Below are 56,569 nucleotides of genomic sequence, written 5' to 3'. Positions count from 1 at the left end.
ACTTCAAGGAGGGCAACGGCCACGGTGAGGGCGAGCACGACACCGAGGAGCACCGCGAAGAGGTCCGGGCCAACACTGCCCGCGCCTTCCAGAACGAAATCATCCTCGACGCCATCGCGGAGAAGGAAGAAGTCAACGTCAGCCAGAACGAGCTGATCGACTACATCGTCACCACCGCCAGCCAGTACGGCATGGACCCCAACCAGTTCGCCCAGATCATCGATCAGAGCGGCCAGGTCCCCATGATGGTCTCCGAGGTCCGCCGCCGCAAGGCGCTGGCCGTTGTCCTCGGGCAGGCCACAGTGACCGACACCGAGGGCAAGACCGTTGACCTCACCAGCTTCGTCAACCCCGGCGGTGAAGAGGAAGCTCCGGCAGTGGAGGCCGACGACGCAGCCGAAGCACCCGAGGCTGCTGTCGAGGAAGACAAGGCAGAGGCCAAGGCCTAGTCCTTGCCGTAAACGCGGTTCCTTGCTGTAAAGCATTTCGAACGGCCCCCGGATCCCTGGATCCGGGGGCCGTCTGCGTTGGACCGGAGCGTGCTTCCAGCAGGGGCCCGCCGATCGTGCGCCGTCAGCGAACAGCCCACGGTGCGCGAACAAAACGTCAGTGAAACCGGTTAGTGTCCAAGTAGAGATTTTCAGTGATGTCACCGTCACCAGTGAGAGGTAAATACACATGTCACAGCACGCAGAGGCCCCCCGGATGGCTACTGTCGATCCTGCAGCCCAGGACAACTACATCTACAACCGCCTCCTCAAGGAGCGGATCATCTGGTTGGGCTCAGAGGTGCGTGACGAGAACGCCAACGCCATCTGCTCGCAGCTGCTCCTCCTTTCCGCGGAAAACCCGGAAAAGGACATCTACCTTTACATCAACTCTCCCGGCGGCTCCGTCACCGCGGGCATGGCGATCTACGACACCATGCAGTTCATCCCGAACGACGTCGTCACCGTGGCCACAGGCCTTGCCGCTTCCATGGGACAGTTCCTGCTTTCCTCCGGCACCAAGGGCAAGCGGTACGCCACCCCGAACGCACGCGTCCTGATGCACCAGCCCTCCGGCGGCATCGGCGGCACGGCTTCCGACATCAAGATCCAGGCCGAACTCATCCTTCACATGAAGAAGGTGATGGCGGAACTGACCGCGGAACAGACTGGCCAGACTGTGGACACCATCCTCAAGGACAACGACCGCGACAAGTGGTTCACCGCCACCGAGGCGCTTGAATACGGTTTCTTCGACAAGATCGCTGCCCACGCAGGCTCCGTTGCCGGCGGCGGCGGCACCTCGTCGAACGGCACCTCAGGCGAATCAGCCTCCGAGAACTAAACCGGCACAAGAACACTCAGATCAGGAGCAACAAAAACATGAACTACAACTTCGGGTGGTCCGCCGGTAATCTTCCGTCCAGCCGCTATGTCCTGCCCCAGTTTGAGGAGCGGACCCCTTACGGCTTCAAACGCCAGGACCCGTACACCAAGCTCTTCGAGGACCGCATCATCTTCCTCGGAGTCCAGGTGGACGACGCTTCCGCTGACGACATCATGGCGCAGCTGCTGGTCCTGGAGTCCACGGACCCGGACCGGGACATCACGCTTTACATCAACTCGCCCGGCGGTTCCTTCACCGCCATGACGGCAATCTACGACACCATGCAGTACATCCGCCCCGAGATCCAGACTGTATGCCTGGGCCAGGCGGCCAGTGCTGCGGCCGTCCTGCTGGCCGCCGGTACGCCCGGCAAGCGGCTGGCCCTGCCTAACGCCCGCGTCCTGATCCACCAGCCGGCGCTGTCCGGCGGCCAGGGCGGCCAGGCTTCGGACCTTGAGATCCAGGCCGCCGAGGTCATGCGCATGCGGTCCTGGCTTGAGGACACGCTGGCGCACCACTCCGGCCGGACGTCCGAACAGGTCAACAACGACATCGAACGCGACAAAATCCTCACCGCAGAAGAAGCGCAGGTGTACGGCCTGATCGACCAGGTCCTGGATTCACGCAAGATCAAACCGCAGGCCATCAGCAGGTAGCGGTAAAGTAAAGCGCCGGTGGCGCCAATCATTTGGCTCCACCGGCCTTTTCCTTCCACCCTCGGAAGCGAATGTGACCTAGAGTGGATGTTGTCACAACCGGTCCACGCAGGCTGGGTGGGATTCCAGCAACGGTGCAAGGCTGCCTGGCAGCAAAATACTAAGGGGTTCACATATGGCTCGGATTGGCGAGAGCACGGATCTGCTGAAGTGCTCTTTCTGCGGAAAGAGCCAGAAGCAGGTGCGCAAGCTCATTGCCGGGCCCGGTGTCTACATCTGTGATGAGTGCATTGAGCTTTGCAACGAAATCATCGAAGAAGAACTGGCGGAAGTTGCAGACCTCGGCAGCTTCGAGCTTCCCAAGCCCCGCGAAATCTTCGACTTCCTGCAGGAATATGTGATCGGCCAGGAGCCTGCAAAACGCTCCCTCGCCGTCGCCGTCTATAACCATTACAAGCGGATCCAGGCCGGCCACGCGCCGAAGTCAGGCACTCTGGCCGAGGGCGGCCATCATGACGACGTCGAGATCGCCAAGTCCAACATCCTCCTTATCGGCCCCACCGGCTGCGGAAAGACCTACCTGGCCCAGACGCTCGCCCGCCGCCTGAACGTGCCCTTCGCTGTAGCCGACGCCACGGCCCTGACCGAGGCCGGCTACGTGGGCGAGGACGTGGAGAACATCCTCCTGAAGCTCATCCAGGCCGCCGACTACGACGTCAAAAAGGCCGAGCAGGGCATCATCTACATTGACGAGATCGACAAAATCTCCCGTAAAAGCGAGAACCCCTCCATTACCCGCGATGTCTCCGGCGAGGGCGTCCAGCAGGCCCTGCTGAAAATTTTGGAGGGCACTGTTGCCTCCGTTCCTCCGCAAGGCGGCCGGAAGCACCCGCATCAGGAATTCATCCAGATCGACACCACCAACGTGCTGTTCATCGTCGCCGGCGCCTTCGCCGGCCTCGAGGAAATTATCGGCTCGCGGTCCGGACGGAAGGGGATCGGCTTCGGCGCGCCCCTGAATGAGGCCAGCAAGAAGATCGACTCCTACGGCGAAGTGATGCCGGAGGACCTGCTGAAGTTTGGACTCATCCCCGAATTCATCGGCCGGCTCCCCGTGATCACCACCGTGTCCAATCTGGACCGGGACGCCCTGATTCAGATCCTTTCCACGCCCAAGAACGCGCTGGTGAAGCAGTACCAGAAGATGTTCCAGATCGACGGCGTGGAATTGGTGTTCGATGACACCGCCCTGGACGCAATCGCGGAGCAGGCATTCGAACGCGGCACCGGTGCCCGCGGCCTGCGCGCCATCATGGAGGAAGTGCTGCTTCCTGTGATGTTCGATCTTCCCAGCCGTGAAGATGTGGCCAGCGTGGTCATCACCGAGGACGTCGTCCTCAACGGCGCCGAGCCCACCATGATCCCGCACGTCACCAAGCGCCGGAAGTCTGCCTGATCCGGCGCCTGCCCGGGCCCTCGTGTTGATACAGGCGGCGTACCACTACGCCAGTTGTGGCTGCCCCCTGCGCAGCCACCCACCCCGGAAGGACTCTCCATGACTGAAGCTGCTGCCAGTACTGAACCTGCACGGAACAAGGCGGACTTCTGGTTCGATCCGCTGTGCCCCTTCGCCTGGATCACTTCCCGGTGGATTGGCGAAGTGGAGGGCGTCCGCGACATTGAAACTGTATGGCACGTCATGAGCCTTGCCGTCCTGAACGAGGGCCGTGACCTCGAGCCCGCCTACCGGGAATCCATGGACAACGCCTGGGGCCCGGTCCGCGTCATAATCGCGGCGCAGAAGGACTACGGCCAGGAAGCGGTTAAGGCACTGTACGACGCCATGGGCTCGATGATCCACGAGCGCGGCGAGAAGGACCGCGCCGTCGTAATCACGAAGGCGCTGGCGGAGTGCGGTCTGCCTGCCGACCTGGCGGCAGCCGCCACTACCGATGCCTTCGATGCCGATCTGCGTGCAAGCCATGAAGAAGGCATTTCGCTGGTGGGCGAGGACGTGGGAACGCCTGTGGTCGCTTTCAACGGCACGGCGTTCTTCGGCCCGGTCCTCACCAGGATCCCGCGGGGCGAGGATGCAGGCAAGCTTTGGGACGCCACCACGGCCATCGCTTCCTACCCGCACTTCTTCGAACTCAAGCGCAGCCGCACAGGGCGGCCCGAATTCGACTGATCATGTGGTGCCGGCCCCGCGGCAGGGAGCCGAAGAGCCCCGCTGGAACTACTCGTTTGTAGTTTCACCGGGGCTCTTGTGCTTCCCCGAGGGCAGGACAAGAATGGTTTTACCCCCTTCGAAAGAAGAGGGACGCAGAAACCAAAGATTCAGTGACATGTATTCAAACGCAGCCATCGGCAAAGTTAGAAGCAGGCTACCAGTGACGAGGTAGGAAGACCTGAAGATTCTGAGGATTCTGCCAGACCATCAAGGCGTCACCAGATGGCCGAAAAAGTCGAAGCCCCACCAACGGCAAAACGCTGATGGGGCTTCCCCTTTGCCCTGGGACGGTTAGTCCGGTCAGGCCTGGGCCGGCTCCTCCGAGGCAGCCAGGGCCACGTCGCTCACCGTCAGGTCGCCGTCGCCCACCAGCAGGGTAATTTCCCGGGCGTTCGACGCGGCCTTCAGGTCGCCAAGCCCCGCCTCCAGCTGTGCGGTAAGCGCTTCGGAGGCCGTGATGGTGGCCGAGAGAACCTCTGTCCGCTGCTTGACCTTTGCCTCGGACTTCGCCTTGCGGACTCCGCTCAGCGCAACACCGACGGTGGCAAGCATCGTGGTGTCACCGATGGGAACGTCCAGCGGTGCGGGCCACGGCGCCCGGTGCACCGAGCCGTTGCGCCACCATCCCCAGACCTCTTCAGTGGCAAAGGGCAGGAACGGTGCGAACAGCCGGAGCAGGGTGTCCAGGGTGGTGGCCAGTGCTGCGAGCACGGAAGCCTGTTCGGCCTCACCCGCGGCGCCGTATGCCCGGTCCTTGATAAGTTCCACGTAGTCGTCCGTGAACTGCCAGAAGAAGCTTTCGGTGATCTGCAGCGCGCGGGCGTAATCGTAGTTTTCGAACGCCCTGGTGGACTGGGCCACGACCTCCGCGAGCTGGGCAAGAACTGCCCGGTCCAAGGGGTTGGTCAGTACCGGTAGATCGCCGGAGAGCACCGATGCTTCTGTTGCGCCGAGGTTCAGGACAAACTTCGAGGCGTTCAGCAGCTTGATGGCCAGGCGGCGGCCGATCTTCATCTGGGCGATCTCGTAGGCGGTGTCGGCCCCCAGTTTCGCCGAAGCGGCCCAGTAGCGGACAGCGTCGGAGCCGTATTCCTCCAGGACGTCGGTGGGGACCACCACGTTGCCCTTGGACTTGGACATCTTCTTGCGGTCCGGGTCGAGGATCCAGCCCGAGATGGCAGCATGCTTCCACGGGGCGCTGTTCTCCAGGGCGTCCGCGCGGACCACCGAGGAAAAAAGCCAGGTCCGGATGATGTCGTGGCCCTGGGGCCGGACGTCAAACGGGAACACCTTCGCGAACAGGTCCTCATCACGCTTCCAGCCGCCCACGATCTTAGGTGTCAGGGAGGACGTAGCCCATGTGTCAAGGATGTCAGCGTCGCCGGTGAAGCCGCCGGGAACATCGCGCTGGGCTTCATCGAAGCCGGGGGCGGCGTCGGCAGCCGGGTCCACGGGGAGCTGGTCGTCGGACGGCACGATGGGGGAGTCGTAGTCCGGGTTGCCGTCGGCATCCAGGGGGTACCAGACGGGGATGGGCACGCCAAAGAAGCGCTGGCGGGAGACCAGCCAGTCACCGTTCAGGCCGGAGATCCAGTTCTCATAGCGTGAGCGCATGAAGGCGGGGTGGAAGTCGATTTCCTGGCCGCGGGCGATAAGCCGCTCACGCCGGTCCTCGTCCCGGCCGCCGTTGCGGATGTACCACTGGCGGGATGTCACCACTTCAAGGGGCTTGTCGCCCTTTTCGTAGAAGTTGACGGGGTGCATGATCTTTTTGGGCTCGCCCTCGAGCAGGTCCGCAGCGGTGAGGAGCTTGACCACCTCTTCCTTGGCGCTGAAGACGGTCTTGCCCGCAATGGCGGCGAAGGCTTCCCGGCCGATGTCGGTGGTGATCCATTCGGGAGCCTCGCTGATGATCCGGCCGTCCCGCCCCACGATGGCGCGGGTAGGAAGCTGCAGTTCGCGCCACCAGGTCACGTCAGTCAGGTCGCCGAAGGTACACACCATGGCGATGCCGGACCCCTTGTCCGCTTTGGCGAGTGGGTGGGCCTTAACTTCAACCTCGACGCCGAACACCGGGGACGTGACCTTCTTGCCGAACAGCGGCTGGTACCGTTCGTCGTCGGGATTCGCCACCAGTGCGGCGCAGGCAGCCAGCAGTTCGGGACGGGTGGTTTCGATGTAGATCTTCTCCCCGTCCTCGGTGAAGAACGGGTAGCGGTAGTACGCCCCGGGCACCTCGCGGTCCTCCAGTTCGGCCTGCGCGACGGCCGTGCGGAAGGTGACATCCCAGAGGGTGGGCGCCTCGGCCATGTAGGCGTCGCCCGCAGCCAGGTTGGCCAGGAAGGCCCGCTGGGAGACTGCGCGCGAGTTGTCGTCGATGGTGCGGTACGTCAGTTCCCAGTCCACGGACAGGCCAAGGGTCTGGAACAGGTTTTCGAAGACCTTCTCGTCCTCGACGGCAAGTTCCTCGCACAGTTCGATGAAGTTCCTGCGGGAGACGACGTCGAAGTCACGCTGGTTCTTGGCTGGCTGTGCCGGCGGCTGGTAGTCAGCGTTGTACGGAATGGAAGGGTCGCAGCGGACGCCGTAGTAGTTCTGCACTCGGCGTTCAGTGGGCAGGCCGTTGTCATCCCAGCCCATGGGGTAGAAGACGTTCTTGCCGGTCATGCGCTGGTAGCGCGCCAGCACGTCGGTCTGCGTGTAGGAGAACATGTGCCCCACGTGCAGTGATCCGGAAGCGGTGGGAGGGGGAGTGTCGATCGAATAGACCTGCTCCCGGGTGGTTTCCCTGTTGAACTTGTAGGTCCCCTCGGCAAGCCAGCGCTGCGTCAAGGCAGCTTCGAGGCCTTCAAGGGCCGGCTTGTCCGGAACGTTGATGGGGGCGGTGTTGGGCGTGTCTGTACCCTGAGTGTCTTCAGCCATCTGCCAATTGTTTCATGTCCCCGCACGTCCGCCTGCCGGAGGGCATCAGCCGCGCAGCGCGGGCACCAGCGTCACAGGCCGACACAGCTTCCGGCCTTCGCCGGACGGCTGGCGCTAGGGTGGTGCAATGACTTCGGACTTCCAGGAAAAGGCAGCTTTGGTAACCGGTGCGAGCAGCGGAATCGGGGAGGCAACGGTCCGCGCGCTGGCAGCCCAGGGGTGGACGGTGTTCGCGGTGGCCCGCCGTGCAGAGCGTCTTGCCGCCCTCGAAGCCGAGACTGGCGCCGTCGCGCTTCCTGCTGACATCTCAGAGGACGACGACGTGTCCCGGCTGCTTGCCCGGGTGACCGAAGCGGGGGGCATAGACACCCTGGTCAACATTGCGGGCGGAGCCAGGGGAGCGGACACCATCGGCGACGCAAGTACCGAGGACTGGGAGTGGATGTACCGTGTCAACGTCCTGGGCACCATGAAGCTCACCAGGGCGTTCCTGCCGATGCTCCGCGCCCACGGCGAAGGCACTGTGCTGAACCTGACCTCCACGGCGGGCATATCGGCCTACGAGGGCGGGGGCGGCTACAACGCTGCCAAGTCCGCGCAGCACGCCATGACCGGTGCGCTGCGGCTCGAGGAAGTGGCAAACAACATCCGGGTGATCGAAGTGGCGCCCGGCCTGGTTCAAACCGAGGAATTTGCCTTGAACCGGCTGGGTGACCCGCAGGCCGCCGAAAAGGTCTACCAGGGAGTTGAGAAGCCGCTTACGGCAGAAGACGTGGCGGAGGTAGTCCGTTACGCCGTAACTGCACCGCACCACGTCAACCTGGACCAGATCGTGATCCGTCCGGTGGCCCAGGCCGCCAACCACAAAATCATCCGCAAGGGTTAGCCAGCCCGACGGCGGCACGAGGCAGGCCGAGGCGGCGGCGTGCACTGCGGCTTCCGGCACCGTCCATCTGCCAACTCTTATTGGTGGCCCGGGCCCGGGAATAGTAGACTCGAAAGCGGCTACGACCCGGCTATCACCGGTGAGCTTCCGGAAGAACGCGTTAACCGCCGGCCAGGTGGGAAGCGTCAGTAGAACCGGACGGGTAAGCCCGTCACAGCAGTAATGAGAGGCCGGAGCACGCCTGTTCCCCCGGGAACTGGCAGCGCCGGTAAGTGAGGTGGTACCGCGGTGAGCGTGAAGTCCAGGCGGACAGCACGGCAACCGTCCTCGCATCCTGAACGGAACTGAAGGCCCCGGCCGGCAGTTCGCCCAGCTCAACCCAGGATGTCGAGAATGACGTATTACCCGAAGGCCTCAGCCGCCACCAGTGGCACCTCCTCCAGGGGTGCAGGTGTCTCCGCTTCCGTGAAGTTCCCGGAAATCGAAGAGCGCATCCTCAAATACTGGGACCAGGACGGCACCTTCCAGGCCAGCATCGACCAGCGCAGCGCCGACGCCCCGGGCGGTGCACCCGGCAGCAACGAGTTCGTCTTCTACGACGGGCCGCCCTTCGCCAACGGCCTGCCGCACTACGGCCACTTGCTGACCGGCTACGCCAAGGACCTGGTGGGCCGCTACCAGACCCAGCGCGGCAAGCGCGTGGAGCGCCGCTTCGGCTGGGACACCCACGGCTTGCCGGCAGAGCTGGAAGCCATGAAGCAGCTGGGCATGACGGATAAGACCCAGATCGAAGCCATGGGCATCGACAAGTTCAACGACGCCTGCCGCGCCTCCGTCATGAAGTACGCCGACGAGTGGCGCAACTACGTGACCCGCCAGGCACGGTGGGTGGATTTCGACAACGACTACAAGACCCTCAACGTCGAGTACATGGAGTCCGTCCTCTGGGCGTTCAAGCAGCTCCACGAAAAGGGCCTCACCTACAACGGCTACCGCGTGCTGCCCTACTGCTGGAAGGATGAGACGCCGCTGTCCAACCACGAGCTGCGCATGGACGACGACGTCTACAAGAACCGCCAGGACCAGACGGTAACGGTGACCTTCCCCATCACTGCCGGCGAATCGGAACTGTCCCGGCAGCTCGCCGGCGTGCAGGCGCTGGCCTGGACCACCACACCCTGGACGCTTCCCACCAACGCCGCGCTCGCCGTCGGGCCCGCCATTACCTACGCCGTACTGCCCGCGGGACCCAACGGCATCAAAGCCGCCTCCGCCGACGCACCCGTGAGCGGCAGCTTCCTGCTCGCTGCGGACCTGCTGGCCAACTATGCCAGGGACCTCGGGTACGACGACTTCGAGGCAGCGCAGGCCGCCGTCGTCTCCACGCACACCGGCGCAGAGCTGGAAGGCCTGGCGTACCAGCCGCTGTGGCACGACTTCGCGGACAACGAAAAATACGGCATGGAAAACGCCTGGCGGTTCCTCGTGGCCGACTACGTCACCACCACCGACGGCACCGGCATCGTCCACCAGGCCCCGGCCTACGGCGAGGATGACCAAAAGGTCTGCGAGGAGGCCGGCATCCCGGTGATCCTCTCCGTTGACGAAGGCGCAAAGTTCCTCCCGCTCTTCAAGCACGGCGACCTTCACGACATCGTGGGCCTGCAGGTCTTCGAAGCCAACAAGCCCATCACGCAGGTGCTGCGCGCCCAGGGCCGCCTGGTCCGCCAGGCCAGCTACGAACACAGCTACCCGCACTGCTGGCGCTGCCGCAACCCGCTGATCTACCGGGCCGTGTCCTCCTGGTACGTGGAAGTCACCAAGTTCAAGGACCGCATGTCCGAACTGAACCAGGAGATCAACTGGATCCCCGGCAACGTCAAGGACGGCCAGTTCGGTAAGTGGCTCGAAAACGCCCGCGACTGGTCCATCAGCCGCAACCGGTATTGGGGCAGCCCCATCCCGGTGTGGCAGTCCAGCGATCCCGAATATCCCCGCACCGACGTCTACGGCTCCCTCGCCGAGATCGAAGCGGACTTCGGCCGCTTGCCGCTGAACAAGGACGGCCAAGTTGACCTGCACCGCCCGTTCATCGACGACCTGACCCGGCCCAACCCGGATGACCCCCGCACTCCGGAAGAGGGCCAGTCGGTGATGCGCCGCGTGGAGGATGTGCTGGACGTCTGGTTCGACTCCGGCTCCATGCCCTACGGCCAGGTGCACTACCCGTTCCAGAACGAGGCCTGGTTCGACACCCACAACCCTGCGGACTTCATCGTGGAGTACATCGGCCAGACGCGCGGCTGGTTCTACATGCTGCACATCCTTTCCACGGCGCTGTTCGACCGGCCAGCCTTCCGCAACGTCATCAGCCACGGCATCGTGCTGGGCTCCGACGGGCAGAAGATGTCCAAGAGCCTGCGCAACTATCCGGACGTCTCCGAGGTGCTGGACCGCGACGGCTCGGACGCCATGCGCTGGTTCCTGATGTCCAGCCCCATCCTCCGCGGCGGCAACCTGGTGGTCACCGAGCAGGGGATCCGCGACGGCGTCCGCCAGGTCGTCCTGCCGCTGTGGAACGTGTACAGCTTCTTCACGCTGTACACCAACGCCGCGGCCGGCGGCGCAGGGTATGACGCCCAGCTCCGCTACGACGGGTACGCCGACACCCTGGACCAGTACCTGCTGGCCAACACCGGCGAACTGGTCCGGAACATGACGGTTCAGCTGGACACCTATGACATCTCCGGCGCCTGCGACGAACTGCGCAGCTACCTGGACATGTTGACCAACTGGTACGTCCGCCGGAGCCGCCAGCGGTTTTTCAATGAAGACCAGGACGCCTTCGACGCCCTGTACACCGCACTGGAAACCGTGTCCCGCGTGGCCGCGTCCCTCCTGCCGCTGGTCACCGAGGAAATCTGGCGCGGCCTGACCGGAGGCCGCTCCGTGCACCTGGCCGACTGGCCGGACGCCAACCTGTTCCCGGCCAGCCCGGACCTGGTGGAGGCCATGGACAAGGTCCAGCAGATCTGCTCCACCGGGTCCTCCCTCCGCAAGGGAGCAAACCTCCGTGTCCGCCTGCCGCTGCAGGAACTGACGGTCGTGGCACCGGGCGCCGACGCCCTCACCGGTTTTGCCGGCGTCGTGGCCGATGAGCTCAACCTCCGCTCAGTCCGCCTGCTGGATGCGGCCACTGCCTCGCCCGAGGAGTTCGGCATCCAGCAGAAGCTGGTGGTCAATGCCCGTGCCGCCGGCCCGCGCCTGGGCAAAAACGTGCAGCTGGCCATCAAGGGCTCCAAGTCCGGCGACTGGTCCGTGGACGACGCCGGTACGGTCACCGCCGGCGGGCTCCAGCTGGAACCGCAGGAGTACACGCTGGAGACAGTGGTGGCTGATTCCGAGGGCGGACCTGCTGAATCAACGAAAGCAGTCGCTGTCCTGCCGGGCGGCGGATTCGTCGTCCTCAACACCGAGGTCACCCCCGAACTGGAAGCCGAAGGCCTGGCGCGCGACATGGTCCGTGCCATCCAGCAGGCACGCAAGGACGCCGGGCTGAAGGTCAGCGACCGCATCCGGACCTCAGTGACGGCCCCGCAGAACGTCGTCGACGCCCTGCTTGCCAACGCTGACCTGGTCAAGGGCGAAACGCTCACCGTGGACCTCACGGCGGAACCCACTGATATCGCAGAGCCGGCTGTCGGCGTCGAAAAAGTAGAGGCGTAATCCATGACTGACGAATTTTCCGTAGAGAGCGTCTACGCCGAACTGCTGGGCCGGGCGCCGGAAAACAAGATGGAGCCGCGGCTTGCCCCGCTGTTCCGGGCGATGGACGTGCTGGGGGAGCCGAACAAAGCGTTCCCGATCATCCACGTCACCGGGACCAACGGCAAAACGTCCACCGCCCGGATGATCGAATCGGTCCTGCGGGCCCACGGCCTGAGCACCGGACGGTACACCAGTCCGCACCTGACGAAGGTCACCGAACGGATCAGCATCGACGGCCATCCCGTCCCGGACGAGACCTTCGTCCGGATCTGGGATGAGATCCGGCCGTACCTGCAGATTGTCGACGCCGAGCTGGAGGCAGAGGGCCAGCCGCGGCTGACGTACTTCGAGTGCCTCACCATCCTTGGTTTTGCGGTCTTCGCGGACCAGCCCGTTAACGTGGCGGTCATTGAGGTGGGCCTGGGCGGCATTACGGACGCCACCAACGTGGGGGACGGGCAGGTTTCGGTGGTCACACCCATTTCGCTGGACCACACCGACCTGCTCGGGGACACCACCGAAGACATCGCCTACGAAAAGGCCGGCATCATCAAGCCCGGCGGCTACCTCGTCAGCGCCGCCCAGCCGCTGGACGCCGCCCAGGTCCTGCTGGAGAAGGCCAAGGACGTTGGCGTGCCCTTCAAGTTCGAGGGAGTGGAGTTCGGCGTCGAGTCCCGGACCGTGGCAGTCGGCGGCCAGATGGTCACCATCCAGGGCATTGCCGGCCGCTACCCGGACTTGCTGGTGCCGCTCCACGGGGCACACCAGGCGCAGAACGCAGCAGTTGCCGTTGCAGCGCTGGAAGCGTTTTTCGGCGGCGAAAAGGAACTTGGGTTCGACGTGCTCCAGGAGGGCTTCGCGGAGGTCACTTCGCCCGGCCGGCTTGAGGTGGTCCGCACAGCGCCCACCATCGTGGTGGACGCCGCCCATAACCCCGACGGCGTCAAAGTTTCCGCGGCTGCCCTTCAGGAGGCCTTTACCTTCACCAGGCTTGTCCCGGTGGTGGGCATCCTCAAGGAGAAGGACGCCGAAGAGATTTTGCGCCAGCTCAAGGAATCCCTGGGCGGGATGGCGGAGGAGTTCTGCTTTACGCAGTCCAATTCACCGCGCGCCGTGCCGGCAGCCGAACTGGCCGAGCTCGCCATCGATCTCGGCTTCGGCGAAGACAACGTGCACGTAGCGGAGAAACTCGATGACGCCCTGGAGTGGGCTGTGGAACGCGCCGAAGCGAACGACGACCTTTCCGGCGGCGTTCTGGTCACAGGCTCCATCACACTGGTGGCCGAGGCCCGCATCCTGCTCGGGAAGACGGAGGCATAGCCGATGGCGAAGCTGACCAAAGCCCAGCGCGAATGGCGGCCGGGCATGCCCAGGAAGCGGCGCTCCACCAAAGTGATGTTCGCGTCCACCGTGCTGCTCCTGGAAGCCTTTGTTATGTTCTTCGCCACCCTGGCGGTGTTCGGGCTTCGCCGCGGGGAGTTCCCGCCCGCACTCATCCTCGGGGTGGGAATCGGCCTGAGCGTGCTGATGATTGTGGCCTGCGCCTTCCTCACCAAACCGTGGGGCATTGGGCTTGGCTGGATCCTGCAGCTTGTCCTGATCCTCACCGGCATCTTCGAGCCTGCCATGTTCCTGGTGGGTGCCCTGTTCGCAGCAGCCTGGTGGTACGGGATCCGTACCGGAATCCGGCTGGACCGGGAAGCCGGTGAAAGGGCCCGCGAGCAGGCGGCCTGGGAAGCGGCCCATCCGGAAGAGTCCGCGGGGCCCGGCCAGCAGCCCCCGTCCCCGTAAACAAAGTCACCGTAGACTTGACCCGAAAACCTCTACCAACGCATTGGAGCAGTTGTGACTACTGAGCGCACCCTCGTCCTGATCAAGCCCGACGGCGTCGCCCGCAACCTCACCGGGGCCATCCTGGCCCGGATCGAAGCCAAGGGCTACACCCTGGCGGAGCTGAAGAAGGTGGAGGCATCCCGTGAGCTGCTGGAGCAGCACTACGAGGAACACGTGGGCAAGCCCTTCTACGAGCCGCTGGTCGAGTTCATGCTCTCCGGTCCGGTGGTGGCAGCCATCTTCGAAGGCCACCGCGTCGTCGAAGGCTTCCGCGCCCTGGCCGGCACCACTGACCCCACTACGGCCGCCCCCGGCACCATCCGCGGGGACTTCGGCCGCGACTGGGGCGTGAAGGTCCAGCAGAACCTGGTGCACGGCTCCGACTCCACGGACTCTGCCGAGCGCGAGATCAAGATCTGGTTCCAGGGCTAACAGTCCGGGACGACAGATAAGGCCGATGTTCTTCGCGAACATCGGCCTTATCTGTCACCTCGCTTGGCTGGGCTGCAGCGTCAGAAGCCCGAAGTTCCGGCGAAAACCTGGATGAAGGCGAAGAAGATGGTGGCAATGACCGCCACGTAGAGCAGTGCGGTGATAATCCACCCGGAATCGCCCAGGATCCGGGCCGCGTTGGCCGGCACCGGAATAACCCCGGCGGTGATGTTCCGGATGGTCACCCAGACGAACAGGGGAATCATCGCCGCCCAAACGATCATGCAGAACGGGCACAGCACGTGGATGTCGTAAAGGGCCTGCGACCACAGCCACACCACAAAGACAAAGCCGAGCGTGACGCCTGCCTGCAGTCCTGCCCAGAACCAGCGGGCAAAGGTGGCTCCGGCCAGCAGTCCCATGCCCACCGTGATAACTACGGCAAACGCGACGATCCCGATGAACATATTGGGGAAACCGAACAGAGAGCTCTGCCAGGTCTGCATCACCTGGCCGCAGGAGATCCAGGGATTTACGTCGCACACGGTGGTGTGGTTGGGGTCCTGAAGCACTGCAAGCTTTTCCAGGACCAGGGTCCCCGAGGCGAGCCAGCCGATGACTCCTGTGATGACCAGCAGCCAGCCGAAGGGCTTGTTCCGTGTCATCGCCGGCACAGCACCTGCTGTCCTCCCGGCCGGGTCCGCGTCCTGGTTCAGGCTCCGTTCCTGTGCAGGGGTGCTGCTGAGGGGGGAGATGCTGGGCATTGGTGTGGCGTCCTTTTCATCCGGTGCTCCTTGCCTGATTGTAACGCCGGAGGCTGGAAGGAAGGTCCAGGCGGACGGGAACAGCCGGCGGATCCGGTGCTGCCTCCGACGTGATTTAGTCCGGGTATGAGAGAATGATGGTGGCTGGAAGCCGATCCACATTCGGACTCCGGTCCGGTGGCTTGTTCCCAAGACCGCCAATGACGAGCAGGGCAGGCATCGGTCTCACCGACGCAGTCTCCCGCGACTCCATTGCGCGGCACCTGGTTGTGGCACGTAGAACAACGGGTTTCAGAACATCCCACCGGCCCCCACGGGCTGCCGCACCCCACTGCCGGTGCGAACCTGGGGGTATCCACTTGACTTCTGTCAACGCCTGCGGGTCTTGACAATATGTGCCCCAATGGGTGCCGGATGTGGCGGTACGTCAGGGGCAGGAGTGTTGCCACATATGGATAATGAACAAGTTTCAGCCGTTAACGACGAAGCATCGGCCGCGGAGGCAGACGCTGCCCCCAAAAAGGCTACGAGGACCCGCCGGAAGGCCGCTCCCAAAGCCGAGGCCCTGACTCCGCCAACGGACCTTCCCGCAGAGGGCGCCGCCAGCGCTGACCCTTCCGCAGCTGCCGCCGTCGAAGTGGAAGCGGATGTTGTGGAATCCGGCGCTCCGGAGGCCAAAGCTCCCGTCCGGCGGACGCGTGCCCGGAAAAAGGTAGAAGCAGCGGAACCGCTCCCCGCCTTCGCCGAAGACGCAGAACCCGAATCAGCAGCCGTTAACTCCACGCCGGACACCGGTGCTGATGCCGGTGCAAGCGCCGGGACCCCTGGGCTCGACGCCGCGGAGCCGGCCGCCGAAGTCGTTGAAACGAAGCCCGTCCGGCGCCGCCGGGTTGCCACGCGCAAGACCTCCGCGCCTGCCGTCGCAGTGGAACCCCCAGCCGCAGCGGCAGAGCCGGCAGGGGAACCCGCCGCTACCCAGTCACCCGCAGATCTCCCGGCAGCCGTAACTCCGGCCGGCGCTGCTGAGGCAGCCGCCGCAGTGCCCGCAGCAGCAGTCCGGCCGAACGCACCAGAGGCCCCTGCAGAAGAAGCTGCAGAAGAGCCAGCCCCCGAACCGGAGGCCGCACAGGCTGCTCCCAACATTGAGGCACCGCAGGCAGCCACCGCGGAAACGGCGCCCGCGGCTCCTTCCAGCCCCTTCGGTTCCCTTTTCATGGAACCCGCTTCCCCCACCTCCGTGCTGTTCCAGGCGCCGGACCTGAGCACCGTGGTGCGTCCGGCTCCCGCAGTAGCGGAAGAGGTTGGAGAGGACGACGCCGAGGACGGCGATGCGGAAGACGCCAACGGCCGCCGCAGGCGCCGGGGACGGGGCCGCCGCGGCCGCAGCCGCCTCGGAGAGCGGGAAGCCGACACCGACCTCGAAGGCAGCGAAGATGTTGACGGAGATGTCCCGGACGACGCCGACGAGGAGTCCGCGGGACAGGTGGAGGAAGGCGTCACGTCCCGCCGCCGCCGCCGCCGTCGCCGTGGCGACCAGGACCTCGAACTGACGGGTGGGGGAGACGACGATCCGCCCAACACGGTTACCCGCGTGCGCGCACCGCGCGCCGTGACTGAACCGGCCGTCAGTAACCGCGTCACCAGCGTCAAGGGATCCACCCGGCTGGAGGCGAAGAAGCAGCGCCGGCGCGAGTCGCGTGACACCGGCCGCCGCCGCACCGTCATTACCGAGGCCGAATTCCTTGCCCGCCGCGAGTCTGTCGACCGGCAGATGATTGTGCGCCAGCGCGACGACAGAATCCAGATCGCCGTCCTCGAAGACGGCGTCCTGGCCGAGCATTTTGTGTCGAAGACCCAGCAGGATTCCCTGATCGGCAACGTCTACCTCGGCAAGGTCCAGAACGTGCTGCCTTCCATGGAAGCCGCCTTCGTGGACATCGGGCGCGGCCGGAACGCCGTCCTTTACGCCGGTGAGGTGAACTGGGAAGCCGTCAACCTCGAGGGCAAGCAGCGCCGTATCGAAAATGCGCTCAAGTCCGGTGATACCGTGCTGGTCCAGGTGACCAAGGACCCCGTGGGACACAAGGGCGCACGCCTGACCAGTCAGATTTCACTCCCCGGCCGCTACCTGGTGTTCGTGCCCGGCGGTTCCATGACCGGCATCTCGCGCAAACTGCCCGACGTAGAACGCAACCGCCTCAAGCGCATCCTCAAGGACCGGCTCCCGGAGCAGGCGGGCGTCATTGTCCGCACCGCCGCCGAGGGAGCGTCCGAGGAAGAGCTGACACACGACATCAACCGCCTGCGCGCGCAGTGGGAAGGCATCGAAAGCCAGTCGAAGTCCACCAAGATCCTTGCTCCTGAGCTGCTGTACGGCGAACCGGACCTCACCATCAAGGTGGTCCGTGACGTCTTCAACGAAGACTTCTCCAAGCTGATCGTTTCGGGCGAGGAAGCCTGGGACACCATCGAGGCGTACGTCACCTATGTGGCGCCGGACCTGGTGGGACGCCTCGAAAAGTGGACCAAGGACCAGGACATCTTCGCTGCCTGGCGCATTGACGAGCAGATCCACAAGGCGCTGGAGCGGAAGGTCTTCCTCCCGTCCGGCGGTTCGCTGGTGATCGACCGCACCGAAGCCATGACCGTGGTGGACGTCAACACCGGCAAGTTCACCGGCAGCGGCGGCAACCTCGAAGAGACGGTGACCAAAAACAACCTCGAGGCTGCTGAGGAAGTGGTCCGCCAGCTCCGCCTCCGCGACATCGGCGGCATCATCGTCATCGACTTCATCGACATGGTCCTTGAATCCAACCGCGACCTCGTTCTGCGCCGCATGGTGGAATGCCTGGGACGCGACCGCACCAAGCACCAGGTTGCCGAAGTGACCTCCCTTGGCCTGGTGCAGATGACGCGAAAGCGGATGGGCACCGGACTCCTGGAAGTCTTCGGCGAGCAGTGCGAAGCGTGCGCCGGCCGCGGCGTCGTCACCCATGACGACCCCGTTGAGCACCGGCGGGCCAACATCGTGGCCGCCGAACACCACGTCCAGCGGACCGACAGCCGGCCGGAACCCCGCAGCGAAGGCCACCGCAATGACGCCCCGCGCATCGACAGCAGCCAGGCCGGCGTGCGTCCGGACCGGAAGCGGCGGCGGGGCCGTGGCGGCCAGCAGCCCGAGGTTGCCCCCGCGCCTGCCGTGCCCGTCCACACAGTCCAGCCCGACCCCTCTGACGCTGAGCGGCACGCGAAGGCGGAAGCCACCCGGCTGGCCCTTGCCAACATCGCCGCCGCCGCGCATGCAGCCCACTTGCACGACGACGAAGTGGCCGCAGCCAGGCAGGCTGCCGCGGACCATTCCGCGCCCGCCCCTGCCCCGGCTCCCGCAGTGGAAACAAACCGCGACGACGATGCGCGCCCGGCCGCCGTGCTGACCTTCGGCGGCGAGAAGGTGGTGCTGCCGTTCGTTGACCATGCTGAGGAGCAGCCGCAGAAGCCCGCACTGACCCTGGACCGGCTTGCCGAAGCGTTCGCCCACCTGGGCCAGCCGGCGCCCGCACAAGCGGAGCCTGAGCAGACCGAACCGGAGCAGAAACCGGCGGAGCGCGTGGAGCCGGTCCAGCCGGCCCGCGTGCCTGCTGCAGCCGCTGCCGGGGAACCGGCGAAGGACTACACGGACCACACGCTGGAGCAGTCCCGGCAACGGCGCCCGCGGCGCAACCGCAGTGCCAGCCGTGCCCAGGGAGCAGCCAACGAAACCTCCGTGCAGCATCACGAAAGCGTGGCGGCAGCCAGCACAGGGCATGCCCACGAGGCAAAGGCTCCGGCGCCGGCCGGTGACGGCGGTGCCGGCCTTGAAAAAGCGTCAACAAAGCCCGCAGAGGCGCCCATCATCCTGGGCGTAGGCGTACCGGCCTCGGAGCTCTAGCCGGAGCGCTCACGGGCACGTACCGGCGCGTTTCAACAAGTCCCCGTTCAGTGGACAAAACCCCAGGAATTTCCAGGGGATTTGTCCACTGGGCGGGGACTTTTGCGTGCAGGGCCCGCAGGGCGGGATGCGGAGCTGCGCGCCATCAGCGTGCGGCTTCGGGTCGCAATGTGTCACCTTCAGCCTGGGGCGGGCAAAAAAGCTAGGCTGGGGAACCGACACGGGGTGCCGCGCAGAGAGCCGGCTGAGATTCAGACCCGTTGAACCTGTCCGGTTAGCACCGGCGAAGGGATGTCCTTTGTCTACGACTCTTGTAATGCCCGCAGCCACCCCTGGACCCGCCACTGCGGCGCCGGCATTGCCGGGCCGGCAGGTACCCAGGGTCCTGTCCATCGCCGGCTCGGATCCTTCCGGCGGTGCCGGTATCCAGGCGGATTTGAAAAGCATCGCGGCCCTCGGGGGGTACGGGATGGCAGCCATCACTGCCCTCACAGCCCAGAACACGCACGGAGTAAGGTCCTTTCACGTGCCCCCTGCAGCATTCCTGGCAGAGCAACTCGACGCCATCAGCGACGACATCACCATCGACGCCGTGAAAATCGGAATGCTCGGCAACGCCGACGTCATTGGAGCGGTGGCGCAGTGGCTGCAGAAGGTGCGGCCCACCGTCGTGGTCCTGGACCCAGTGATGGTTGCCACCAGCGGCGACCGGCTCCTGCACGAGTCTGCCGAAACGGCCCTGCGCGAACTCCTGCCGCTGGCACACCTCATCACCCCCAACCTCGCGGAGCTCGCCATGCTTGTGGGCGGGCAGTTGCAGGACAGCTGGGCCGGCGCGCTGGACCAGGGCCGCGCCCTCGCAGCCGCCAGCGGCGCAACCGTACTGGTCAAGGGCGGCCACCTGAACGGCAACGAGTGCCCGGACGCGCTGGTCAACACCCTGGGCCTGCTGTCCCATGAAGTGGTGGAGGTGCCAGGGGAGCGGGTTGCAACGCGGAACAGCCACGGCACGGGCTGTTCGTTGTCCTCTGCAATGGCCACCGCCCAGGCGCGGCTGGGGGACTGGGAAGCGTCACTCCGGGAAGCCAAGCCGTGGCTGGCCGGCGCGCTCAAGGCCTCGGGAACCCTGGAGGTGGGGACAGGCAACGGGCCGGTGCATCATTTCCACCACCTGCAGCCGGTGCCGGCGGAAGGCAGCTTCGCGGCGCAGCTGCGGGGTGAGGCGCAGCCGGACCTGGAGGATATCTATGCCCTCGGCTTCATCCGGGACCTGGCCACGGGCAGCCTTCAGGAGCACCAGTTTGAGTACTACCTCGCGCAGGACGCCCTCTACCTCAACGGCTATTCACGAGTTCTGGCAAGGGCGAGTTCGCTTGCGCCCACCGAGGCGGAGCAACTGTTTTGGGCTGCTTCGGCCGGGCAGTGCCTGGAGGTCGAGTCGGAGCTTCACCGCTCCTGGCTGGGCGCGCGCTCGGTCCTGCCCCGGCTCGGCCCCGTCACCAAGTCCTACGTTGACCACCTGACGGCGGCCTCGGCGTCGGGCAGTTATGCGGTCCTCGCGGCGGCAGTCCTGCCCTGCTTCTGGCTGTACGCCGAGGTAGGCGCCACGCTCCACGCCCAGTTTGTTGCCGCCGGTGAACCTTCCGCGCACCCTTACGCGGAGTGGCTGCGCACCTATGCCGACGAAGACTTCGCCGCCGCCACCCGCAGGGCCGTTGCCATAGTGGATGAAGCGGGACGCAGGGCCTCCGCTGCCGAGCGGGCCGCCATGATCACGGCATTCAAACAGTCCTGCCGCCTGGAAGTGGACTTCTTCGACGCGCCGCGCCTCCATGCCTGACACCGTGGCTGCGGCCTTGCCGGTAGTATGGTGGGGCACGGTCCCGAGGCCGGGATTCAGCAGTGGTACTTATCACAGCCAGCCCGCCGGAACCAGCCTCATTTGCGGCCGAAGCCAAAATTAGCGTATTCTGGATCTTCGGTGCTTACGCCAACACTTGGGTTATGACCCCACGGCGTTGAGGCACAGCGAGAAACCAGGCTTTTATTGGCCGGTTCCGCACGCAAATTTTGTAATAAACGTCGAGAGAAGTGAGTTCCCAAGTGGTGTACGCGATTGTCCGCGCAGGCGGCCGCCAAGAGAAGGTTTCCGTTGGAGACTTCGTTACCCTTAACCGCGTCGCCGGTGGAGCTGGCAGCACTATCCAGCTGCCCGCACTGCTCCTGGTTGATGGTGACAAGGTCACCACCGCCGCTGCTGACCTGGCCAAGGTAACTGTTACGGCTGAGATCCTGAACGACCTCCGTGGTCCGAAGATTGTGATCCAGAAGTTCAAGAACAAGACCGGTTACAAGAAGCGCCAGGGTCACCGCCAGGAACTGACCAAGGTCAAGATCACTGGTATCCAGTAACCTTCGTTACTGTTCAGGTTTTTCAGCAGATCCCCAGAATTTAGAGGCAGGCATTTCAAATGGCACATAAAAAGGGCGCGAGCTCCACTCGGAACGGTCGTGATTCCAACGCTCAGTACCTCGGCGTTAAGCGCTTCGGCGGCCAGGTCGTCTCCGCAGGCGAGATCATCGTCCGCCAGCGTGGCACCCACTTCCACCCGGGCGCCGGCGTTGGCCGTGGCGGCGACGACACCCTGTTCGCACTGACCCCGGGAGCCGTTGAATTCGGCACCCGCCGCGGTCGTCGCGTCGTCAACATCGTTGCTGCTGCAGCTGCAGAGTAACAAACAGTTCTGAAGCGGTGGAGCGGGCCAGTTGGTCCGCTCCACTGTTCTTTTAACCGCATTACAATCGTCTTGGCGCCCCGCGGCGTCCAGGAAACAGCATTGAGGAGAACCACGTGGCCAGCTTTGTAGACCGGGTAGTACTGCACGTATCCGGCGGTGCCGGCGGTCACGGATGCGTCTCCGTCCACCGCGAAAAGTTCAAGCCGCTTGGCGGTCCCGACGGCGGCAACGGCGGCAATGGCGGCGACGTGATCCTTCGCGTTGACCACCAGACCACTACCCTCCTTGACTACCACCACGCACCCCACCGCCACGCCACCAACGGTGGCCCGGGCATGGGTGACTGGCGTGGCGGCAAGAACGGCGAAACCCTGATACTCCCCGTCCCTGACGGCACCGTGGTCAAATCCAAGGACGGCACGGTCCTCGCGGACCTCGTTGGTGAAGGCGCCGAATACGTAGCCGCAGCAGGGGGCATCGGCGGCCTCGGCAACGCCGCGCTCTCATCACAGAAGCGCAAAGCTCCCGGGTTCGCCCTGCTCGGTATCGAGGGCGAGTCCAGCGACATCGTCCTGGAGCTTAAGTCGATCGCCGATATCGCCCTGGTGGGCTTCCCGTCCGCCGGCAAGTCCAGCCTCATCGCCGCCATGTCCGCGGCCAGGCCTAAAATTGCTGACTATCCTTTCACCACGCTGGTTCCCAACCTCGGCGTGGTCCAGGCCGGTGACGTGCGCTTCACCATCGCCGACGTTCCTGGCCTCATCGAAGGCGCCAGCGAAGGCAGGGGACTGGGCCACCACTTCCTGCGCCATGTTGAGCGTTGCGCCGCACTGGTCCACGTCCTTGACTGTGGCACCCTCGAGTCGGACCGGGACCCACTCGCCGACCTCGCGATCATCGAGGCCGAACTGGAAAAGTACGCCGTGGACATGAGCTACGCCGGGCAGGACGGGGAAGTTGTTCCGCTGAACCACCGCCCCCGCCTCGTGGCGTTGAACAAAGTGGACCTGCCCGACGGCAAGGACATGGCCGAGTTCGTCCGCCCGGAACTCGAATCCCGCGGCTACCAGGTGTTCGAGGTGTCGGCCACCAGCCATGAGGGCCTCCGCCAGCTCGGCTTCGCCATGGCCGGCATCGTTAAAGCTGCCCGCGAGGCAGTGGCCGCCGCGCCGCCCAAGGTCCAGCCGGCCGTGTTGCGGCCCCGGGCCGTGAATGAATCCGGATTCAGGATCCGCCGCGAGGAAAAGGGCCTGGAGCCGCTGTTCCGCGTCCTGGGAGAGAAGCCGGAGCGCTGGGTCAAGCAGACGGACTTCACCAACGAGGAAGCCATCGGCTACCTGGCCGACCGGCTGGCCAAGCTCGGTGTGGAGACGGAGTTGTTCAAGCAGGGCGCCAAGCCCGGCGACACCGTGGTGATCGGCGGGGACGACGGCGTCGTCTTCGACTGGGAACCCACCATGATGGCGGGCGCGGAACTCCTGGCCTCTCCCCGCGGCACCGACATCCGTTTTGCCGACATCGGTGACCGTCCCACGCGCGGCCAGAAGCGCGAAGAGCAGCAGGAACGCAAGGATGCCAAGGCCGCCGCCCGCGCCGAGCTGGAAGCGGAACGCAAGGCCGGCATCTGGACCGAGTCCGTCAGCAGCCGCAGGGTGGCCAAGCCCCTCAAGGAGAGTGGACTGGACGCAGGCGATGAGTTCTAAGGCCGGGGCTGCGGAACCGCTCACCCGGTCCGTGGACAGGAGCGTCCTTGCGAACGCCGGCCGCGTTGTGGTCAAGGTGGGTTCGTCGTCACTGACAAGCATCAAGGGCGGCATCTCCGAGAAGTCCCTGACGGCCTTGGCGGACGCCCTGGCCGCCAAGCGGAATGCGGGGACCGAGATCATCCTCGTCTCCTCCGGCGCCATTGCCGCCGGCCTGGCTCCGCTGGGCCTTGCCAAGCGTCCCCGCGATCTCGCCACGCAGCAGGCAGCGGCGAGTGTTGGGCAGGGCCTGCTAATGGCCCGCTATACCCAGGCCTTCGGTGCACACGGCGTCACCGTCAGCCAGGTCCTGCTCACCGCCGAGGACCTGATGCGGCGCAGCCAGCACACCAATGCGTTCCGCGCCCTGGACCGGCTGCTCAACCTTGGTGTGGTCCCGGTGGTCAATGAAAATGACACTGTAGCCACGCACGAAATCCGGTTCGGCGACAACGACCGCCTCGCAGCCCTGGTGGCCCACCTGGTGCGCGCGGACGCGCTGGTGCTGCTCTCCGACGTCGACTCCCTGTACGACGGACCGCCCTCGCTCGGTGCCAAGAGGATTCCGCTCGTGGAAGGCCCCCACGACCTTGACGGCGTGTCCATCGGCAAGACCGGCAAAGCCGGTGTCGGTACCGGCGGGATGCTGACCAAGGTGGAGGCTGCGTCCATGGCCGCCGGCTCCGGCATCCACGCCCTGGTCACATCCACCCCCAACGCCGCTGCCGCGCTGAACGGCGAAGACGTGGGCACGTGGTTTACGGTCAACGGGGCCCGCAAGCCGGTCCGTCTGTTGTGGCTGGCTCACGTGGCGTCCGTCCAGGGCCGCCTGGTGCTGGACGACGGCGCCGTCAGAGCTGTGCGCCATCACCGCACATCGCTGCTGCCCGCCGGAATCTCCGCGGTGCACGGTGATTTTGAAGCCGGCGACGCCGTCGAGATCGCCAGTGCCGACGGCACCGTGGTTGCCCGCGGACTCGTCAACTACTCCGCGGCCGAGCTGCCCCAGATGCTGGGCAGGTCCACCAGGGACCTCGGTGAGACTTTGGGCAGCGGCTATGACCGCGAAGTTGTTCATGTAGATGACCTCGTGCTGGTGTGAGCCCCGGGCTCGCCTAAACTTGGAGCATGACTGAAGCCCTGATCCACCAGACCGCTGAAAACTCCAGAGACACTGCTGCGCCTGCCGGTGCGCCGTCCGTCGAGTTCCCCGCAGCATCGGTCCCGGCTGACGTTCCGCTTTCTTCCGGTGACGTTGAGGCAGCAGTGCACGCCGTCGCAGACCGTTCCCGCCACGCTGCGCGGCGGATGGCCATGGCCAACCGGGCCTGGAAGGACCGGGCCCTTCGCGCCGTGGGCACTGCCCTGCAGGAGGGCACCGCCGCCATCCTCTCTGCGAATGCCGCCGACGTCGCAGCTGGAAAGGCCAACGGCACCTCCGCCGCCATGCTGGACCGGCTTACCCTCACAGAAACCCGGATTGCGGGACTCGTGGCCGCCCTCGATAACCTGGCCGGCCTGCCGGATCCCGTGGGCAACGTGGTCCGAGGGCAGACCCTGCCCAACGGGCTGCGCCTTCGGCAGGTCAACGTACCCATGGGCGTGGTGGCGGCCATCTACGAGGCGCGGCCGAACGTCACCGTGGACATTGCCGGCCTGGCCCTCAAGAGCGGCAACGCCGTTATCCTTCGGGGCGGCAGTGCGGCCCAGGCCACCAATGAAGTGCTGGTCCGTATCCTGCGCGAGGCACTCGAATCGGTGGGCCTGCCTGCCGACGCCGTCCAGACAGTTGACCAGTACGGCCGTGCCGGCGCCAATGTCCTGATGCGCGCCCGCGGCAGGGTGGACGTGCTCATTCCCCGCGGCGGCCGCGAGCTCATCCAGACTGTGGTCACCAACTCCGCTGTTCCCGTTATCGAGACGGGGGAGGGGAATGTGCATATCTTCATTGACGAGTCCGCCAGCGAAGACATGGCCGTGGAGATCCTGCTGAACGCCAAAACCCAGAGGCCCAGCGTGTGCAATACGGTCGAGACGCTGCTGGTCCACTCCGGGTCAACGGTCCTGCCTGCCGTTGCCGCCGCCCTCAGCAAGGCCGGCGTCCGGCTGCACGCCGACGAGCGTGTCAGGGCATCCCTTCCCGCTTCGATCGCGTCCGAACCTGCCACTGACGAGGACTGGGCCACCGAGTACATGGACCTTGACCTCGCTGTTGCCATGGTGGACAGCATGGACGAGGCCGTGAAGCACATCCGCACCTGGTCAACGGGGCACACCGAGGCGATCCTCACCAACGACCTCGCCAACGCGGAGCGGTTCATTGCCGAAGTGGATTCCGCCGCCGTCATCGTCAACGCCTCCACCAGGTTCACCGACGGCGGGGAGCTTGGCCTGGGTGCCGAGGTGGGCATTTCCACCCAGAAGCTGCATGCACGCGGCCCGATGGGTCTGACGGAACTCACCACCACCAAGTGGATCGTTCAGGGCGAGGGCCAGATCCGCGGGTAGCAACGCGGTAACATATACCAGAAGTCAGAAACGGCGGAGCTTTCCGCTGCCACAATTGTTGAACCCAAGGGGAGAAAATGCTGTTCCAGCAGATTGCCACGACCATCGCCGAAGGCGAAGAGCACGAACTCGCCCCGCTGTGGGCTGAGCCGTGGGTCTTCGGAGTGGTGATCTTCGCCATCCTGCTGGTGATGATGTTCATCACGCTGTCCTACTCCAACCTTGGCAACCGCCATGCCGCAACGGAGGAGCATGCGGATCCGCACCGCCAGCACCCCAACAAGCACGACCACGGGCAGGGCCACTAACATTTCCCGCGCACTTCACCATAACGGTGCCAACGGCAGGTTGCGCCTGGGCGTCATGGGCGGGACGTTTGATCCCATCCATCACGGCCACCTGGTGGCAGCCAGTGAAGTGGCTGCCGAGTTTGATCTGGACGAGGTGGTCTTTGTTCCCACCGGCCAGCCCTGGCAGAAGTCCCACAAACAGGTCAGCGAGCCTGAGCACCGCTATCTCATGACTGTCATCGCCACGGCGTCCAACCCGCGCTTTACCGTCAGCCGCGTGGATGTTGACCGGCCTGGACCCACCTACACCATCGACACGCTGCGGGACCTCCGGGCCCAGCGCCCGGACGCGGATCTCTTCTTCATCACCGGCGCCGATGCGCTGGCGCAGATCCTGTCCTGGAAGGACATCGACGAGTTGTGGTCACTGGCCCACTTTGTGGGAGTGACCAGGCCGGGGCATGTGCTCGACGGCATGGGCCGCAGCGACGTCAGTTTGCTTGAGGTGCCCGCAATGGCCATTTCTTCCACCGATTGCCGCACCCGCGTGGCGGACAACAATCCGGTGTGGTACCTCGTGCCGGACGGGGTTGTCCAGTACATCGCCAAGTATGGTCTTTACCTGGACGGCACGGCGGGTGCCAGTGCTCCAATCTCCGAAGCAAGCGAACCAGCCAGCACTGAATGAGTTCTCTATGAGTCAGGAACAGCCCCCCATCCGCAGCCGCCGGGAACTCCGGAAGGCCAGGGACGCGCAACAGTCATCCGTGTCCACCGCCACGGACGAGCTTTCGCCTGCCCAAAAGAACCCGGCTCCCAACCGTCCCGCCCCGGGCACCGCAGCCACGGCTCCTGAACAGACGCACACCCAGCGCTCTTCGCAAATCCGCGCGCGGGACCGCGCGGCACTGCGCACCATCAAGGAACTGGAAGAAAAAGAGGGTCAGCTGGCAGCGGGAGGGCCGCCCACCCGGCGTCAGCTTCGCCTGCAGCAGCTCAAGGAACAGGCGCTTACCAGTGCCAACCCGATCGTTGCCCCGGCCGTGCCGGATGGTTCAGAGGGCAAGGCTCCCGCAGCCCCCGCCGCCGCCGCCAGGAACAAGGCAGGGGAGCAGGACCCGCAAGAGCCAAAGGGCAAGCCTTTCCCAGGCGGTGCTTCCGTTGGAACCGCCGCGCCTGCACTGGCGCCAGTGGCCCCGGATGGGATGACCGTCGAACAGGCCTTGGCAGCCAGGTCACTGATCGCAGAGCAGGCCAAAAACCAGATCGCGAAGATGCAGCACATCGCCTCGCTGGATCCGGAAGCCGTGGATCCGGAGATCCTGGCGGAGCAGATCGCCCTGGCGGAACGTGCGGCCGTGATGAACCGGCGTGCCATGGCCAAGCAGAAGCTTGCCGAACAGACCGGCATACCGGCCCCCGCCACCGACTCGCCCAAAGACCCCGCGCCCCGGCAGCAAGGACCGAAGCCGGCCCCCGTTCCGGCGCAGCGGCCGGCTCCCTCGGCCGCCAGCAACCTGGCGATGGTCACCCCTCTGGAATTCGTCCAGGTGCCGGGCGTCGACCGGCCGGTCATGAAGCCACCGGCCACGAGCCACGTTCCGGTCACCACACGCCCCGGGACGAAAGTGGTGCCGTCCGGCACCAGGAAGCGGCGTCCCGCGGGCGGTGACCGTCCGACCTCGTCCGACGCCGGACCCGGCCGTTCGCAGGTATTAGCCCGGGCAGAGGCTGCGGCGAAGGCAGCAGTTCTGCCCAAGCCTGCGGTCCTGGCGCCGGCAGTGGTGGCAGAGAACCACATCGGGAGTGCCGTCGAGGACCTGCCCCGTGTGCCCGCCCGGCAGGCCCACGGGCTGGATCCGCTGGACGCGGCAACGGCAGGAATGGCGCGGGCCACCCGGAACCGCATCCTTCAGTTCTCTGTCCTTGCCTTCGGGATCCTGGCCCTCATCGCCGGCATCCTCCTGATCATCAGCGGAATGTCCCGCTGACCGGCGCTGCCGGCACCACAAGCTTTCAAAACCAACAAGGAGTCCGCGTGACTGCATCAGATACATCCATCACCACAGCCCGCACTGCCGCCAAGGCAGCTGCGGACAAGATTGCCCAGGACATCGTGGCTCTGGACGTGAGTGAACGCCTCGCCCTGGCAGATGTTTTCCTCATTGCCTCCGCCCCCAGTGAGCGGCAGGTCAACGCCATCGTTGATGGAATTGAAGAGGAACTTGCCAAGCAGGATTTGCGGCCTGTCCGGCGCGAAGGCCGTTCCGGCGGCCGGTGGGTCCTGCTCGACTACTCGGACATCGTCATTCACGTCCAGCATGAAGAAGACCGCGTCTTCTATGCGCTGGAGCGCCTGTGGAAGGACTGCCCCGTGGTGGACCTGCAGCTGGAAGACGACGCTTCGGCGAAGGCTGCTGCTTCCACAGACTCGGAGTAGGCACGCAGACCGGCCGAATATGCCCGATTTGGAATTTTCGGAATTGCTGTTCTAAGATATTTGAGTTGCTCCGGCGAACACCGGAAGAAAAGCTCTTTGAGCGGCAATAATTCGGGGCTGTGGCGCAGCTGGTAGCGCACCTGCATGGCATGCAGGGGGTCAGGGGTTCGAGTCCCCTCAGCTCCACAAATAATCCGCCGGGATCACAGGATCCCGGCGGATTTTGTGTTTATCCGCCCGGGAAGCGGCTGGTTCGGCCTGCTGCCGGGCGCGGAAACGGTTGAAGGTGCCGATTGGCGCGCAGCAGCAAAGTGCATTAAGCTGATCAGGTTGCTTCGGCGGGAACCCTCCCACTGCGGCAGCAAGGTCCGGGGCTGTGGCGCAGCTGGTAGCGCACCTGCATGGCATGCAGGGGGTCAGGGGTTCGAGTCCCCTCAGCTCCACCGGTCATCCTCCTTGCAGGAGGAAAAAGGAACCACCCGTCCGGGTGGTTCCTTTTCTGCTTCCCGGGACGTTACAGGTTCGAACCGCTATAGCCACTGCCTGCGCCGCAGGGGCGGCTGGTCCCCGCCTGGCCGCTGGACAAGAACCTGGTTAACTCCCGTCAGATTGTTTTCAAACCCCAGGGCGCTGGAAGCCATATACAGCCGCCACACCCGGGCCCGTCCCGGGCTGGTCAGCTGTACCGCCTGGTCCCAGTGCTCTTCCAACCGGTGGACCCATGCCCGCAGGGTGAGGGCGTAATGCCGGCGCAGGGCCTCCACGTCCAAAATCTCGAAGCCTGCAGCTTCCAGGGCGGCGGACATTTCGCTAAGGCTGATCATCTCGCCGTCGGGGAATACGTAGCGGGGGATAAAGGAGTCCGGGTCCGGCGCGGTGGGTCCGGCGTTCCAGGAGATGGCGTGGTTAAGCAGGCGGCCGCCAGGGCAAAGCAGCTCGAACAATGCCGCGGTGTAGCGTGGCATTTCTGTCCGTCCCACGTGTTCGGACATCCCTATGGAGCTGATGGCGTCATAGGGCCCGTCCTGGACATCCCGATAGTCCTGCACCCGGATGTCCACTCTTTCGGTGAGGCCGGCCTCTGCCGCACGTTTGCGGGCCATGATGGCCTGTTCCTGGGACAAGGTAACACCCACCACGGTCACGCCGTACTTTGCGGCAGCGTGCAGGGCAAAGCTGCCCCAGCCACAGCCGACATCCAGCACCCGCATCCCGGGCTTGAGCCCCAGCTTGCGGCACACCAGGTCCAGCTTTGCCTCCTGGGCGGCGTCCAGGCCGCGGGCAAGGCGGTCCCCTGCGGGGGCCAGTCCGTCCTCCTCTTCAGGCCACACAGCGCAGGAGTAGACCATCGAGACTCCCAGGACCATTGCGTAAAAGTCATTGCCGACGTCGTAGTGGTGGGAGATGGCAGCGGAGTCCCGGCGCCGTGAGTGGAGCCTGCCCTTTCGGGCGATCCGCGCCTCTTCGGGCGGGGGAGCGGGGTTGGCGCCGATTGCCCCCAATCTGACGGCCGTCCGGAGCAGTGTCCAGAGTTCCCCGGCGGTGAGCGGTTTGAAGGGCCCTGGCTGAGCGAACTTTCCGGCCGAGCTCAAAGCGGTGAAGGCGGCAAATACGTCGCCGGGTGCATCAATGTCGCCGGAAACGTAGGCACGGCTGAGGCCCAACTGGCCTGGGGACCAAAGCATCCGCCGCAGGGCTCGCCGGGACCGGAACTCCAGCAGCGGCGCTCCTTCCGGCCCGGCCTCCGAGCCGTCCCATGCTCGCAGGCGGAGCGGTATTCCTTCCGTGCCCAGCACGATGGCCAGGGCTTTCGCGAGTCGTGCGGCGTTCCCTTTGCTGGTGGTCATGGCAGTCCTCCCTATGTCCTTTGGGGCCAAGACTAAGGCAGGCACGCCCTGCACGACTATCATGGGTGGGTGAATCCAGCCCGCGCCGACGTTGTTGTCATCGGCGCGGGCCAGGCAGGTCTTTCCGCCGCCTATCACCTCCAGCGCCGGGGGCTGGAGTTCGTAGTGCTCGACGCCGAGGAAGGTCCCGGCGGGGCATGGCGGCACCGCTGGAAAAGCCTCCGGATGGCCACCGTCAACGGCATCAGCGACCTCCCCGGCATCGCCAAGCCAGCGGTGGATCCGAGGGAACCGAGCTCTGAGTTCCTGACGCGTTACTTCCGCGCCTACGAGGAGGAACTGGGCCTGTACGTCCAGCGTCCGGTCAAGGTGGGGTCGGTCAGCCGCGAGGACCGGGACCCCGCCGGCAGGCTGTTGGTTGCCACCTCTGCCGGCATCTGGAGTGCAGCGGCGGTCATTAACGCCACCGGCACCTGGACCCGGCCGTTCTGGCCCGTCTATCCCGGGCAGTCCACGTTTCGGGGCAGGCAGCTCCATGTGGCCGGCTATGTCTCTGCCGAAGAGTTCGCAGGCAAGCATGTGATCGTGGTTGGCGGCGGAATCTCTGCAGTCGGCCTCCTGGACGAAATATCCCGCGTCACCTCCACCAGCTGGTTCACCCGGCGGGAGCCGGTGTGGCGGGAGGCGGAATTCGACGCGAAGGCCGGCCACGACGCAGTGGCACTGGTCGAAGAGCGGGTGCGCCAGGGCCTGCCCCCGCAAAGCGTGGTGTCAGTAACCGGGCTGATCCGGACACCGGCCCTGCGTGCGGCTGCGGCACGCGGTGCCCTCAACCGGCAACCGATGTTTGCAGCGATTGAACGCGACGGCGTCCGCCTGGCCAGCGGGGGCTTCCTGGCAGCAGACGTCATCCTGTGGGCCACCGGCTTCCGGGCCGAACTCGAGCACCTTGCCCCGCTGCACCTTCGCGGACCGGGCGGCGGCATCGTGATGGACGGAACCCGGGTGGCAGCCGAGCCGCGCGTCCATCTCGTGGGCTACGGGCCGTCGTCGTCAACCATCGGCGCCAACCGGGCGGGCCGCGCAGCAGTCGCTTCCATCCTCAAACTGCCGGGAGTCCGGCCTGCTGCCGGGACGGTAAATTGGGGCTGATGGCGGGAGCAGGGCACACATTGCAGACGGGACAAGGCGGCAGGAACCTGGTGGCACTACAAACTCTTGAGGACGTCTTTGCGGTGCTTCGGCGGCGGCCGGATGTTGACGCGCCCAACCTGCAGGCTTGGGATGCCACAGACCGCCTGCTGCTTGATTCGGCAGCGGAACACGTGTCCGCCGGAAGCAGACTGACCGTCATCGGCGATCGCTACGGTGCCCTGACCCTGGGTGCCTACGCAGTGCTCAGCCCCGCTGTGCTGCGCGTGCACCAGGACCTCATCACCGGCGAGCAGGCGCTCCGCCTGAATGCCGCGGAGGTGCTGGAGGCCGGGACCGAAAGCGGCCTCCCGTTCCTCCAGCTGCCCCTCGGGCGCGAGCTTCTGGAGGGTGCAGAAGCTGTTGTGCTGCAGCTGCCCAAGACCCTTGCAGAGCTGGATGAAATTGCGGCCTCAGTGGCCCGCTACGCTTCCCCCGACGTGGTGCTGCTGGCCGGGGGCCGTGTAAAGCACATGTCCCTTGGCATGAATGCGGTCCTGGAGCGTCACTTCAAGTCCGTCACGCCGCAGCTCGCCCGGCAGAAGTCCCGGGTGATTGTCGCCGCCGGGCCTCAGGGGAGCGAAGGCCCGGAACACTTTCCCGTCATCGAAAACCTGGCAGAAATCGATCTCGACGTTGCCGCCCATGGTGCGGTCTTTGCCGGGCCAAAGCTGGATATCGGCACCCGGTTCCTGCTGACGTTCCTGCCGTCCATGCGGCCCGCCCAGCACGCCGTGGACCTCGGCTGCGGCACCGGAATACTTGCGGCAATGTACGCCCGGCAGCATCCCGGTTCCACAGTAACCGCCACAGACCAGTCAGCCGCCGCCGTCGCCTCCGCCCTGGCAACTGCCCGCGCAAACGGCCTCGCGGGACGGATCCGTGCTGTGCAGGATGACGCCATGGGCACTATGCCGGACGGGAGCGCGGACCTGATCCTGCTCAATCCGCCGTTCCACGTGGGCGCCGGCGTCCATGCCGGGGCGGGCCTGAAGCTGATCGAAGCAGCAGGGCGCGTGCTGGCCCCCGGTGGCGAGCTGTGGACCGTCTACAACCGCCACCTTGCGTACCTGCCCGCGCTTGAGCGGCGCGTCGGGCCCACCGTCGTGAAAGGCCAAAACCCCAAGTTCACGGTGACCGTAAGCACCCGCCGCATACCGCGTTGACCATGCCTGAATCCTGAGCAGCCCGAAGGGATGGCCAGCCAAAGGTGCGCCGCGCTGTCGGCCGGTCCTATGGGTCTGCGCCGATGGGTAACGTACGATTCAAGCATCAGCATCTATGTGCCGGACACGAAGGGGACGCCGTGACTGAGATCCGCCAACCCTCACCACGACGCGGCACCAACCTGCCCAGGATGGGGGACTTCAACCTCACGGTGATCCTGGACGCCATCCGCAGGACTGCCGGGGGGCTCAGCAGGGTGGAGCTCGCCCAGATCGTCGGGCTTTCGCCGCAGACCATCTCCAACATCTCCCGGCGCCTCCTGGACCAGAACCTTATTGTCGAAGCCGGCAAGGAGGGCAGCGGTCCCGGCAAGCCCCGCACCATCCTCCGCCTCAACCCCGGCGGCATGTTCGCCGTTGGCGTCCACCTCGACCCTGCCGTGACCACCCTGGTGGTCCTGGACCTGGTGGGCGCCGTGGTGCAGCACTCGCGGATCAAGACGCCCGGCGGAAACGATCCCGGCTCCGTCATTGCCACCATCGCTGCCGAGATCTCCCAGCTCGTCGCGGATTCCGGTGTGGACACGGACAGGATTGCCGGCCTTGGCGTGGCGGCTCCGGGCCCCATCGACCTGGACAACGGCACCGTGGTTGACCCGCCGCTCCTCCCGGGCTGGGACAGGGTGGAACTGCGCAACGCGCTTTCGGAAGCCACCGGCTACTCGGTCCTCATGGACAAGGACGTCACCAGCGCGGCAGTGGCGGAAACCTGGGCAGGCGGTCCGAGCGGGGCCGGCAGCTTCATCTTTATGTACATGGGCACCGGCATCGGGTGCGGGATCGTCCTGAACGACGAGGTGGTCCGGGGCACGTCCGGCAACGCCGGCGAAATCGGGCACATCGTGGTGGACCCGGACGGCCCGCCCTGCGACTGCGGCCTCCGCGGCTGCGTAAAGTCCTCCTGCATCCCGCAGGTGCTGGTGGCCGAGGCCGAAGCCGCCGGTATCCTGGACGGCTCGCGGTCCGGCAACAGCGGCGCAGAAATCCAGCAAAGTTTTTCCGCGCTGTGCGACCTTGCCGACGCAGGAAACGAACAGGCGCTGGCCATCATCGACAAGTCCGCGGTGCGGGTGGCACGGGCGGCTTCGGTGGTGACCAACACGTTGGACGTGGAGCGGGTAGTGTTCGGCGGGCCATTCTGGAGCCGCCTCGCCGAACGGTATCTCGACAAGATTCCTGCCTTGCTCGATGCCAACAGCGACACCCGGCTGATCCATCCCATCGAGGTGGTGGGGACCGGGGTGGGCGAGGATGTTGGCGCCATCGGCGCAGCATCCCTGGTGCTGGAACATACCCTTGCCCCCCGCGCCCAGAGGCTTCTGCTGGAGAGCTGAAACGGTGCCCTTGCCTGGGGCTGGGCACCGATCTAGCATTTGCGTATTGCCGCGGCTGGGGCCCGCCGACAAAGGGGCACCGCAGCCTTGATTGAATGGAGCACCATGCGTCGCCCGGCCCTGAAGACCATGTCCCTGATTGCTTCCGCGCTGATGGTCCTGACGGCGTGTACGCCAGGTGCTGCCGAGGACGAGACCAAGACGCTTAAGGTGGTTTATCAGAAGACTGATTCCTTCACCGCCTTGGACACAATGTTCCAGGCAGCGAAGCAGCAGTTCGAGGCCGCGAATCCGGGAGTCTCAGTTGAGCTGCAGCCCATCCAGGGCAATGACGACGACTACGGCACCAAGCTGGCCCTCGCCCTGAGGTCGCCCTCCACGGCGCCGGACGTCTTCTACGAGGACACCTTCAAGGTCCGCTCCGACGTCGACGCCGGGTACCTCCTTAAACTGGACAGCCACCTTGAGGGCTGGGCGGACTGGGACAAATTCGACGACGGCGCCAAGGCGGCAGGGCGGGCGGACGACGGCGGAATTTACGCAGTGCCGCTGGGCACCGACACCCGGGCCATCTGGTACAACAAGAAGATCCTTGAAGCGGCAGGGATTACCGTCCCCTGGAAGCCGCGCAGCTGGCAGGACATCGTGGACACCGCACGCAAGATCAAGGCCAATGATCCTTCGGTGGTCCCCTTCAACATGTACGCCGGAAAGGGCACCGGGGAGGCAACTGTGATGCAGGGCTTCTACCAGCTCCTGCACGGAACCGGGTCTGCGCTGTACGACGAGGAAACGAAAAAGTGGGTGGTGGGTTCCGCCGGCTTCAAGGACTCGCTGACCTTCCTCAAGACCCTTTACGACGAAGGGCTTGCCGTAACGCCTGCGGAAGCCCTGGATGCGAACGTGTGGAAAAAGGTGTTCGGCGAATGGTTCCCGAACGGGAAGCTCGCGGCCACCGTGGAAGGCTCCTACGCACCGTCGTTCTGGCAGGAAGGCGGCAGCTACGAGTGGCCGGGCTACGAGCAGGAGATGGGAGTTGCCCCGTTCCCCACGCGCGACGGCGGCGCCCCGGGAGCGGTGAGCATGTCCGGCGGCTGGACCCTTGCCATCGGCGCCGGCACGAAGGAGCCCGACCTCGCCTTCAGTTTCCTCACCACGGCGATGAACCGGGAGAATTCCCTCGCTTTCACGCTGGACAGTTCGCAGATCGCTGTCCGCAGCGACGTTGCCGGGGACTCCGGCTACCAGGCGGCAAATCCGTTCGTGAAGGATGTCTCCGACCTCGTTTCCGTGACGCGGTACCGCCCTGCAACGTCCGACTATCCCCGGATTTCCGCCGCAGTCCAGGAGGCCACAGAGGCCGTCATCACCGGCAACCGCTCGCCGGAACAGGCCGCTGAGGAGTACGACTCAGCGGTCACGGACATCGTGGGCGGCGACAACACCGTCCGGAAGTAAACGTGCCGGCCCGAACGAGGGGACGCAGCCTGCTGCGTTACCTCCCCGTCCTGCCTGCCGTCCTGCTCCTGGTGGTTTTCCTTGCCGGCCCGGTGCTGTGGGCTTTCCACGCGTCCTTCACCAACGCCGGACTGACCGGCCGCAACGCTCGCAGCCCCAATTGGATCGGCCTGGAAAACTACCAGCGGCTGCTGGTGGATCCGGTGTTACCCCTGTCGCTGGGGCTCACCGTGCTGTTTGTTATCGGGTCAGCGGTCCTGGGGCAGAACCTGCTGGGGCTTGCCCTTGCCGTCCTCATGTGCCGCGCCCGCCGGGTTGTCTCCGGTGTTGTTGGAACAGTGGTGGTGGCAGCCTGGGTGCTTCCCGAGATCGTTGCCGCCTTTGCCGCCTATGCCTACTTCAGCCGCGACGGTACCCTGAACCAGTTGCTGGGCGGCCTGGGTATGGGCGAGCAGGACTGGCTCTACTCTTGGCCCATGGCCGCGGTGGTGCTGGCCAACGTCTGGCGGGGAACAGCCTTCTCAATGCTCGTCTACCGCGCGGCGCTGAACGATGTTCCCGCTGAGGTGGCCGAAGCCGCACAAATGGATGGTGCCCGGGGCTGGCAGGGCCTCGCCTTCATAACGCTGCCCATGATCCGCGGGAGCATCGCCACCAACCTGATGCTGATCACGCTGCAGACGCTGGCCGTTTTCACCCTGATCTGGGTGATGACGGCCGGGGGCCCGGCCAACGCAAGCACCACGCTGCCCATCCTGGCCTACCAGGAAGCTTTCCGGTTCGGGGACATCGGGTACGGCACTGCCGTAGCTTGCGTGCTGATCCTCATCGGGGCGGTCTTCGGCGCCGTCTACATACGGCTGCTCAGGGAGTCGAAGCAATGACAGCGCCCGCCCAAGCATCGGAAGCCGTTCCTTCCGGGCAAGCTCCTGCGCGGACCCATTCAGGGCGCGGCAGCAGCACTCCCGCTGATGTGTCACTGCTGATTCTGGGCTGTTGTTTCCTGCTGCCACTGCTCTGGCTGGTCCTGGCTTCCCTGGACGCCGGGGCCGGGCACGAAACAAGGGTCCCTGCCCAACCCGGTCTCGAAAACTTCGCAGCCATCATGACACCCGGGCTGCTGTTCCAGCCGCTGTGGAACAGCCTGGTGCTGTCTGCCGGCACGGCCACCGTCACCCTCGCTGCGGCCGTGCTGGCCGCCTACCCGCTGTCCCGCTACCGGTCCAGGTTCAACACGCCGTTTATGTACGCCGTCCTTTTCGGCACCTGCCTGCCCATCACAGCCATCATGGTGCCGGTTTACGGGCTGTTCGTTCAGCTGGAACTCCTGGACTCGATGCCGGCCACGATCCTATTTATGTCCGCCACCGCCCTGCCCATGGCCATTTGGATGACCCGGAACTTCATGGATGCAGTGCCTGCCTCCCTGGAGGAAGCTGCCTGGGTGGACGGCGCGTCGAGGATGACGGCACTGCGCACCATCGTCCTCCCTCTCATGCGCCAGGGGCTTGGCGTGGTGTTCATCTTTGTGTTCATCCAGGCATGGGGGAACTTCTTCGTCCCGTTCGTGCTGCTCCTTTCTGAGGCGAACCAGCCGGCCGCCGTGTCCATATTCAGCTTTTTCGGACAGCACGGGGCAGTCGCCTACGGCCAGCTGGCTGCGTTTTCCATCCTGTACTCACTGCCGGTCCTGGCCATGTACGTCATCGTCGCCAAGGGCGCCGGAAGTTCCTTCGCCCTTTCGGGCGCGGTGAGGGGTTGAACCGGCCCTGCAGCGCGAGCGGCCTGGCCCGGAAGCGGACGTCAGTCGATGTCCTCGATGACCACTCCGTAAGGGACGGTGTCGTCGAGGTGGGCCTGATGGCCAGTGGGGCCGGGGTTGTAGGTGACCCGGACGCCATGCAGCTTGTCCGCAGCAGACTGCTGCAGGACAGGCTTGACGGTGCTGATGAACATCTCGCTTTTGTCGGCGAGAAACTCCTTGTAACTGGCTGGAAGCTCGCTCATGTCAAAAGGATAGACCTGGAAAGGCACAGTGGGGAGAGGGGCCTTTCTGTCGGAACGGCCCGGTAAGGGAGGCGCACCGGGAAGGGTTGCAACGAAGATTGTTCTGCCACAAGGCCGAAGCGGGGCGTAAGACTGCGTCTTAATTCGGTCCGCACCTTGAATGCTCTTCCTGGCGCTCCTAGAGTTCTATACAAGTTACCGCGGTAACGTGTCAGCGATCCTCCGTTGCGGAGGGTGTGGGTGCCCCCATGTGGGCCTGACATTTGCCTACGGACAACTTCATTCCAGGCGTAACAGTCGCGGCTGCGTCCTCGTGAAGTTCCTCCGTGTTCCCCAAACTCGAATCATTGCCGGCGTCCTGTCACAACTGTTGACAGGCAGCCGTCAATGGCCCAAAGCCAAGGACGCAAATGTCGCCACCCAGCCCTATTGACACACACCCTAATCTTTCCGACGCCGCTCCGGTGGCCCTCTCCTACGAGCTGTTCCCGCCACGTTCGCCGGCAGCTGCGGAAACCCTCTGGACCACCATCCGCGAGCTGGAAACCACCGAACCGGACTACGTCTCTGTCACCTATGGTGCCAGCGGCTCCAACCGGGACACCGCCGTCGAACTCATCAACCGGCTCCTGATCGAAACCACCCTCCGCCCGCTGGCACACCTCACGTGCGTCGGAAACACGCCGGAGGAGCTGGCTGGAATCATCGGTGAACTGCTGGACACCGGCGTGCGCGGCATCCTCGCCCTGCGCGGTGATCTGCCCAAGGAGGGCGGGGCCCATGTGCCCGGGTCATTGCGCTATGCACAGGATCTGATCGAACTGATCCGCCGTGTTGAACAGCGCCGCTCGGCGCTGCTGTGTGCCGGGAAAATTGCGGTGGGCGTCGCGGCGTATCCCACCCGCCATCCTGAATCACCCAGCGAGGAACACGACGTCGAGGTGCTGCTCGCCAAGCAGCGTTCGGGCGCCGATTTCGCCATCACCCAGGTCTTTTTCCACGCCGAACAGTACGCGGACCTGCTCACCAGGGCCCGGCGCGCAGGCGTCACCATCCCCATCATTCCCGGCGTCATGCCCCTCACCAGCCTCCGCCGCCTGAACCGGCTTGGCGAACTGGCGGGTGTGGAACCTGATCCCCGGCTGATCGCGCGCCTCGGCGGCGCAGACACTGACCTTGAAAGGCTCCGCATCGGCGTAAACGCCACCGTGGACCTTGCCAACGCAGCACTGGAGGCCGGTGCTCCCGGTATCCACCTGTACACCTTCAACGAGCACCAAAGCGCCCTCGAGGTCCTGGACAAGCTGGCCCTTCCACGGCGCAGCAGGGCCGGCACCCGCCAGGCAGCGGCCGCCGGCCGCCAGCTCGCCGGCTAAACACTTCTTCCTCCGCACCACCCGTAAGCACTACCTGCAACTTAGGAATTGCCGAGTTGAAGGCCGCGGCGGGCAGGCTCACCGTCTCCACCTCCACCTCCACGTCCACGCAACACGTCCCGCACGACGTCGTCGAAGAGACGCAGCTTCCCGGGCAGCTCCGCAGCTGGCTGGCCTTCTCCGACCAGAAGGCAGTTGAGGTCAAGACCCTGGCCTCCTACCTGGCAGAACCGGCCTCGGCCAGGGCAGCCATCGACGAAGCAACTGCAGTGATCGCTTCCCGTGCCACCGCTGAAGGCGTCCGCCGTGCGGACGTCCGTGCCCGTACCCTCCTTCCGCTGAAGAAGGCTGACCACGCCGACTACCTGAAGTGGTCTGTGGATTCCTTCCGCCTGGCAACCGCCGGTGCTGCGGACGCCACCCAGATCCACACCCACCTCTGCTACTCCGAGTTCGGCGTGATCATCGACGCCATCGACGGCCTCGACGCCGACGTTACGTCCATCGAGGCCGCATGGTCCCGCATGGAGGTTGTGCACGACCTCGAGTCACACGGCTTCGGGCGCGGCGTGGGCCCGGGCGTTTACGATATCCACTCCCCGCGCGTACCGGGTACCGGGTACCGAGGAAGCCACCGAGCTGCTGGGCACCGCCGTCAAGCACGTGCCTACCCGCCAGCTGTGGGTCAACCCGGACTGCGGCCTTAAGACCCGCGGCTACACCGAGACGGAGGAATCCCTGCGGAACCTGGTGGAGGCCACCAGGACCGTCCGCGCGGGCCTGCTGCAGGCCGTGAAGTAAGGCAACAAAAAACGGTGGTTGAGCCCTGAGCCCAACCACCGTTTTTGCGTTGTCAGGACCAGACGATCTCGTCGTCTACCACGCCATCCTCATCGGCTGACGCCACGAGGACCTCATCAGTGAAATGCTCGCCCAGGGTGAAGTCCATGACGAAGTAGCGTTCGGGCTGGCCGGGGTAGATACCAACGTGGCCAAGTTTCAGCGCCTTGAGGAACACCGCATGGGTCAACTGGCTGCGGTCGGAGACGCCGAAAACCTTTTGCAGGTGCTCGTCCTTAAGCGCGCTGCAGTGGAAGTGAAGGTACTCCTGCGGGCTGGTCCCCTCCTGCTCCAGCTCCTCGGCGATCATGTCCCGCACCTCGTCCACCAGCTCGGGCAGGAAGCGCAAACGGTAGTCGACCTTGCGCAGGGCGGCTTCGTCAAAGTGATCGTGTGCGGTAACGTTCAGGTCGATTTCCAGCGAATGGCCGCGCAGTTTATGCTTGGCGGCGATGAAGTGATCCCTGCCGTGGTTGAGCTCGATCTCTCCAAAGTGCTGGCTCGCTACCTTGTTCATAGTTTCAACATAGACCCGAACCGCAGTGCATTCCAGCGTTCCGGGCTAATTCACCGCTGTGCGCATCCCCGCCAGTGTCTCGGCCAGCAGGTCAACAAACAGCTGCACCCGGGCGGTTTTCCTGTCATTGATCAGCAGCGCGAAAACATTGCGGGCAAGCCGGATCTCGGGAACGTCAAGCACCACCACTCCGGCAGGCCGGTGGCGCAGTGCCAGTTCGGGAACCAGCGCCGCCCCGAGCCCTGCCGCGGCCATCTCCAGGCTCGCGTGGAAGTCGTCACTGTGCGCCACCACCCGAGGATGCAGGTTGCAGCCCGCGAAGAGCCGTTCAATCACCATGGCATCGCTGGTACCCGGGTGGTGCATGATCCAGGGCATTTCGGAGAGGTGGTCGGCAGCAACCTTGGCGTCGGACCGGAAACCCCAGCCGGCGGGCAGCACTACCCGGAAGTTGTCGTCGCCGATCCATTGCCGGTTAATGGTGTTCGGCCACGCGAACCCGGTCTGGCCCACCTGGAAGACCACGGCCAGGTCAAGGTCGCCGCCAGTGCGGAGCCCCTGAATGGTCTGGCCGGGCTCCGCTACGGACACCTTCAGGTCAATGCCCAGGTTCTTCCAGGCCGGGTTCTTCAGGATCCGGGGGAGGACGTAGGTTGCCAGGCTGGGAAAGATGCCCAGCCGAAGTTCCTGGTTGGCGGTGTCCTGGGTCCTGGAAGCTGCGGCCATAAGGGCTTCCATGTCCGTGAGCACCTTGGCTGCATGCCGGGTCATGACGACGGCGGCTTCCGTCGGCACCACGCTGCGTGCGGAGCGCTGGAAGAGAACGACGCCGGTGTCCCGTTCCAGCGCCGACATCTGTTGGGAAACTGCCGAGGCTGTATAGCCCAAGGTTGATGCCGCCGCCGCGAACGACCCCAGCCGCGTGACCTCCAGGAGGGTCTTCAGGTGTACCGGATTTACCACCTGATCACAGTACTCTGCGGCCCAGCGCTGAAGAAGCTGCCGCTATGTCCGCTCCCTGTACTTAGTGGCCGTGGTGTTGCTCACCTGTAAGGGTTCCCGGGGTCACTTTACGCGCCATTTTCGATGCCGGGGGCGGACGCCTCCGGGGCACCGACACGCCGTCTTTTCCACGACACGCAGGGCGTTGAATGTGGCTAAGTACTCCACAGGGTGTGGATTCCGTCCGCTAAAACAGCGAGATCCCGGACATTTTGGCGGCACCTCCCTGTGGATTAAAGGTGCATTAAATGACATACTTGTAATACATCATCTTGGGGTTCCGAAGCGGCGTCTGCACTACATGTAGTATCGACATACAGCTTGGACCGGGACACCGGACCAGCGAGGACTTCGACAAAGGGGACAGGAACAATGACCGTAACGGTTTACACAAAGCCTGCTTGTGTTCAGTGCAACGCCACCTACCGGGCGCTCGACAAAAAGGGCATCGCCTACCAGAGCGTTGACATCTCCCAGGACGCCGAGGCACTCGAGCGCCTGAAGGCTCTGGGCTACATGCAGGCACCCGTTGTGGTTACCGACCAGGACCACTGGTCAGGCTTCCGCCCGGACAAGATCGAGGAACTGGCGCTCTCCGCTGTCTCCTCCGTGGCCTAGGGGTCACTCCTTTTCCTGCCCGCAACAGACAACAAGCTGAGGTGACTCCGACGGCAGCACCAGCAGCCCAGGACTTCCACACAGCACAGGAATCCCGGACATCGCAGGAACCTCCCGCGGCTCAGCGCGTGGATGCTTCCGCGCCGGCTCCGGCTGTTGTTACCGGCAGCCGGCTCATCTACTTTTCCTCGGCATCCGAGAACACCACCCGCTTTGTCTCAAAGCTTGGCCGTGAGGTGGCGCGGATTCCGCTGCTCGCCAAGGATGCACCCCTCCTCGCCACCCAACCGTTCGTGCTGGTGGTGCCCACTTACGGCGGCACCGGGGGAGAGGGTTCTGTGCCCAAGCAGGTTATCCGGTTCCTGAACGTTCCGCAGAACAGGCAGCTGCTCCGCGGAGTGATCGCTGCCGGCAATACCAACTTTGGGGACAACTACTGCATGGCGGGGGACATCATTGCCGCCAAGTGCGGAGTACCGCACCTCTACCGCTTCGAATTAATGGGCACGCCAGAAGACGTGACCCGCGTAAACAATGGATTGGACACGTTTTGGACACGACTGTCGCAGACACAGAAGTAACCAGGGCCCAGAAGCCTGAGATGCCTGCCGCTTACAAGGGCCTGGGGTATCACGAGCTGAACGCCATGCTGAACCTCTACGGCCCCAGCGGCGAGATCCAGTTCGAGGCGGACCGCGAAGCCGCGCACCAGTACTTCCTGCAGCACGTGAACAACAACACCGTGTTCTTCCACGACCTGGAAGAGAAGCTCGAATACCTGGTCAAGAACGACTACTACGAGCGCGAGACGCTGGACCAGTACACGATGAACTTCATCCGTGACCTGTTCAACCGCGCCTACAAAAAGAAGTTCCGCTTCGAGACCTTCCTGGGCGCCTTCAAGTTCTACACGTCCTACACACTCAAGACGTTCGACGGCAAGCGCTTCCTGGAGCGCTACGAGGACCGCGTCTGCATGGTGGCCCTGCACCTGGCCCGCGGCAACGAACAGCTCGCCACCCAGATGGTGGACGAGATCATCGACGGCCGCTTCCAGCCGGCCACGCCCACGTTCCTGAACGCCGGCAAGAAGCAGCGCGGCGAGCTGGTCTCCTGCTTCCTGCTCCGCATCGAGGACAACATGGAGTCGATCGGCCGCTCCATCAACTCCGCCCTGCAGCTGTCCAAGCGCGGCGGCGGCGTGGCGTTCGCGCTGACCAACATCCGCGAGGTCGGCGCGCCCATCAAGCAGATCGAGAACCAGTCCTCCGGCGTCATCCCCGTGATGAAGCTCCTCGAAGACAGCTTCTCCTACGCCAACCAGCTCGGTGCCCGCCAGGGTGCCGGTGCCGTGTACCTGCACGCACACCACCCGGACATCTACCGCTTCCTGGACACCAAGCGTGAGAACGCCGACGAGAAGATCCGCATCAAGACCCTCTCCCTCGGCGTCGTCATCCCCGACATCACCTTCGAGCTGGCGAAGAAGGATGAGGACATGTACCTGTTCTCGCCGTACGACGTCGAACGCGTCTACGGCATGCCGTTCTCCGACGTCTCGGTCACCGAGAAGTACTACGAGATGGTGGACGATTCCCGGATCAAGAAGACCAAGATCAAGGCGCGTGAGTTCTTCCAGACCCTCGCCGAGATCCAGTTCGAATCCGGCTACCCGTACATCATGTTCGAGGACACCGTGAACCGGGAGAACCCGATTGACGGCAAGATCATCATGTCCAACCTGTGCTCGGAGATCCTCCAGGTTTCCCAGCCCACCACGTACAACGATGACCTGTCCTACGCGGACACCGGCAAGGACATCTCCTGCAACCTGGGCTCGCTGAACATCGCCAAGGCCATGGACTCCCCGGACTTCGGCCTGACCATCGAGACGGCCATCCGCGCACTCTCGGCGGTGTCTGACATGTCCAACATCACCTCGGTGCCGTCCATCGCCAAGGGCAACGACCAGAGCCACGCCATCGGCCTGGGCCAGATGAACCTGCACGGCTACCTGGCGCGGGAACGGGTCCACTACGGTTCCGAAGAGGGCTTGGACTTTACCAACATCTACTTCTACTCAGTGGTGTACCACGCAATCCGCGCCTCCAACCTGCTGGCCATCGAGACCGGCCAGACCTTCGGCGGCTTCGAGAAGTCCAAGTACGCGTCGGGCGAGTTCTTCGACAAGTACACGGAGCAGGAGTGGGTGCCGCAAACAGAGAAGGTGCGGGAGCTGTTCGAAAAGGTGCACATCCCTACGCAGGCTGACTGGCTGGCGCTGAAGGCTTCGGTTATGGAGCACGGCATCTACAACCAGAACCTGCAGGCCGTGCCGCCGACTGGCTCGATCTCCTACATCAACAACTCCACCTCCTCGATCCACCCGGTGGCGTCCAAAATTGAGATCCGCAAGGAAGGCAAGCTGGGCCGCGTTTACTACCCGGCGCCGTACCTGACGAACGATAACCTGGAGTACTACCAGGACGCGTACGAGATCGGCTACGAGAAGGTCATCGACACCTACGCCGCTGCCACCCAGCACGTGGACCAGGGCCTGTCCCTGACGCTGTTCTTCAAGGACACCGCCACCACCCGCGACATCAACAAGGCCCAGATTTACGCATGGAAGAAGGGCATCAAGACCATCTACTACATCCGTCTCCGCCAGCTCGCGCTGGAAGGGACTGAGGTGGACAACTGTGTTTCTTGCATGCTCTAGTCAGTCGAATTAGGCCGATATTCTGTAGGGGATGAAGGATGGAAACGACGACGGCGACGGGCGGCTTGGTCTACCGCATCCGGCTTCGGCGGGAGGTCGAGTACCGCTATGTCGGTATCACTACCAAGACAGCCAGTCGTCGTTTCCATCAGCACCTGCGAGTGGCCGCGGAGGGACGGAAGACCCCGTTCTATGACTGGGTTCGTAAGCAGAACCCGGTTGACCTCATCGCTGATGAGCTGGATTGGATAGAAGGCCTGCAGGAGTTTCGGATGGTGGCCTTGGTCCTACCGGGGTCATTTGGACCGAGGAGATGCGGGAGGCTGCACGAATCCGGAATACAGGCAGAAAAGGTCTGAGCCGCCCGGGTGCTGCCAATCCATTCCACGGTAAAAGGCACAGCCCAGAGCAACGCAAGAAGTGGGAAGAAAGCCGTAAAGGGACAAACTCTGGAGCGGATAACCCCAATTTTGGAAAGTTTGGGCCCGACCATCCGGGATTCGGGCATGCTGTCAGCGAGGAAACACGGAAGGCGCTTTCGGAAGCAAAGAAGGGTGCCGGGAACCCGAACTTCGGGAAAAAGGCCAGCGCCGAAACCCGTGCGAAAATGTCAGCAGTACGGAAGGGCCGCCCAATGCCTTCCAGCCAGCGCACCGCACACACCAGACATCACACCAACAAAGGCATCGAGAAAGCCGACTGCAAGTACTGCGTCGAGGACTCAGCCAAATCAAGTCTCTCTTCAGAAAGTGAGTCGGAGTCATGACCGAAAAAGTAAAGCTTCTCAGCCATGTTGAGGCGATCAACTGGAACCGCATCCAGGACGATAAGGACGTGGATGTCTGGAACCGCCTGGTCAACAACTTCTGGCTGCCGGAGAAGGTGCCGCTGTCCAACGACGTCCAGTCCTGGAACACGCTGACGCCGGCTGAGCAGCAGCTCACCATGCGCGTGTTCACCGGGTTGACCCTGCTAGACACTGTCCAGGCAACTGTTGGCGCTGTTTCGTTGATCCCGGATGCGCTCACCCCGCACGAGGAGGCCGTCTACACGAACATCGCGTTCATGGAGTCGGTGCACGCCAAGAGCTACTCCTCCATCTTCTCCACGCTGGCCTCCACCAAGGAGATCGACGAGGCGTTCCGCTGGTCCACCGAGAACGAGAACCTTCAAAAGAAGGCTCAGATTGTCATGGACTTCTACCAGGGCGATGACCCCCTGAAGCGGAAGGTGGCGTCGACGCTGCTTGAGAGCTTCCTGTTCTACTCAGGCTTCTACCTGCCCATGTACTGGTCCTCGCGCGCCAAGCTGACGAACACGGCTGACCTGATCCGCCTGATCATCCGCGACGAGGCCGTGCACGGCTACTACATTGGCTACAAGTTCCAGCGGGCCCTCGAAACGGTTACCCCGGAACGCCGCCAGGAGATCAAGGACTACACCTTCGAGCTGCTCTTCGAGCTGTACGAAAACGAAGTCCAGTACACGCACGATCTGTACGACGGCGTGGGCCTGGCCGAGGACGTCAAGAAGTTCCTGCACTACAACGCCAACAAGGCCTTGATGAACCTGGGTTACGAGGCCATGTTCCCGGCATCCGTCACCGACGTGAACCCGGCCATTCTCTCGGCCCTGTCCCCGAACGCTGACGAGAACCACGACTTCTTCTCGGGCTCGGGATCTTCGTACGTGATCGGCAAGGCCGTCAACACCGAAGATGAGGACTGGGACTTCTAGGTTTCTGGGGGATCGGAACCTAGTTGGCGATTTCGCGACTAGTTGTTCTCTGTCAGTGGGGTGGTTGTTGTAGAAGTTTAGCCATGGCTGCAGGGCCTCGGTGCGTGCCCGGTTGGACGTGAAGGGTTGCCGGTAGGCCCATCCTTCCTGGAGGGTGCGGTTGAAGCGTACTGCTTTGCCGTTTCGCCAGGGGTGCCGGGGTTTGAACAGGATGTGTTGGCGGCCAGTGCGTCCTGGAAGTTCCGGGAGAGCCGGTAGGCGAAGGCGTTATCTGTCATGACCCGGCGAACGGGTACGCCTTGGTCTGCCCCATGGCTGCTGCGGCCCGGGTAGGAACCACAAGCTCCGTGCTACTCGCAGCGTTCCGCCACCGTTGGCATCTTCCCTTGGAAGTGTGCGTCAATGGTTCCGTCCTCGCCCAAGGTGCGCTGGCTCCGGATGACCGCATCCGTACCGGAGAGGGTAGCAGCCTTTTCAAGCCAGGTGGAGTCCGGAGGCCCTGCTATTGCAGGGCCTCAAGCCCGTCTCACTCATCCCGTTTATGGATTGAGCCGGGGAGCGGGACTCTAAAGGACGGCCCCGTCATGGAGCCTGGTCCGCTGAGATCGGCGGGGGAAGCCCCTTGTCCAGAACGCGATCATCAGCCTGACAGTCGCTGCACCGCCGGCATAGATCCAGGGCGACCCCCATGCGCCCTCCGGAGTCGGGGTTGTGAAGGACACCACGGCCGCGGCCGCGGCCAGTAACGCCTCCGAGCCGGCCTGCAGTGGCCGGGCCCCATTCTCGGGGCATGCCAGGCGGGTGAGCGGGATGATCGGCAGGAGGAACAGGCAGAGGCTGAAGATTGGCCAGATGCCTTTGAAGGTGAAGATCACCAGACAGCCAGCCGCCGGCCCAGCAGCCCACGTTAAACAGTGCCAGGGGAACGAGCAGGGCGCCGGGCAGCAGGAACGCCACGGCCTGCCTAACCGACGGGATCTTCCCGGTGGGCCCGAAAATGCAGGCCCCGATCAGCAGGTAGACGGCCGCATACCAGGGCAGCAGCTGGATGATGGGATTCGCCAGGTTGAACACCAGCAGGGACAGCGCCGGGACCACGACGCAAACGGCGGCGAACGTCCACGAGCGGTGGGCCGGAGCGGGATATACCCAGGCACTAGCCTGAGCCTTCACTTCTGGTCGCTGAGGACTGCCACTGCCCGCGTGTTCTTGGCGGAGTAGTCATAGATCAACACACTCCGAGCTGGATCCTGCATGGCCGTCCACATTTGTGCGTCCATCACAAAACGTTGGGTGGCGCCGTCCCGGAATTGGCCAATCTCGATCATCTCCGTCGATGACAATTCAAGATTTCCGCCGACGCCGGCAGCAAGAGTGCCGGGGCTGAGCATGACGCGAAGATCCTTGCCGGGCTCACTCGCCATGTTCTCTAGCTGCAGAACTGCGCCGGACTCGTTGACCTCGAGGGTGGCCGTGCCAGAGGTAGCTGCAGTCAGGGACTGGAACGAGCCCTGCATCGTGGCGGACACAGCCGAGGGACTAGGGAAAGCCGAAGCTGCTTCGACTGGGCGGGTGTCCTGATCGTGCCCAGGCTCTGAGTAAGTACACCCCGCCAGGACCGACACCAGGACTCCGGCGAGCAGCACACGTCGCACCAGTTTCATCATGCCCCCGATGATTCGTTTCTTTGGCACCCTACCCGAGTCCAAGGCGGGGAGGCACAACCAGGCCACCGCACATATTGAGCCCATGGCCCGGATCTGCCCGGTCACGAGCTGCTTGTGCCAGGACTGCCCGGAGGAGCGCTGCATGCTGACCGTGGGAACCAGGGGCAACCTGCCCAGGGCAGGTAGTGGTCAATAGCCCTTGCCGACGAAAAAATCCAGTCTTGCATCTGGGAATCCTCGCCTCGAAACTCTCCCAATGGGCGTCATTGAAGAACTGCGTCCACTCGACCACGTCGTGGACCGCCTCGCGGAAAAGTACCCGGACATGCCGCGGAAACGCATTGAGGACATCGTCGAGCAGGAGCACCGCTTCCTGGACGAAGGCAGGGTCCGGGCCTATGTTCCGGTCCTGGTTGAACGCGCTGTCAGGGACCGGCTAAGACAGTAGTCGCACTCGCCAGACATCTGGGCTTCCAGCGACTTGGTTGCTGGTTAGCTTGTTGCCAGGCCAGATGCACCAGGAGTCAGAGCGTACTCCTTGGGTAGCTTCAGTGACAGTTCCTCCGTGACGTCGCGGATACGGTCCAGGTAGTCGGTGATGAGTCCGTCGCCGCCGGCGTCCATGAGGGCGCGCATGGTGGGCTGGTCGTTGACGATCCAGGGGATGACCTGCATGCCCTTGGCGTGTGCGCGTTCCACCATGTCGGCCGTCACGACGGGGTGTAGTCGGGGTCGGTGACCTTGCCGTTCTGCGGGTTTCCGTGGACGAGGGAGATGGCGTCGAAGCCAAGGGAGGCAGCGGCCTTGACGAGGTCCCCGCCGAAGTCATAGGAGTCGGTGCCGCCCAGCCAGGGTGAGGCGCCGGGCTGGCCGGTCTGCAGGAAGTCCTTGTTGGTCAGGGCCACGGTCCGGAGGCCGGGTTTGCGGTCCTGCACGAGGCAGAGCGCGCCCCAGTCATAGCTTTGGATGGAGACGCGGTGCTCCATGTTGACGGCCTTCATCTCGCGGATGGCGACGTCGACGAACTGTTCGCGCGACGCGGTCTGCGCGGGGGCGCCGGCTTCGACCTTAGTTACAATGTTGAACTTCACCTGGCTGGCCTTCTGGACTTCGTTCCACTGGGTATTGCGGTCGACCTTGGTGAAGGCCTCTGCCTTTGCTGTAAGGCCCTTCTGGGTTTGCCCGTTGGTGGCCACAGCGCAGTTTGCGGCTGACAGGGTGGCTACTGCTCCGAGTGCGTGGTGGGGATGCCTGGCGACCGAATGCGATCAAACGTAGGTGCTGGGAGTGGCGAAAGCGACAACGACAGGTGCCGAGAGGATGAAGCCGAGAGATGGGAGAGTGGCCCCGGGAAGTGGCTCCGGGCAGGACGAGCGCTCAGGTCGACTGGCCGGCGGACAGGAAGTTCATGCTGGCAGTTACCTGGGGAGCTTGGGAAGCCCGCGGTGGCCTTAGCTGAACCACACGGAAGAAGGTGCCGCACACCGAATCGCGGGCGTGCGGCACCTTCTCAATTACGTCACCAGGAGTGGGCGACGTCCACGATCAGCCGGGAACCGGATCCAGGCCCGTCCAGGGTGAAGACCCTGAAGGGCAGCCGGGCGCGGACGCCCAGGCCGATGCTGGTGGAACCCTCAAAGCTTCCGGCGTAAACGACCTGCCGGAAGGTCTGGTAGCCGGCGACGTTGGACAGTTCAGCCTTTGCCGCCGGGTTGTAGGTGAGGTTGCCGTTGCTGTCATACGAGGGTGCATTCACGACGACCTGCAGGCGCGCTTTGCCATACACGGGGATCGTGTAACCGGTGGGGTCCTGGATGATTTCCGGGACGTAGCGGACCGTGTAGCCCTTCGCAGGGCCGTTGAGGTCAACCACCATCCGGTCGAAGCAGGGTTGCTGCCCTGTCCGGACGTTGGTGACGGACGCGGAGCTCATCCCGGCCATGGATTTAGCCAGGGAACCCCATTCGAGACCGCAATACGATGCTGCCGAGGCGGGCCCCGGTGCCAGAATGCCCAGCCCGACGGCTGCCAGGAGGGCCGTGAGCCAGAGGAGGAGTTTTTTCATTGGGGGTGCTTCCAAGGGGAGTGGGGCGGTTGGATAGCTCAAGATTAGGGAGTGCGAGGGGCACAAAACGAGGCTTGTTGCCGCTTCGGGGCGAAACCGTAAAGAACACCACCTCCCGGTCACGTGCTAGTAAATTCGGGGGTTCTCGTCCGGCCGTTTTAATCGTTTTGGTGCCGTTTCTGGACCCGCCCGTGACGCCGGGTAACGACGCCGGGCGCCGCCGTCGCGGCGTCGTTACCCGGACTGCCGGCAACCCCTTAGGCTCATTGCCTATGAGCGAAGTCGAGCGCGTCATTATTGTCCACGGGTACGAAGCTGCACCGGATGCTAACTGGTTTCCTTGGCTTGAAGGTGTACTCCAAGCAGAAGGCATCGGCGTCACTGTCGTTTCCCTGCCCGCCCCGGACGCTCCTGATGCGGCAGCGTGGGAGAGCGCTGTCAGTGCCGCTCTTGGGGTGCCCGATAGCAGGACGGCGGTTGTGGCACATTCCCTCGGCGCGGTTACTGCACTGCGAGTACTCGCGGCGCTGCCGGAGCCATGGGAGCTAGGCGGTCTTGTGCTGGTGGCCGGCTTCACTCAACCACTGGAAGCGTTGCCGGAGCTGGATGGCTTTCTTGCAACGGACGTTGACGTTGAACGCGTGGCCAGGAGTATCGGCAAGCGGGCCGTTCTCCGCTCGGATGCGGATCCCTTTGTGCCGCCGGCAGCGTCCGATGAGCTTGCCGGGCGGCTCAACGCACAGCTACAGGTGGAACCAGGAGCGGGACACTTCATGGCTAAGGATGGGGTGACCACCCTCCCAGCCGTGCTTGACCTGCTGGGGTCGCACTAGGAACCGCCTTCGCCGCCTTGGTGACACCCCACCTTCACCGGGCACTGATAGGGTCCGGGCATGGATGATGAATTATTGCTTGCACGGACCGCTACCGTCGAAGACCTCGCCGCCAGGGGCGGCTACAATGAGGGCTTCCTGGGCGTTACCGTACCCATCCCGACGCTGGCCGGGGTCGAGACAGTCCTTTTGCCATACACGCACTTCTCAGTGCTGATGCGCCCGGACAAACGCCTCGCGGCCGTGACAGCACTGGGGATTGATGGCGGCAAACTCATGGACCTGGACCGCGCAGGAATCAACTGGCGGCTGGATCCACGGCTGCGTGAAGACCAGCAGACGGGTGAACGGGTCTACGCCCGCAACGACATCGATCGCGGACACCTGGTCCGACGTGCGTCCGCCGTCTGGGGTGAGAGCCGGGCCGAGGCGGCACAGGCCAACGAGGACACATTCCACTACACCAACGCTGCGCCGCAGGCCGCCAAGTTCAACCAGGGCATGGAACTGTGGCTCGGCATGGAGTCCTACCTCCTGGACCACGCCGCCCATCACAGCCGGAAACTCCTGGTGTTTACCGGGCCGATCTTCAGCGACCTCGACCCCGTCTATCGGGGAGTTGGCATCCCCCTGCGGTATTTCAAGGTCGCAGCCTTCATCCATGGGGGCGAGCTGGCAGCCACCGGGTATGTCGTTGACCAGACACCCCAGCTGGCCGACCTGCCGGACGTGCCGCGGCCGGGCGCCGTTGAGGAGGCTCCGCCATTGGGCCCGTTCCGAACCTTCCAGGTACCCGTCCGCGATATCGCCGAACTCACCGAACTGAACCTCGACCAACTCGTTGCCGCCGACAGGATGCCGATCGCCGCAACCCTCCGCACCGCCCGGGTCGGGACCACCTGGCGGGAACTGGTGTCCACAGAGTGCCTTGATCTTGACTTTGACCTGGACGCGTAAGGGAACACCCGCCAGCCTAGCCTCTGAGGACCTCCATCAAACAGGCGCGGGCCAGCGCCGGTAGCCGGATTAGCGTTACTGGCCCGTGTCGCCTCAGGACGCGGCGATGACGATGTTCTTATGAATGGGCTTCCACCCGGCCTCGAGGAGCTTATCGACGTCGTAGCCGTCCGACACCAGTACCGTCTCAGCAACACCCACACCGCTTACATGGACGACCTCATGATCGTCCGTGAGATCGGAACAACCGCCCACCCACATGGCCTCAGCGTCTTGGCGTACGGCGACCACACAAGCCCTGCGGCCGTCGTCGCTTTTCGCTCCGAAATACCTGACCTCGTTGTGCTCGACCAGGAACCTCACGGTATTGGAAGGTATCTCGTCCTCCGGCCATACGGTGATCCCGGCAGGAAGTTGATCTTCCGCATCGGCTGGAGACTCAAGAGCGCTGATTTTCGGTGCTGAAGTGCAGCCCGCCAGTAGAAGTGCTGCGACAACTGCGGCTGCAAAAACTTGCTGTTTCATAGCGCTGCCCCCTCAGGCTCATGGTCACGTCAGCCTACTGCGTTGCTGCCTTACGTGTTACACCCATCGACCTCGAAGGTGATTGGGGGCGTTTACCTGCGGACTTTCCTCAGCCGCAGCCTGCGACGTACTGGGGCTTGCCCTGTGACTGGGCGGACACGCCGCCAAGGCTTGTGAGCGTGGCTGGTGTGCTGTTCCGCCGGGGCGGAAGCCACCAGCGTTGAGCCGTTACGCCGCCGACGCAACCGCAGGATCACGATCACAGTCAGTCCAATCCAGGCGAAAGCGGCAAAGAAGACCAGCAATACCGTGGGGACCGTGTCCATGGCTCATAGTAGGTGCTGGGGATGTCCGGTTCCCCTGTCCACTCAAAAGGTTTACTAACCCGTAACTGAGGTGGAGGGACCGTTATCTGCTGATGATCTTCCAGCCGGGGCCACGTGCCCATCACGGAAATGTACTCACGACGGTCCGGTCCCTGCCTACACCCACAGAGGTCCGTTTTGGCGGAGCGTATCAGATCCGGCCTGAGGTGCTTCCACGCCGCCGGGCGGCAAGAGCGGCGAGGTCTCGGATCAGCCGCTGCACCTCGTGCTCCCGGCCGGTAGAGGGCTTAGCCTGCTGTGCAGGCCGCGGCCGAACAAGGGAATTTTTGGGCGGGCCGGGAACCGGAGCTTTCCCGCCACGTGCTTCCTCCACCAACGGTGCCCTGCTCATACGTCCCCCCTGACGTAGTCATCTGCTGTCTGCAAGTCACTCTAGGAAGCCCGAGGGACAAAGCGGAAGCACGTTTGCCCCTTCTTGGGGAACAATTGTGTCGATTTTGAGTTTCCGCCCTACAAAGCCACTGCCTGCCCGGGGTGACGGGATGGAACAGGCCTTAAAACAGCGGCCAGGGCACCGCCGGCATCCCGCCACTCGGAGCCGGAAAACGCCCTGCTGAGCGCAGCCGGGCGCAACGCGCGGCAAGCGAGGCAATCTCGTCGGCGCTGAGCAGGCCCGCCAGGTTTCGGCCCAGCTCACCGTGAAGTTCCTTGCTGACACGATCGATGCCTTCGTGCTCCTCAGGGGTCAGAGCCTCGCCCAGCCACCCCCACAGCACTGTGCGCAGCTTGTGGTCACGGTGAAACGTGAGCCCATGGTCCACGCCGTGCCGGTGTCCGTCCCACATGGCAAGAATGTGATCGCCCTTGCGGTCCGCATTGTTGACGACGACGTCGAACACCGCCATCCGCCTGAGCGCCGGAGAGTCCTCGTGGACGAGGGCGACCATCCGCCCGTCCTCATCCTGACCTTCAAGAACGTGTTTCCAACCGGTCTTCGGCACGCCGTCCGACGCAACGAGGTCCACCGCGTTCTGGCCGGGGTCAGTGTCCTGCCACAGCTGCACCATCCCTTTACCTAAGGGACCATCGCGCAGCCAGGTGCGCGGCACCACGTTCCAGCCAAGAACCTCCGAAACCAGGTAGGCGGCAACCTCCCGGTGGGCAAGGAAACCATCGGGAAAATCCCACAGCGGTTTTTCCCCGGCAACCGGTTTGTAGACGACGGTCGCGTCGCCGATGGTCCCCACGAAGGTGGCGTTCGACGCCGTCGTAATGCGCCCGGTTAGCGTCAGCTCCGCGGTCATCAGGTCGGGCGCGGACATTATTACACCTCGGGCAGAGTGCAGACGTGGCCGTCGGCGTCTACCGGGTATCCGCAGAGCGGGCATGCCGGACGCCCGGCGCCCACGACCTCACGGGTGCGCTTGGCGAATGCGCGGGCGGTGCCAACTGGCATCCGCACCAGCAGCATTTCGGGCACGTCAGCCTCGTCCTGATCAAGGGCTTCGTCGCTGCCATCAGGGTCGATATCGGTGATCGGGTAGGCCTCTATGACGACCTGGGCGGTCGTCGGGTCCCAGCCTAAGCTCATGGCGCCGGCCCTAAACTGCTCATGAACGGCCTCGAGCTGATCATTGTCCACCAGTTCTATGGGAGTACCGGTGGGAACACTGTGGGGGTTGCCCTCCAAGGTCAGAAGCTGGTCGAGGATTTCGTCGATTTTCTCCGCGAGCAGAGCCGACTGTTGCTTCTCCAATGCGACACTTACGATTTGGGTCCCGGCCCGCACCTGCAGGTAAAACGTACGCGCCCCAGGAAGGCCAATGGTGCCAACAACGACCCGATCAGGCCAGGCAAATTCATGAACACGTGTAGGCATACGAGCATTTTAGGCACATGAGGTTCAGAGCGCCCTTTGCCCTGCACCGCCTCCCACCGGCGCGTCGCTCGAGTGGACGCCGTTCGACAGCCAGGACAGATCCCCAGCGTCGGTGTTGGTCGCGTACACGCTCGGCCGGCTGGCGCCGTAGCTGACGATCGATACGGAGGCCGGCCCAACGTTTATGCGCTGGAACAGGTCGAGGTGCATGCCCAGCGCGTCGGCGACGATGGATTTGATGATGTCACCGTGACTCACCGCCACCCATACAGCTCCCCGCCCGTACTCGGCCTCGAAGGCTGCATCGTGGCGGCGAATGGCCGCTACCGCCCGAGCCTGCATGGCAGCCATGGACTCACCGCCGGGAAATACGACGGCGGACGGCTGCGACTGCACAGCCGGCCACAGATCCTCCGTGGCGAGATCACTGAGCGTGCGGCCCTGCCACTCGCCGTAATCGCACTCGGTGAGGTCGGGGTCCACCGGCGCGTACGGAGAGCCGGCCTGGCGGTCGAGGATGAGCTGGGCGGTCTGCCGGCAGCGCTCGAGAGGGCTGGAAACCACCCCAACTACGGGCACGCCCGCGAGCCGCTCTCCGGTCAACGCCGCCTGCTCGCGGCCGACCTGGTCCAGGCCGACGCCTGCGGCCCGACCGGCCAGCAGCCCGGTGGCATTGGCTGTGGTGCGGCCGTGCCGCACGAGAAGAACTGTCGCCATCCACCCAGCCTAACCAGCGTCCCTCGGTGAAGCCCGCCGTCGCGCGCTTAATTGTGGCGCCGCGGCTACCGGTGCAGGCGCTCCTGCCAGTCTGCCGGAACCTTGTCCGCCGGTGCAGGTGCCGGCTGCTCCGGCGGCCTGGATTGAGGATCCGGAAGCCGCGGGCCGCGAAAGAACTTCTTCGTGGTGTGCTCGTAAAACCAGTCCTCCCCAGGTTCAAAGGACCTGATGACGGGGTGACCGGCCGTGAGGGCGTGGAGACTGGCATGTTGCGAGGGTGATGAATCGCAGCATCCAATGTGGCCGCATTGCGCACACCGGCGCAGGTGCAGCCACCATCCCGGGCCGTCACCGCCGAGGCACTCCAGGCACCCGGGTCCACTGGGTGTGGCGCCGAGGCTGATTCCTGGGATATGGCGCTCCTCCATGGGGTCCTCCATTTTCACCGCGCTCCGGTTCTGCTCAGGTCATCCTGCCTGCCCCGCATCGGGAGCTATTCTGACAGAGTCTTCGCGCCCTTGTCGCCGGTGTCCCACCGCGAGTATCGTGAGCGCCACCGAACCATTGAACCGGAAAGACAACGGCCATGGAGCACTCGGTTCCGATCATGCTGGTTGCCACGAAAGACCCGACCTCTCTGCGCATTCTTGAAGACGAGTTACGCCGGCGGTACGGTGCCGACTACGAGGTGGTGGCCTGCGCCGACCACGCCCACGGGCGGGCGGTGCTTGAGGGGCTCCGGCGCTGGAACCGCCCGGTCGCCCTCATCCTCGCATGCTACGGCCCGGCTGACCGGGGTGGACTCGATTTCCTGAGGCGTGCGTATGGCATCCACCCAGCCGCCAAGCGGGGTGTTGTGGTGACATGGGGTGACTTCGCCAGTGCCCCCACTGTGTTCCAGGCAGTCGGGCAGGGGTACGCCGAACTGGTGATCATACGTCCCGAACGTTCGCGCGACGAAGAATTCCATGGCGCGATCACTGACGCCCTCGACGACTGGCACCTGGCCCAGGGGGTTTCGTTCGAGGCCGTCCGGCTGGTCGGGGAGGTCGGCGACGAAAGGACTCATACGTTGCGCGACTCCTTGAGCCGGAACCACATCCCGGTGGGCTTCCACCCAGCAGGATCCGAAACGGCGCAGCGCACGCTGGAAAGCGTGGACCTGCGGGACCCCGTGCTGCCGGTCATGGTGCTGGATTTCACCGTTCCACCAA

Annotated in this window: 52 protein-coding genes, 2 tRNA genes, 2 pseudogenes and 1 riboswitch (2 of these 57 running past the window's edge); of the genes and pseudogenes, 39 read left to right on the top strand and 17 right to left on the bottom strand. The window is 64.4% G+C overall.

Annotated features, from left to right (window positions below):
- From tig to AC5RT4_RS03925, 5 genes are all read left to right on the top strand, one after another.
- Positions 1-449 carry the end of a trigger factor gene (gene tig / locus AC5RT4_RS03945; protein WP_494039899.1) on the top strand. It extends 934 nt beyond the left edge of the window, so only the last 449 of its 1,383 coding nucleotides appear in the window; its start codon lies off the left edge, out of view; its stop codon occupies positions 447-449.
- Positions 450-705: 256 nt separating this feature from the next.
- Positions 706-1,332, top strand: a complete 627-nt coding sequence (locus tag AC5RT4_RS03940) for an ATP-dependent Clp protease proteolytic subunit (protein ID WP_494040145.1) — start codon at positions 706-708, stop codon at positions 1,330-1,332.
- Between the two features lie 38 nt (positions 1,333-1,370).
- Positions 1,371-2,030, top strand: a complete 660-nt coding sequence (locus AC5RT4_RS03935) for an ATP-dependent Clp protease proteolytic subunit (protein ID WP_494039898.1) — start codon at positions 1,371-1,373, stop codon at positions 2,028-2,030.
- 175 nt (positions 2,031-2,205) lie between these two features.
- The gene (gene clpX, locus AC5RT4_RS03930) at positions 2,206-3,486 is read left to right on the top strand and encodes an ATP-dependent Clp protease ATP-binding subunit ClpX (protein ID WP_494039897.1); all 1,281 of its coding nucleotides are present in this window, start codon (positions 2,206-2,208) and stop codon (positions 3,484-3,486) included.
- Positions 3,487-3,585: 99 nt separating this feature from the next.
- Positions 3,586-4,218, top strand: coding sequence for a mycothiol-dependent nitroreductase Rv2466c family protein (locus tag AC5RT4_RS03925; RefSeq protein ID WP_494039896.1), 633 nt, complete (start codon positions 3,586-3,588; stop codon positions 4,216-4,218).
- 342 nt (positions 4,219-4,560) lie between these two features.
- Here AC5RT4_RS03925 and valS read toward each other — a convergent pair whose 3' ends face one another.
- Positions 4,561-7,182 (bottom strand): valine--tRNA ligase, encoded by a 2,622-nt coding sequence (valS, locus tag AC5RT4_RS03920; RefSeq protein ID WP_494039895.1) that lies wholly within the window; start codon positions 7,180-7,182, stop codon positions 4,561-4,563.
- Between the two features lie 127 nt (positions 7,183-7,309).
- On the opposite strand from valS, the gene AC5RT4_RS03915 reads away from it, so the two are divergent.
- The 5 genes from AC5RT4_RS03915 (at position 7,310) to ndk (ending at position 14,101) form a co-directional block, all read left to right on the top strand.
- Positions 7,310-8,068: an SDR family oxidoreductase gene (locus tag AC5RT4_RS03915; RefSeq protein ID WP_494039894.1), complete on the top strand. Its 759-nt coding sequence runs from the start codon at positions 7,310-7,312 to the stop codon at positions 8,066-8,068.
- 393 nt (positions 8,069-8,461) lie between these two features.
- Positions 8,462-11,794 (top strand): isoleucine--tRNA ligase, encoded by a 3,333-nt coding sequence (gene ileS / locus AC5RT4_RS03910; protein WP_494104892.1) that lies wholly within the window; start codon positions 8,462-8,464, stop codon positions 11,792-11,794.
- Positions 11,795-11,797: 3 nt separating this feature from the next.
- On the top strand, positions 11,798-13,156 hold the full coding sequence (locus AC5RT4_RS03905) for a bifunctional folylpolyglutamate synthase/dihydrofolate synthase (RefSeq protein ID WP_494039892.1): 1,359 nt from the start codon (positions 11,798-11,800) through the stop codon (positions 13,154-13,156).
- A gap of 3 nt (positions 13,157-13,159) precedes the next feature.
- Positions 13,160-13,627: a DUF4233 domain-containing protein gene (locus tag AC5RT4_RS03900; RefSeq protein ID WP_494039891.1), complete on the top strand. Its 468-nt coding sequence runs from the start codon at positions 13,160-13,162 to the stop codon at positions 13,625-13,627.
- Between the two features lie 54 nt (positions 13,628-13,681).
- A complete protein-coding gene (ndk, locus tag AC5RT4_RS03895; RefSeq protein ID WP_494039890.1) occupies positions 13,682-14,101 on the top strand; it encodes a nucleoside-diphosphate kinase in 420 nt (139 codons plus the stop codon).
- A gap of 80 nt (positions 14,102-14,181) precedes the next feature.
- Here ndk and AC5RT4_RS03890 read toward each other — a convergent pair whose 3' ends face one another.
- Complete coding sequence (locus AC5RT4_RS03890; RefSeq protein WP_494039889.1) at positions 14,182-14,865, bottom strand: vitamin K epoxide reductase family protein; 684 nt, start codon at positions 14,863-14,865, stop codon at positions 14,182-14,184.
- A gap of 451 nt (positions 14,866-15,316) precedes the next feature.
- Here AC5RT4_RS03890 and AC5RT4_RS03885 point away from each other — a divergent pair, with 451 nt between their 5' ends.
- From AC5RT4_RS03885 to AC5RT4_RS03825, 13 genes are all read left to right on the top strand, one after another.
- Entirely contained in the window at positions 15,317-18,793 is a 3,477-nt protein-coding gene (locus tag AC5RT4_RS03885; protein WP_494104891.1) for an Rne/Rng family ribonuclease, read from the top strand.
- 211 nt (positions 18,794-19,004) lie between these two features.
- Positions 19,005-19,102: riboswitch (TPP riboswitch) on the top strand.
- Positions 19,103-19,109: 7 nt separating this feature from the next.
- The gene (gene thiD / locus AC5RT4_RS03880; protein ID WP_494104908.1) at positions 19,110-20,633 is read left to right on the top strand and encodes a bifunctional hydroxymethylpyrimidine kinase/phosphomethylpyrimidine kinase; all 1,524 of its coding nucleotides are present in this window, start codon (positions 19,110-19,112) and stop codon (positions 20,631-20,633) included.
- A gap of 263 nt (positions 20,634-20,896) precedes the next feature.
- Entirely contained in the window at positions 20,897-21,205 is a 309-nt protein-coding gene (gene rplU, locus AC5RT4_RS03875) for a 50S ribosomal protein L21 (protein WP_306639081.1), read from the top strand.
- 59 nt (positions 21,206-21,264) lie between these two features.
- The gene (rpmA, locus tag AC5RT4_RS03870) at positions 21,265-21,528 is read left to right on the top strand and encodes a 50S ribosomal protein L27 (RefSeq protein ID WP_009372867.1); all 264 of its coding nucleotides are present in this window, start codon (positions 21,265-21,267) and stop codon (positions 21,526-21,528) included.
- 116 nt (positions 21,529-21,644) lie between these two features.
- Positions 21,645-23,234: a GTPase ObgE gene (obgE, locus tag AC5RT4_RS03865; RefSeq protein ID WP_494039887.1), complete on the top strand. Its 1,590-nt coding sequence runs from the start codon at positions 21,645-21,647 to the stop codon at positions 23,232-23,234.
- Positions 23,224-24,375 carry a glutamate 5-kinase gene (gene proB / locus AC5RT4_RS03860; RefSeq protein WP_494104890.1) on the top strand — a complete coding sequence of 384 codons (1,152 nt, stop codon included), beginning with the start codon at positions 23,224-23,226 and terminating at the stop codon, positions 24,373-24,375. The genes obgE and proB overlap by 11 nt, the downstream gene beginning before the upstream one ends.
- A gap of 26 nt (positions 24,376-24,401) precedes the next feature.
- Positions 24,402-25,781, top strand: a complete 1,380-nt coding sequence (locus AC5RT4_RS03855; RefSeq protein WP_494039885.1) for a glutamate-5-semialdehyde dehydrogenase — start codon at positions 24,402-24,404, stop codon at positions 25,779-25,781.
- 77 nt (positions 25,782-25,858) lie between these two features.
- On the top strand, positions 25,859-26,089 hold the full coding sequence (locus AC5RT4_RS03850) for a hypothetical protein (RefSeq protein ID WP_494039884.1): 231 nt from the start codon (positions 25,859-25,861) through the stop codon (positions 26,087-26,089).
- The gene (gene nadD / locus AC5RT4_RS03845; RefSeq protein ID WP_494039883.1) at positions 26,034-26,759 is read left to right on the top strand and encodes a nicotinate-nucleotide adenylyltransferase; all 726 of its coding nucleotides are present in this window, start codon (positions 26,034-26,036) and stop codon (positions 26,757-26,759) included. Before AC5RT4_RS03850 ends, nadD begins: the two co-directional genes overlap by 56 nt.
- A 7-nt stretch (positions 26,760-26,766) precedes the next feature.
- The gene (locus AC5RT4_RS03840; RefSeq protein ID WP_494104889.1) at positions 26,767-28,062 is read left to right on the top strand and encodes a hypothetical protein; all 1,296 of its coding nucleotides are present in this window, start codon (positions 26,767-26,769) and stop codon (positions 28,060-28,062) included.
- 47 nt (positions 28,063-28,109) lie between these two features.
- A complete protein-coding gene (rsfS, locus tag AC5RT4_RS03835; RefSeq protein WP_494039881.1) occupies positions 28,110-28,511 on the top strand; it encodes a ribosome silencing factor in 402 nt (133 codons plus the stop codon).
- Between the two features lie 113 nt (positions 28,512-28,624).
- Positions 28,625-28,697 (top strand) — tRNA-Ala (locus AC5RT4_RS03830).
- A gap of 184 nt (positions 28,698-28,881) precedes the next feature.
- A tRNA-Ala gene (locus tag AC5RT4_RS03825) sits at positions 28,882-28,954 on the top strand.
- Between the two features lie 87 nt (positions 28,955-29,041).
- Here the strand turns inward: AC5RT4_RS03825 and AC5RT4_RS03820 are convergent.
- Positions 29,042-30,358, bottom strand: a complete 1,317-nt coding sequence (locus AC5RT4_RS03820; RefSeq protein WP_494039880.1) for a class I SAM-dependent methyltransferase — start codon at positions 30,356-30,358, stop codon at positions 29,042-29,044.
- A gap of 69 nt (positions 30,359-30,427) precedes the next feature.
- On the opposite strand from AC5RT4_RS03820, the gene AC5RT4_RS03815 reads away from it, so the two are divergent.
- The 6 genes from AC5RT4_RS03815 to AC5RT4_RS03790 all read left to right on the top strand — a co-directional run bounded on the left by AC5RT4_RS03815 (position 30,428) and on the right by AC5RT4_RS03790 (position 37,329).
- Positions 30,428-31,510: an FAD-dependent oxidoreductase gene (locus AC5RT4_RS03815; protein WP_494039879.1), complete on the top strand. Its 1,083-nt coding sequence runs from the start codon at positions 30,428-30,430 to the stop codon at positions 31,508-31,510.
- A gap of 50 nt (positions 31,511-31,560) precedes the next feature.
- Positions 31,561-32,715, top strand: coding sequence for a class I SAM-dependent methyltransferase (locus AC5RT4_RS03810; RefSeq protein ID WP_494039878.1), 1,155 nt, complete (start codon positions 31,561-31,563; stop codon positions 32,713-32,715).
- Between the two features lie 191 nt (positions 32,716-32,906).
- Positions 32,907-34,109 (top strand): ROK family transcriptional regulator, encoded by a 1,203-nt coding sequence (locus AC5RT4_RS03805; protein WP_494040143.1) that lies wholly within the window; start codon positions 32,907-32,909, stop codon positions 34,107-34,109.
- Positions 34,110-34,214: 105 nt separating this feature from the next.
- On the top strand, positions 34,215-35,567 hold the full coding sequence (locus AC5RT4_RS03800) for an extracellular solute-binding protein (RefSeq protein ID WP_494040142.1): 1,353 nt from the start codon (positions 34,215-34,217) through the stop codon (positions 35,565-35,567).
- A gap of 2 nt (positions 35,568-35,569) precedes the next feature.
- Complete coding sequence (locus tag AC5RT4_RS03795; protein ID WP_494039877.1) at positions 35,570-36,451, top strand: carbohydrate ABC transporter permease; 882 nt, start codon at positions 35,570-35,572, stop codon at positions 36,449-36,451.
- On the top strand, positions 36,448-37,329 hold the full coding sequence (locus AC5RT4_RS03790) for a carbohydrate ABC transporter permease (RefSeq protein WP_494039876.1): 882 nt from the start codon (positions 36,448-36,450) through the stop codon (positions 37,327-37,329). Before AC5RT4_RS03795 ends, AC5RT4_RS03790 begins: the two co-directional genes overlap by 4 nt.
- A gap of 41 nt (positions 37,330-37,370) precedes the next feature.
- Here the strand turns inward: AC5RT4_RS03790 and AC5RT4_RS03785 are convergent, their stop codons facing one another.
- The gene (locus tag AC5RT4_RS03785; protein WP_494039875.1) at positions 37,371-37,574 is read right to left on the bottom strand and encodes a hypothetical protein; all 204 of its coding nucleotides are present in this window, start codon (positions 37,572-37,574) and stop codon (positions 37,371-37,373) included.
- Between the two features lie 410 nt (positions 37,575-37,984).
- Between AC5RT4_RS03785 and AC5RT4_RS03780 the strand changes: the two genes are divergently transcribed.
- Both AC5RT4_RS03780 and AC5RT4_RS03775 read left to right on the top strand, forming a co-directional pair.
- Positions 37,985-38,950, top strand: coding sequence for a methylenetetrahydrofolate reductase (locus tag AC5RT4_RS03780; protein WP_494039874.1), 966 nt, complete (start codon positions 37,985-37,987; stop codon positions 38,948-38,950).
- A 53-nt stretch (positions 38,951-39,003) separates the two neighbouring features.
- Positions 39,004-39,751, top strand: a pseudogene (locus AC5RT4_RS03775) (hypothetical protein); the annotation flags it as partial.
- Positions 39,752-39,803: 52 nt separating this feature from the next.
- Here AC5RT4_RS03775 and AC5RT4_RS03770 read toward each other — a convergent pair.
- Together AC5RT4_RS03770 and AC5RT4_RS03765 are read right to left on the bottom strand one after the other, a co-directional pair.
- Entirely contained in the window at positions 39,804-40,307 is a 504-nt protein-coding gene (locus AC5RT4_RS03770; protein WP_494104888.1) for a DUF2004 domain-containing protein, read from the bottom strand.
- A 45-nt stretch (positions 40,308-40,352) separates the two neighbouring features.
- A complete protein-coding gene (locus AC5RT4_RS03765; protein ID WP_494039872.1) occupies positions 40,353-41,270 on the bottom strand; it encodes a LysR family transcriptional regulator in 918 nt (305 codons plus the stop codon).
- A gap of 411 nt (positions 41,271-41,681) precedes the next feature.
- Here AC5RT4_RS03765 and nrdH point away from each other — a divergent pair, with 411 nt between their 5' ends.
- The 4 genes from nrdH to nrdF all read left to right on the top strand — a co-directional run bounded on the left by nrdH (position 41,682) and on the right by nrdF (position 46,386).
- The gene (gene nrdH / locus AC5RT4_RS03760; RefSeq protein WP_050054847.1) at positions 41,682-41,927 is read left to right on the top strand and encodes a glutaredoxin-like protein NrdH; all 246 of its coding nucleotides are present in this window, start codon (positions 41,682-41,684) and stop codon (positions 41,925-41,927) included.
- A 128-nt stretch (positions 41,928-42,055) separates the two neighbouring features.
- Positions 42,056-42,508 carry a class Ib ribonucleoside-diphosphate reductase assembly flavoprotein NrdI gene (gene nrdI, locus AC5RT4_RS03755; protein WP_494104907.1) on the top strand — a complete coding sequence of 151 codons (453 nt, stop codon included), beginning with the start codon at positions 42,056-42,058 and terminating at the stop codon, positions 42,506-42,508.
- 20 nt (positions 42,509-42,528) lie between these two features.
- Positions 42,529-44,649 (top strand): class 1b ribonucleoside-diphosphate reductase subunit alpha, encoded by a 2,121-nt coding sequence (gene nrdE, locus AC5RT4_RS03750; protein ID WP_494039871.1) that lies wholly within the window; start codon positions 42,529-42,531, stop codon positions 44,647-44,649.
- A 762-nt stretch (positions 44,650-45,411) separates the two neighbouring features.
- A complete protein-coding gene (gene nrdF, locus AC5RT4_RS03745) occupies positions 45,412-46,386 on the top strand; it encodes a class 1b ribonucleoside-diphosphate reductase subunit beta (RefSeq protein WP_494039870.1) in 975 nt (324 codons plus the stop codon).
- Positions 46,387-46,452: 66 nt separating this feature from the next.
- Here nrdF and AC5RT4_RS03740 read toward each other — a convergent pair.
- From AC5RT4_RS03740 to AC5RT4_RS03730, 3 genes and pseudogenes are all read right to left on the bottom strand, one after another.
- Positions 46,453-46,667 (bottom strand): annotated as a pseudogene (locus AC5RT4_RS03740) (integrase core domain-containing protein); the annotation flags it as partial.
- A gap of 301 nt (positions 46,668-46,968) precedes the next feature.
- Positions 46,969-47,559 carry a hypothetical protein gene (locus AC5RT4_RS03735; protein ID WP_494104887.1) on the bottom strand — a complete coding sequence of 197 codons (591 nt, stop codon included), beginning with the start codon at positions 47,557-47,559 and terminating at the stop codon, positions 46,969-46,971.
- Positions 47,556-48,053, bottom strand: a complete 498-nt coding sequence (locus tag AC5RT4_RS03730) for a DM13 domain-containing protein (RefSeq protein ID WP_494039868.1) — start codon at positions 48,051-48,053, stop codon at positions 47,556-47,558. Before AC5RT4_RS03730 ends, AC5RT4_RS03735 begins: the two co-directional genes overlap by 4 nt.
- A gap of 256 nt (positions 48,054-48,309) precedes the next feature.
- On the opposite strand from AC5RT4_RS03730, the gene AC5RT4_RS03725 reads away from it, so the two are divergent.
- A complete protein-coding gene (locus AC5RT4_RS03725; RefSeq protein ID WP_494039867.1) occupies positions 48,310-48,501 on the top strand; it encodes a three-helix bundle dimerization domain-containing protein in 192 nt (63 codons plus the stop codon).
- A gap of 44 nt (positions 48,502-48,545) precedes the next feature.
- Here AC5RT4_RS03725 and AC5RT4_RS03720 read toward each other — a convergent pair whose 3' ends face one another.
- The 3 genes from AC5RT4_RS03720 to AC5RT4_RS03710 all read right to left on the bottom strand — a co-directional run bounded on the left by AC5RT4_RS03720 (position 48,546) and on the right by AC5RT4_RS03710 (position 50,118).
- Complete coding sequence (locus AC5RT4_RS03720) at positions 48,546-48,767, bottom strand: glycerophosphodiester phosphodiesterase (protein ID WP_494039866.1); 222 nt, start codon at positions 48,765-48,767, stop codon at positions 48,546-48,548.
- Positions 48,764-49,249, bottom strand: a complete 486-nt coding sequence (locus tag AC5RT4_RS03715) for a PI-PLC domain-containing protein (RefSeq protein WP_494039865.1) — start codon at positions 49,247-49,249, stop codon at positions 48,764-48,766. Before AC5RT4_RS03715 ends, AC5RT4_RS03720 begins: the two co-directional genes overlap by 4 nt.
- Before the next feature lie 323 nt (positions 49,250-49,572).
- On the bottom strand, positions 49,573-50,118 hold the full coding sequence (locus tag AC5RT4_RS03710) for an AMIN-like domain-containing (lipo)protein (protein ID WP_494039864.1): 546 nt from the start codon (positions 50,116-50,118) through the stop codon (positions 49,573-49,575).
- Positions 50,119-50,390: 272 nt separating this feature from the next.
- On the opposite strand from AC5RT4_RS03710, the gene AC5RT4_RS03705 reads away from it, so the two are divergent.
- Both AC5RT4_RS03705 and AC5RT4_RS03700 read left to right on the top strand, forming a co-directional pair.
- Complete coding sequence (locus AC5RT4_RS03705) at positions 50,391-50,951, top strand: RBBP9/YdeN family alpha/beta hydrolase (protein WP_494039863.1); 561 nt, start codon at positions 50,391-50,393, stop codon at positions 50,949-50,951.
- Between the two features lie 60 nt (positions 50,952-51,011).
- A complete protein-coding gene (locus AC5RT4_RS03700) occupies positions 51,012-51,908 on the top strand; it encodes a DNA/RNA non-specific endonuclease (protein WP_494104886.1) in 897 nt (298 codons plus the stop codon).
- 93 nt (positions 51,909-52,001) lie between these two features.
- Here the strand turns inward: AC5RT4_RS03700 and AC5RT4_RS03695 are convergent, their stop codons facing one another.
- The 5 genes from AC5RT4_RS03695 to AC5RT4_RS03675 form a co-directional block, all read right to left on the bottom strand.
- On the bottom strand, positions 52,002-52,433 hold the full coding sequence (locus AC5RT4_RS03695; RefSeq protein ID WP_494039861.1) for a hypothetical protein: 432 nt from the start codon (positions 52,431-52,433) through the stop codon (positions 52,002-52,004).
- An 880-nt stretch (positions 52,434-53,313) separates the two neighbouring features.
- Complete coding sequence (locus AC5RT4_RS03690) at positions 53,314-54,081, bottom strand: SCO1664 family protein (RefSeq protein WP_494039860.1); 768 nt, start codon at positions 54,079-54,081, stop codon at positions 53,314-53,316.
- 2 nt (positions 54,082-54,083) lie between these two features.
- Positions 54,084-54,638, bottom strand: coding sequence for a DUF3090 domain-containing protein (locus AC5RT4_RS03685; protein ID WP_494104885.1), 555 nt, complete (start codon positions 54,636-54,638; stop codon positions 54,084-54,086).
- A gap of 24 nt (positions 54,639-54,662) precedes the next feature.
- Positions 54,663-55,355 (bottom strand): MSMEG_4193 family putative phosphomutase, encoded by a 693-nt coding sequence (locus tag AC5RT4_RS03680; protein WP_494039858.1) that lies wholly within the window; start codon positions 55,353-55,355, stop codon positions 54,663-54,665.
- Positions 55,356-55,420: 65 nt separating this feature from the next.
- On the bottom strand, positions 55,421-55,783 hold the full coding sequence (locus AC5RT4_RS03675) for a UBP-type zinc finger domain-containing protein (protein ID WP_494039857.1): 363 nt from the start codon (positions 55,781-55,783) through the stop codon (positions 55,421-55,423).
- Between the two features lie 158 nt (positions 55,784-55,941).
- Here AC5RT4_RS03675 and AC5RT4_RS03670 point away from each other — a divergent pair, with 158 nt between their 5' ends.
- Positions 55,942-56,569 carry the 5' end (the start) of an NAD(P)/FAD-dependent oxidoreductase gene (locus AC5RT4_RS03670; RefSeq protein ID WP_494104884.1) on the top strand. The gene runs 1,139 nt beyond the window's last position, so 628 of the gene's 1,767 nt are visible here — the first part of the coding sequence; the start codon lies at positions 55,942-55,944; its stop codon lies off the right edge, out of view.

The organism is Arthrobacter sp. sptzw42 (assembly GCF_059089685.1).
This window is presented reverse-complemented; position numbering and strand designations above follow the sequence as displayed.

What these genes read in the sequence shown, in the direction of transcription:
- proB (WP_494104890.1), top strand. Translation starts at nt 23,224, where the DNA reads ATGAGTTCTAAGGCCGGGGCTGCGGAACCGCTCACCCGGTCCGTGGAC.
- AC5RT4_RS03855 (WP_494039885.1), top strand. Translation starts at nt 24,402, where the DNA reads ATGACTGAAGCCCTGATCCACCAGACCGCTGAAAACTCCAGAGACACT.
- AC5RT4_RS03935 (WP_494039898.1), top strand. Translation starts at nt 1,371, where the DNA reads ATGAACTACAACTTCGGGTGGTCCGCCGGTAATCTTCCGTCCAGCCGC.
- AC5RT4_RS03915 (WP_494039894.1), top strand. Translation starts at nt 7,310, where the DNA reads ATGACTTCGGACTTCCAGGAAAAGGCAGCTTTGGTAACCGGTGCGAGC.
- AC5RT4_RS03770 (WP_494104888.1), bottom strand. Translation starts at nt 40,307, where the DNA reads ATGAACAAGGTAGCGAGCCAGCACTTTGGAGAGATCGAGCTCAACCAC.
- AC5RT4_RS03885 (WP_494104891.1), top strand. Translation starts at nt 15,317, where the DNA reads ATGGATAATGAACAAGTTTCAGCCGTTAACGACGAAGCATCGGCCGCG.
- AC5RT4_RS03730 (WP_494039868.1), bottom strand. Translation starts at nt 48,053, where the DNA reads ATGATGAAACTGGTGCGACGTGTGCTGCTCGCCGGAGTCCTGGTGTCG.
- AC5RT4_RS03840 (WP_494104889.1), top strand. Translation starts at nt 26,767, where the DNA reads ATGAGTCAGGAACAGCCCCCCATCCGCAGCCGCCGGGAACTCCGGAAG.
- clpX (WP_494039897.1), top strand. Translation starts at nt 2,206, where the DNA reads ATGGCTCGGATTGGCGAGAGCACGGATCTGCTGAAGTGCTCTTTCTGC.
- rpmA (WP_009372867.1), top strand. Translation starts at nt 21,265, where the DNA reads ATGGCACATAAAAAGGGCGCGAGCTCCACTCGGAACGGTCGTGATTCC.
- AC5RT4_RS03705 (WP_494039863.1), top strand. Translation starts at nt 50,391, where the DNA reads ATGAGCGAAGTCGAGCGCGTCATTATTGTCCACGGGTACGAAGCTGCA.
- AC5RT4_RS03820 (WP_494039880.1), bottom strand. Translation starts at nt 30,358, where the DNA reads ATGACCACCAGCAAAGGGAACGCCGCACGACTCGCGAAAGCCCTGGCC.
- AC5RT4_RS03710 (WP_494039864.1), bottom strand. Translation starts at nt 50,118, where the DNA reads ATGAAAAAACTCCTCCTCTGGCTCACGGCCCTCCTGGCAGCCGTCGGG.
- AC5RT4_RS03680 (WP_494039858.1), bottom strand. Translation starts at nt 55,355, where the DNA reads ATGGCGACAGTTCTTCTCGTGCGGCACGGCCGCACCACAGCCAATGCC.
- nrdF (WP_494039870.1), top strand. Translation starts at nt 45,412, where the DNA reads ATGACCGAAAAAGTAAAGCTTCTCAGCCATGTTGAGGCGATCAACTGG.
- AC5RT4_RS03780 (WP_494039874.1), top strand. Translation starts at nt 37,985, where the DNA reads ATGTCGCCACCCAGCCCTATTGACACACACCCTAATCTTTCCGACGCC.
- nrdH (WP_050054847.1), top strand. Translation starts at nt 41,682, where the DNA reads ATGACCGTAACGGTTTACACAAAGCCTGCTTGTGTTCAGTGCAACGCC.
- AC5RT4_RS03905 (WP_494039892.1), top strand. Translation starts at nt 11,798, where the DNA reads ATGACTGACGAATTTTCCGTAGAGAGCGTCTACGCCGAACTGCTGGGC.
- AC5RT4_RS03675 (WP_494039857.1), bottom strand. Translation starts at nt 55,783, where the DNA reads ATGGAGGAGCGCCATATCCCAGGAATCAGCCTCGGCGCCACACCCAGT.
- AC5RT4_RS03925 (WP_494039896.1), top strand. Translation starts at nt 3,586, where the DNA reads ATGACTGAAGCTGCTGCCAGTACTGAACCTGCACGGAACAAGGCGGAC.
- AC5RT4_RS03690 (WP_494039860.1), bottom strand. Translation starts at nt 54,081, where the DNA reads ATGTCCGCGCCCGACCTGATGACCGCGGAGCTGACGCTAACCGGGCGC.
- ileS (WP_494104892.1), top strand. Translation starts at nt 8,462, where the DNA reads ATGACGTATTACCCGAAGGCCTCAGCCGCCACCAGTGGCACCTCCTCC.
- AC5RT4_RS03900 (WP_494039891.1), top strand. Translation starts at nt 13,160, where the DNA reads ATGGCGAAGCTGACCAAAGCCCAGCGCGAATGGCGGCCGGGCATGCCC.
- nadD (WP_494039883.1), top strand. Translation starts at nt 26,034, where the DNA reads ATGCGGATCCGCACCGCCAGCACCCCAACAAGCACGACCACGGGCAGG.
- thiD (WP_494104908.1), top strand. Translation starts at nt 19,110, where the DNA reads ATGCCCGCAGCCACCCCTGGACCCGCCACTGCGGCGCCGGCATTGCCG.
- AC5RT4_RS03725 (WP_494039867.1), top strand. Translation starts at nt 48,310, where the DNA reads ATGGGCGTCATTGAAGAACTGCGTCCACTCGACCACGTCGTGGACCGC.
- AC5RT4_RS03790 (WP_494039876.1), top strand. Translation starts at nt 36,448, where the DNA reads ATGACAGCGCCCGCCCAAGCATCGGAAGCCGTTCCTTCCGGGCAAGCT.
- AC5RT4_RS03940 (WP_494040145.1), top strand. Translation starts at nt 706, where the DNA reads ATGGCTACTGTCGATCCTGCAGCCCAGGACAACTACATCTACAACCGC.
- AC5RT4_RS03785 (WP_494039875.1), bottom strand. Translation starts at nt 37,574, where the DNA reads ATGAGCGAGCTTCCAGCCAGTTACAAGGAGTTTCTCGCCGACAAAAGC.
- AC5RT4_RS03685 (WP_494104885.1), bottom strand. Translation starts at nt 54,638, where the DNA reads ATGCCTACACGTGTTCATGAATTTGCCTGGCCTGATCGGGTCGTTGTT.
- AC5RT4_RS03800 (WP_494040142.1), top strand. Translation starts at nt 34,215, where the DNA reads ATGCGTCGCCCGGCCCTGAAGACCATGTCCCTGATTGCTTCCGCGCTG.
- AC5RT4_RS03700 (WP_494104886.1), top strand. Translation starts at nt 51,012, where the DNA reads ATGGATGATGAATTATTGCTTGCACGGACCGCTACCGTCGAAGACCTC.
- AC5RT4_RS03890 (WP_494039889.1), bottom strand. Translation starts at nt 14,865, where the DNA reads ATGCCCAGCATCTCCCCCCTCAGCAGCACCCCTGCACAGGAACGGAGC.
- AC5RT4_RS03850 (WP_494039884.1), top strand. Translation starts at nt 25,859, where the DNA reads ATGCTGTTCCAGCAGATTGCCACGACCATCGCCGAAGGCGAAGAGCAC.
- valS (WP_494039895.1), bottom strand. Translation starts at nt 7,182, where the DNA reads ATGGCTGAAGACACTCAGGGTACAGACACGCCCAACACCGCCCCCATC.
- AC5RT4_RS03805 (WP_494040143.1), top strand. Translation starts at nt 32,907, where the DNA reads ATGGGGGACTTCAACCTCACGGTGATCCTGGACGCCATCCGCAGGACT.
- AC5RT4_RS03695 (WP_494039861.1), bottom strand. Translation starts at nt 52,433, where the DNA reads ATGAAACAGCAAGTTTTTGCAGCCGCAGTTGTCGCAGCACTTCTACTG.
- nrdE (WP_494039871.1), top strand. Translation starts at nt 42,529, where the DNA reads ATGCCTGCCGCTTACAAGGGCCTGGGGTATCACGAGCTGAACGCCATG.